Below are 56126 nucleotides of genomic sequence, written 5' to 3'. Positions count from 1 at the left end.
GCGGATGCCGAGGAGCTCGGCCGTGGTCGGCCGCTCCGAGAGCGCCCGCAGCTGCGTGCCGACCCTGGTGCGGCGCAGCACGATCCGCACGGCGACCGCGGTGACGATCGCCATGACGACCGTCGCGACGGTGACCTGGCTGATCACGACGCCGCCGATCGAGAAGGCGGGGCCCGCGATGATCGGCGTGAAGGGCTGCGGTTTGTTGCCGAACAGGATGAACGACATCGAGATGAGCAGCAGCAGCGGTCCGACGGTCATCGCGGAGCGGGTGGTGGTGGACGCCTCGGAGAGCCAGGTCGCGGCGATGAACCCGATCGCCGCGGCGAGGAGTCCGGCGACCAGCACGCCGAGCACGGATCCGAGCCAGATCGGCAGTCCGAGCTCGCGGACGAACCACACGGCGGTGAACGCGCCGAACATCCCGGTCGCGGCCTGCGCGAAGTTCACCACTCTGACGAGTCGGGACATCAGGGTCAGGCAGACTCCGAGAACGGCGTAGAGACCGCCGGCGGCGAGGCCGGCGATGGCGCCTTGCAGCATGAGGCGTCCTTTCGGTTCCGAGGGGGAGGGGCCTGCCGCCGGTAATGCGCCCGGCGGCAGGCGGTCAGGGGGTCATTCGCCGATGCGGAGCCAGTCGTCGGCGACCTTCTCCCAGGCGTTCGTGCCGGATTCGAGGATGATCGGCCAGCCGGCGGTGTTCTGCGTGCCGAACGCGTAGGGCGTTCCCACCATCGGGTTCTCGATCGGCTCCATGCTCTTGAGCGCCTCGGAGACCGACTCGCGGGTGATGTCGCCGTCGATGCCCTCGAGCACCTCGATGAAGTACTTCGCGGCGAGGTAGCCGCCCTGGCTGAACGAGGTGAGCGGGATGTCGTTGGCTTCCATCAGCTCGCGCCAGTCGGCGTTGATCTCATCGTCGTCCGTGAACGGGTAGAACTCGGCTGGCACGTAGATGCCGGCGCCCGCGTCGTCGATCGCATCGGCGAAGTTCTCGCTGTAGACGCTGGTCAGGTACAGCCACGTCACGTCGTCCCACCCCTGGGCGTTGGCCGCCTTGACCTGGCCGATCGCGTCGGGCTCGACGGGGTTGATGGCCAGCGCCTTGCACCCCTGGTCGCGGGCCTTCACGATGTACGGCGTGTAGTCGGAGGCGCCGTACGGGACGGTGTCGTCGACGTACTTCGGCTCCTTGCCCGTGTTCTCGGTCCACTTGTCGATCGCGGCCTGATAGGTCGGACGGGTGGAGCCGGCGATCTCCAGGAGGATGCAGATGTCGTCGAGGCCCAGCACCTCGGAGCCGTACTGCAGCGTGAGGGTCATGTCGTTGAACGGCCCGACGTTCGCCGGCGAGATGTTGTCGCTCGCGAAGCACCCGGTGTCGACCCCGATGCCCGGCAGGGAGAGGATCCCCTCCTGCTCGTAGTACTTGGCGTTGATCTCGCACTCGATGAGGCTCGCGGAGCCGACGAGCGCGACCGCACCGTCGCTGCCCACGAGCTCCCTGGCCGACGCGGTGGCCGTTGCGGGGTCTCCCTTGTCGTCGAGCATCTTGTAGTCGATCGTGCGTCCGTCGAGTCCGCCGTCTTCGTTGAAGGCGTCGAACACCGCGGCGGCGGCCTGCGATGCCTCGGGGAACGTCGCGGGGCCGCTGATGGTGTTGACGGAGCCGACCACGATCGGGGCGCCTTCGCCTCCGCCGGATCCGCCGTCCCCACCGGCGCAGCCGGCCAGGGCGAGGGCTGCCACGGCGAAGAGCGCCGCAGTGCCGGATACTCGCTTGTTCATGTGATTCCTGCCTCTCGTGTTCGGGTCGTTCCTGGGTGGTGCTGTGCGTGCGGTGGTGCTGTCGGGTGCGGTCAGGGCCGCAGGGCGCGGTTGACGAGCTCGGTGTCGGTGAACTGCTCGAATGCGACGACCTCGCCGCCCTCGACCCGCCACACGTGGGCGACGCGGGCGGCGAAGAAGCGTCCGGTCTGCTTGTAGGTGCCCGAGTAGGTGCCGATCCCCACGACCACGTCGCCGCCGTCGATGACCTCGTCGATCGCGACGGTGTAGTCGTCCCATTCCTCCTGGATGCGCCCGAAGACGTTCTCGGCGACGGCGTCTGGCCCGATGTAGGTCCCCGCATACGGGAACCCCGCCGCCTCCGTCCAGCAGATGTCGGCGGCGAACGGCGCGAGCATGCCGTCGAGGTCGTGGCGGTCGTTGGCGGCGTAGTGCTCGCGGATCAGGTCTGCGTTGCTCATGCGGTTCTCCTTCGGAGCCGTGCGGGGCGGAGGTCAGACGGGTTGGGCGTCGGGGTAGGCGACCGATCCCAAGGGGTAGATGTGGCCGCCGCCGCGGGAGTGCTCCGCGTCGCCGTCACCGTTGAGCCCGAGGAAGATCCCCGTGGTCATGAGCTGATAGCCGAGGTCGTGCAGCCAGACGCTCGCGACGGCGATGCGGAACTCGCGGAAGCAGAACAGGTACAGGCCGTCGGCGAACTTCCACACCGTCGACAGGTCCATGTCGCCGTGACCGCGCTGCACGCCCTCCAGGCACTGCCACGCGTAGCGCTGGCTTGAGATGTAGACGTGCTCGTACAGGTGATGCGGGCTGTACCGGTAGACGTTGCGCTTGCCGATGAGGTCGCGGCTCGGTCCAGGGACCTCGCCGGTCGCCGGGCCGGCGTCCGTCGTCGCCGCCCAGAAGTCCTGTCCGACCTGCGGAGTGCCCTCGACGGCCTCCGCCGCGATGCGCGAGCGGACGACCGTGGCACGGTTCGTCCTCGTGGAGAACACCACCGTGACGGCTTCGCGCAGGCGGCTCTGCATCGGGATGTTGACGAACACCACGTCGTCGCGTACCCGCACCGCGTCATACGGATCGGTGCCGGAGGCGCCGAGTCCGTCCCAGGCGACCGTCTCGTCGGAGAAGCGCAGGGTCAGCGATGTGCCGTCGTCCAGCGCGAGCGTGAGCGCGGTACCGGCGAGCGAGGTGTTCGGCAGCCGGAACGTGTCGATGCCGGCGGCGAACTCGTCGTACGTGCGCCACTGGTCGAGTGCGGGGTCGGCGGAGATGTCGGTCATGGGGGTCCTGACGTCGCACGCGGCGGAGCGTCGATGCTCCGGGCACCGCGTCGTCGCGGTGCGCTTGCCTCATGCTCGGTCCGAGCCCGTCATCCGCTCAAGGCCGGGGCGGCCATCGCGCGCCGAGAGTCAACCGGCGTGCCCTCCCGGGCAAGGGTCGATGGCAGCCGGGGGACGACTACGGCGACCTCAGTGCCCTGCGCGGTACTCGCTGGGGGAGACCCCGAAGGTCGACTTGAACGCGCGGCTGAAGTGCGCGGCGTCGACGAACCCCCAGCGGGCCGCGATCGCTGCGACCGGACGGTCGGCGAGCATGGGGTCGAGCAGGTCGCGGCGGCACTGCTCCAGGCGGCGGGTACGGATCCAGGTCGAGACCGTGACGCCCTGCTCCTGGAAGAGCCCGTGCAGGTGTCGGGTCGAGATGTAGTGCGCTGCGGCGATCGTGGCGGGGCCGAGGTCGGTCGACGCGAGGTTGCGGTCGATGTACGAGCGGATGCGCTGCACCAGGGCGCGATGCGGGTCGGCCGACACCTCGTCGAGTCCGAGCTCACGGGTGAAGACGGTCGTGACGAGGTCGAGGGCACTGTGCGCCAGTCGGGCTCCGGTTGTTCCGGCGAGCTGATCGAGGTTGCCCGCGAGCTGCGTCAGGTACGGCACCACCATGCTGCCGAGGCCCTCGTGGCCGGAGATGCGCACGGCGGTCAGCTGTCCGACCATGTCGGCGGGAAGGCTGATGAGGTGCTTCGGGAACATCACGACCATGGTCCGGAAGTCCTGGTCGAACACGAGGGAGTAGGGGCGGTCGGTGTCGTACACGGCGAGGTCGCCCGCCTGCAGCACGGCTTCGCGGTCGTCCTGGATCAACAGGCCGGTGCCGGCGAGCATCAGGCTGACCTTGAAGTACGAGCGGTCGCCGCGCGCGATCAGCTCCGGGGTGCGCTCGACGACGTGCGAGGTCGCGCGCAGATCGTTCACGTGCACCTCGTCGACCGAGGCGCCGCGGATCACGCCGCGGAAGTGATCGGGGCCGGCGGTCGTCACCTGCAACGGGACGAAGGACTCGGAGACGGCAGCGCGGAAGTCGCTGATGTTGCGCGCGACAAGAGTGGACACCGATTCGGCGGCGGGTGCACCGTTCATGACTGATCACCTCGGGATGGTGGAACGACGACGTTGTATACGATCCGTTCCGCGATGGTATCACCGGCATCCGGTCGACGGGACGACTTCTATGATGTGGACCGTGACGGATGAATCGCTCAAGACGCTCGCCGGTCGGGTGCGGCAGGTGCTGAGGCAGGTGCGCGGACCCGCGACCGATGCCGCCGTGTTCGAGGCGACGGCCCTGATCGTGGGCAGCGGCTTCCTCGTCGCGGGTTTCCTGATCGCGCTGCCGGTGTTCTGGGGGCACGAGTTGGCGATCAGCGGCACCGGATCGATCGGCCTCTTCGCGGCGTACGGCGGGGCCGTCACCGCCGTGATCGCGTTCACGTTCGGGCGCCTGGCCGTGCGCCCCGAGAAGGTGGATCCCGGCGCCGCTCGCGACGGTTTCAGTGTCCCCGGCGATCGACTGCGCTGGTACGACCTCGCGGCCATCGCCTTCGCGCACGCGGCCATCGCGTATCTGGGCTGGCTCGGTGTCGCGGAGCTGCTCGAGCGCAGCTTCACGGATGCGCCGGTGTTCCCCTTCCCCGGGGCGGTGCTGGTCGCCGTGGCGTTCGCCTTGGCGGGCTACGTGTCGTTCCTGAGCGCCGTCGCCCTCACTCCGACGGTGCTGTCGCTGGTGCTCGCGGTGTTCCTGGTGGTCGGCGCGTTCGCCAGCATGCTCGCCTCGAGCGACGTGCACTGGTGGCGTGACAACCTCTCCGCCCTCGGCATGAGCAGCAACAGCGCCTCGGTCGCGTTCAACACGACGCTGATCATCGCCGGAGTCATGGTGACCACGATCTCGCGGTACGCGACGGCGGGACTGCCTGCGGACGATCCCCTCGACCGTCGAGGACGGTTCATGGTGCGCGGCGGGCTGATCCTGCTCGGGATCCTCCTCGCGTGCGTCGGGCTCTTCCCCGTCGACGAGTTCTTCCTGGTGCACAACACGGTCGCGACCGGCATGTGCGTCGTGTTCGCGGTGATCGTGATCGGGCTGCCGTGGTTCCTGCGGAGCATCCCGCGCGTGTTCGTCGGCCTCGGCTGGGCGTACGTGCTGGTCATCATCCTGCTCGCGGCCTTCTTCGCCGTCGGGTACTACAACCTCACGGCCGTCGAACTCATCGCTGCGGTGCTGATCTTCAGCTGGATCATCGTGTTTCTGCGCACAGCCGGGTCGATCGGGGCGCACGCGGACGCGTGAGCGGCGCGCCTGCCTCAGTCGCGGAGCGCGTTGGTCGCCTGACGGGTGCGCTGCAGGGCGTCGACCGTCTCGGCGAACCGCCGCTTCGCGACGCCGATGAACAGGCAGTCCACGAGGGCGAGCTGCGCGATGCGGCTGACCATGGCGCCGGCGCGGAACGCCGATTCGCGCACCTCGGTGAACAGGGCGTGGTCGGCGACACGGGCGAGAGGGGAGTCCTTCGCCGAGGTCACCGCGACGGTGGCGGAGCCGTTGGCCCGCGCGGTCTCGAGGAAGCGCACCGTCTCGATCGTCGAGCCCGCATGCGAGAAGCCGATCGCGACGGTCGGCGCCGATTGCAGCACGCTGGCGGCGACCGCTTCGTGCGAGTCGGAGAGCACATGGGCGTTGCGGCCGACGCGCAGGAGCTTGTGCGCCAGGTCTTCGGCGACGAACTGGCTCGCGCCGATGCCGTAGAGGAGGATCCGGTCGGCGCCGTCGATCGCATCGATGGCCGCTTCGAGCACGTCGAAGTCGAGCTGGGCGACGGTCTCCTCGATCGCGAGCAGCTCGAGAGCGGCGAGCTTCGACACCGCCTCCTGGAGCGAGTCCTCATCGGAGATCTCCGACCCGTAGGCGCCGCGGGCGGAGAACTGTGCGGCCTCTTTGCCGAGTTCGGTCGCCAGTGCCATGCGCAGCGGGGCGTAGCCGCTGAACCCGATCGCCCGGCAGAACCGCACGACGGAGGCGACCGAGGTGTGGCACTCCTCTGCGAGCTCGTTGATCGTCTTGTCGATCACGATCGAGGGGTTCTCGCGCACCACGGCGGCGATGCGCGCGAGCGACGGCGGCAGGGTCGAGGCGGCGGCTTCGATCGTCGATTGGATGCTCAATCGGTCCTCCGGGGATAGGGGATTCTCAGTATGTCGTGACGGCGGTCGCGACAAGAATGGTAAATTCTTTTCAGTGAGTCTACTTCGCATGTAGTCTCTTTTCGTTGCATCTTGACCGAGTCCCTGAGGAGAGCCGATGAGCGCGCAGTCGACCGCATCCGTCGATCTCGGCAAGTCGCGGTGCCGTGTCGTCATCCACGACGCTACGCGCATCGAGCGCTCCGGCGTGGGAGCGCCGGGCCTGGCTACGGCAGGCGGTGTCGCCGCTGCGGTCGACGCCATCGTGTCGCTGCTCGACGATGCGAAGGGTCTCGACCTCATCGGGGTCGGCGCCGCCGGCGCCTGGCTCGCACCGGATGCCGCGCAGGAGCTGGCGCGTCGTCTGGCCGCGGCCACCGGGGCGCGCATCGCCGTGGCCTCCGACGTCGTCACCGCGCACGCCGGCGCTCTGCACGGCGGCTCCGGCGTGCTGCTCATCGCCGGGACGGGAGCTGCGGCGCTCGGCATCGACGACGAGGGCGCCCGGCTCGTCGACGGCTGGGGCCCGGAACTCGGCGACTTCGGCAGCGGATCGTGGCTCGGTCGTGAGGCGTTGCGCGCGGTGCTGCGCGCCGATGACGGTCTCGCGCCCCGCACCGCCCTCACGCACGCCCTGGCCGCCCCCGTGGGCACGGCATCCGACGTGCAGGCCTGGCTCGCGCAGAGCGGCCCTCTCCCTCGGCGACTCGCGACGCTCGCCCCGCTCGTTCTCGACACCGCGGAAGCCGGAGACCCGATCGCGGGCGCGATCGTCGCCGACGGTGTCCGTCTGCTTACCGCGACAGCCGTCGCCGCCTCGACCCTGACCGCCGATGTGGTGGTCCACGGAGGGCTCGCAGACCACGTCTGGTTCCGCGATGTCCTCCACGTCTCCCTGAGCGCCGCCGGTCGCCGCGTCGTGCCGGCATCCGGCGATGCCCTCGACGGCGCGCTGCTGCTCGCGCGACGCCTCGATCTCCCTCACGAAAGGTTCGTGCACCGTGCCGAATGACGACTCCCGACTCGCCGCCCTCCTCTCCGTGCTCGAGAACCTCGATACGGAGGCGTCGACGACGGAACGCGGCGACCTGGATCTGCTCGGCACCGACGAGCTCGTGCGACGGATGAACGCCGAGGATCGCCGGGTGCCCGAGGCCGTCGCCGAGCGCATCCCCGAGATCGCCGCTGCCGTCGACGGCATCACGGAGCGGTTCCGCCGCGGCGGGAGGCTCATCTACATCGGCGCCGGCACGGCGGGGCGCATCGGCGTGCTCGACGCGAGCGAATGCCCGCCGACGTTCGGGACCGACCCCTCGATGGTGGTGGGGCTGATCGCCGGTGGCGAGACCGCCATCCGCGCAGCGGTCGAGAACGCCGAGGACGATGCGGAGGCGGCAGGCATCTCGTTGCGCGAGCTCGAGCTGTCGGCGCTCGACACGGTCGTCGGCATCTCCGCGTCCGGGCGCACCCCCTACGTCGTGGGCGGGCTGAACCACGCCAGAGCCGTCGGAGCCCTCACCGTCGCGATCGCGTCGAACGCCTCCTCCGAGATCGGGGCGGCCGCCGAGATCGCGATCGAGGTCGTCACCGGGCCCGAGTTCATCTCCGGGTCGACGCGCCTGAAGTCCGGGACCGCTCAGAAGCTCGTCGTGAACATGCTCACGACGCTGTCGATGATCAAGCTCGGCAAGACCTATCGCGGCGTCATGGTCGACCTGCTCGCCACGAACGAGAAGCTGCACGCGCGGTCGATCCGTACCGTGTCGCAGCTCGCCGGCGTGGGGATCGACGAGGCCTCCGCGGCTCTGAAGGGCGCGGAGGGCTCCGTCAAGCTCGCGCTGCTGATGCTGGCGACGGACGCCTCGCCGCAGACCGCCGCGTCTGCGCTCGACGGCGCCGACGGCATCCTCCGCGACGCGATCTCCGCACTCGCCTGATCCGCACCCGCCTGATCCGCCGCCGGGCCGAGTCGGCTCAGTGTCCGCAGGTGCAGGCGCCTCCGCCGCAGCATCCCTCCGCGGCCGCGCCGTGCGCCTGGGACGACTCCGGCACGTCCATCGCCGGGTTCTGGTCGAGGAACCCGTTCGGCTTGAACCAGAATCCCGCATAGTCGACGGGCATGATGGGCCAGTCCTCCGGCCGCGGGAAGTGCGTGAGTCCGAACGTGTGCCACAGCACGATGTCCTCGCCGTCGATCGACCGGTCGCCCGCCGTGTACTCGGGCAGTCCCGCGCCGCCCTGGTGGGCGTTGGGATAGCGTCCGGCAGGCCAGACCTGCCCCTGTTCATGACGTGTGGCCCACAGGTGCTTCGTGGCGAAGGCGGCGCGCGCGGCGACCGAGGACTGCGGGTCGGCCATCAGCAGCGCGGTCGGCTCGGGGATCAGGTGGTAGGCGGTGGGGCGTCCGACGCGGTTGGTGCGCGACGCGCTCTGCACCTCCCACACGCGCGCGACCGAGGAGTCGGCCTCGCGCTGCGCCTCGCGCTCGGTGCGCAACGGCGTCTCCGACCACGTGAACGCGTTCCCGAACGGATTCTCCGGGCCCATGGGCACGCGCTGGGCATCGATCTCGAGGAGCCGGTTGTCCTCACCGTCGATCGCGACATCGAGTCGGGCGCAGAACAGGTGCTGGTGCACGGGCGCGAAGACCCCGGGGGCGAGCTCGGTCGCGTGCTTCTGCCGCACGCCCGGTTCGCCCGCCGCCGCGAAGACGATGCCGGTGGCCTTCGCGGTGACCTCGATGGAGCCGTCGAGGGAGAAGTTCCAGTAGAACCCGTAGTCGTAGTTGCCGATCGTGGAGAAGTACGACACCACGAAGCGGCGCGAGCGGCGCACGTCGGCGCGTCCGGCGAGGTCGGTGTGCTTCCAGAGGATGCCGTAGTCCTCCTCGTGCATGCAGACCACGTTGGGGATCCGCACCGGATGTCCGTGATCGTCGGCGACGTATCCGTCGAGGTAGCGGATCACGCCGAGGCAGTCGCAGCCGAGCTCGAGGTGGTTCGCGTTCTTCCCCAGCAGGTACTCTCCTGCGTCGAAGTAGCTGATCCAGAAGCGGCCGGGGGCGGTGTCTCCGTAGGGCACGACCATCTCCGGTACGCTGGCCCTGCTGAGCACCGAGCGGCCCTGGAAGCTCACGTCGTGCAGCACGAGGCCTTCGCGCGCGTTGAAGTCGACGCGCATCGACCAGCCCTCCCACTCGACCAGGGAGCCGGAGACCGTGAAGCTCGTGCCCTCCGGCTGCGTGATCTCGATCGGCTTGAGCGACGTGCGGGCGTCGCCCTGTGTCTCGGGGTAGTAGTTGCCGTGACCGGCGGGAACAGGGACGTCGCCGTGGTCCTCGACGCGGATCACGCTGTTCGACGTGAGGTCGATGTGCACGATGAGGCCCTCGACCGGATGCGCCCAGGGGGAGTCCTGCTCGTCGTACTTGAGGAACGTCAGTGAGCGGATGACGCGGCGGCCCACCTCGTCGGCGCGACCGGTGTACCCCGGCGCGAGGGGCCCGCAGAAGGCGAGCGCCATGTGCTCCTCCAAGCCGCGGCGTCGCATGGCCGCCTGCCATTCGGGGGAGGCCTTGGCGATGATCTCGGCGCGCTCGTACTCCTCGAACAGGTACTGCGGCTGACCGTACGGAGGGGCGTCGTTCGGCACGCGCTCGGTGCGCAGGACCTCGCCGCGCGTGATCGACACGACGGCCTCGGTCGCGACACCCGTCGCGACGTCGAGCAGGGTGATGTCGACGCGGCGGTCGATGGGGGACCCCGGCCGCCAGGCCGCGAGCTCCTCCTTGGTGGGTTCGTCGGGGAGCAGCATCGGCACGCGCGTGGTCTCGGTCATGAGGCCTGCTGCCTCGAGCACGGCCCTGGCCGCGGCGATCTCGGCGCCGGTCAACGGGTCGTGCGGGTGCGGGACCGCGATCTTCTCGATCGTCACGGGCTGCGGGGCGTGGTGGGACATCGTCGACCTCACTATTTTCGAGCGACTGCTCAATAAACGGGTTGGCACGATGATACGACGGCGCGCCCGGCGACCACAACCATCGGATCCCGGACGGAGTGCGAGGGTTCGAGTGCGGCTCAGGCGAGCCAGGGGGAGAGGATGCCGTCGAGCACGGCGAGATGGGCCGCGGCAGGCTGTGGCTCGGTGACCTCGACGATCTGCTGGCCGTAGGTGATCGAGCGCAGCAGTGCCATCACGGACTCGGTGGGGGTGTCCTGGCGCAGTTCGCCGTCGTCGACGGCCTCGTCCAGGGCGAGGCGGATGCTGTGCTGCCAGGTCGCGAGCGTCGGCGCCGCGGCGTCCGGGGTCGGGGCGAGTGCTGCCAGGCGCCCCCAGAAGCCGACCACCACGTGCGCCTCGGTGCGGGTGTGATCGTCGACCGGCAGCACCTCGCGCATCAGAGCCCGCAGCCGCGCCAGCCCGCGCAGTCCGGCCGTCGCGTCCGAGATGCGGGCGTCGGTGCGGCGGGTGACCTCGGCGGCCGCGGCGCGCACGACCTCGTCGAAGCCGTCGAAGTAGTGCCACAGCGACCCCGTCGCGACGCCCAGCTCCGCGGCGACCGCGCGCGAGGAGACGCTCTCGTGTCCGTCGCGCGCGGCGACGGCGAGCAGCGCCTCGGCGATCTGCCGGCGGCGCTCATCGTGATCGACGATGCGGGGCACGTGCCCATCTTGTCGCATCGAGACCCGGTCTAGCGTTATTGAGCGAGTGATCAATATACTGCCCGAGTGGAGCACCTCCTTCCCGCAGCACCGTGGCTGATGGCCGCTGCGGCCACCGTCTCGGCGGTCGCCTGCCTCGCCGCGTGGCGCGCGGTGCCCTGGCAGGGGCGGCAGAGCGCGCTCGTGATGGCGGCGGCGATGCTGATCCTCGCCGCGACCGACGGTGAGCCACTGATCGGACTCGTGCTCGGCGTCGTGCTGCTGCTCTCCGCCATGCTCGGCACGATGGGCGTGCGTGGCACGGCGGCCGCAGCCACATGCTGCCACCGCGCGGTGGTCTCGCTCGTGATGGCGATCTGCGCCTTCCAGGGCGCATCGGTTGCGGTCGCGGTGTCGCCGGCGACGGGGTCCGTCGCCGCGGGCCACGGCGGGCACGGCATGTCCGGTGCGCTGTCGGTGCTCGTGCTGGTCGGTGTCGTCGGCGTGGTGCTGTGGACCGTGGTCGGCGAACGGGTCGTCGCTCCCGTGCACCGTGGCCGGACGGCACGGCTGCTCACGACGGAGTCGTGGGCCATGGCCGCGGGCGTCGCCGTCATGTGCCTCGGGTTCTGACCCGCGCGCTGCGCACCCCTTCCGCTAGCGTGGCCGGATGCCCCTCGCCCTGATCACCGGCGCCGCCCGCGCGAACAGCATCGCCGCCGGCATCGTCCCTCGACTCCAGGCCGCCGGATGGACGGTCGTCACCAGCGACCTCCACGACGCCGACCACCCCGCCGACCTCGCGACCTCCGAGGGCCCCGGAGCGCTCGTCGCGGAGGTGAACGCCGTGCACGGACCGATCACCGCGCTCATCCTCAGCCATGCCCACGACGTCGAGTCCGGCATCCTCGACACCACGGCCGAGAGCTTCGACCGGCACGTCGCCGTGAACGCGCGCGCAAGCCTGCTGCTGATCGCGGCGTTCGCCCGCCAGGTGGGCGACGACGGGGGAGTGATCCTCGCCCTCACGAGCGACCACGTCACGGGCAACCTCCCCTACGGGGCGTCGAAGGGTGCGCTCGACCGGCTCGTGATCTCGGCCGCGCGAGAGCTCGGTCCGCGCGGGATCTCGGCGAACGTGCTCAACCCCGGACCGATCGACACCGGATGGATGGACGCCGACACCCGGGAGTCGCTCGCGGCGATGACACCCCTGGGCCGCCTGGGTCGCCCCGCCGACGTGGCCGCGATCGTGGAGTTCCTCGTCTCGGCAGAGGGCCGGTGGATCTCCGGCCAGCTGCTCCAGTCGGACGGGGCGTTCTCGGCGCGCTACTGAGACGCCGCGGCACGTCGCACGAACGCCCATGCGGCGACGGCGGCGACCGCCGAGGCCACCGTCATCGTGACGGCCATCGTCACCGCGTTCGTGCCGCCGATGCCCGCGGCGAGAGGGGCGAGCACAGGGCCGAACAGGAACGTCGCCATGCCGAGCAGCGCCGAGGCGGTGCCGGCGCGACTGCCGTGGTGCGCGAGCGCCAGAGTCTGACCGTTCGGTCCGCCGAGACCCGAGCACAGCATGAAGCCCACGAGTGCGACGATCACCCCCTGCACCCCGGTTCCCGTCAGCGCGAGCACGAGGAACACCGTCGTGGCGAGCAGCGTGGCCGTGATCCCGCCGAGGTATACGCGCAGCGTTCCCCAGCGCCGCACCACGAGCCGGCTGGTCTGGCTGCCGACGATGCTCGCGAGCGCTCCGGCCGCGAACGCGAGGCTGAAGGTCTGCGGGGTGAGACCGAACTGCTCCTGCAGCACGAAAGACGACATCGACAGGTAGGTGAAGAACGCCACGCCGCCGCCCGCCGCGGCGCACAGCACCGCCACGAAGAGACGGTCTCGGGCGACAGCGCCCGCGTGCGACCCGAGTGCGCGGAGTCCTCCGCCGTGTCGTGCCGCCGGGGGGAGGGTCTCCGGCAGGGCGAACACCACGACGAGGAGGAGGACGACCCCGACCGCGCCGAGCACGCCGAAGATGCCGCGCCAGTCCATGATGCGGGCGAGCTGGCCGCCGACGACGGGTGCGATGATCGGCGCCGTGCCCGAGACGAGGAACAACAGCGACAGCATGCGCGACAGCTCGACGCCCTCGAACTGGTCCCTGGCGATGGCGAGGCAGATCACGATGCCCGCGGAGCCTGCGAGTCCCTGCAGGAAGCGCGCGACCAGCAGCAGCTCGATCGTCGGCGCGACCGCGCACACGAGGGAGAGCACAGTGAACGCCACGACACCGACCAGCAGCGGCAGGCGTCGACCGAGTCGGTCGCTGAGCGGCCCCGCGACGAGCTGTCCGAGCCCCAGCCCGATCATGCACGCCGACATCGTGACCTGAGCCAGAGCCTCGGTGGTGCCGAGAGACGCGGCGAGCTGCGGCAGCTGCGGCAGGTAGAGGTCCATGGACAGGGGTCCGAAGGCCTCCAGCATCCCGAGCACCAGCATCGCCCGCAGCGTGCTCATGCGCGGACGGCCCTGTTCCGCCGACCCCGGGAGAGTCATCCGTCCAGGCGCAGGGTACGCCGCAGCCAGCTCTCGCGCGCGGCGACGGCGGCCCGAGACACCTCGGCTTCCGGGGAGAACCCCGCGAACCCGTGGTATCCGCCCGCCCACACGTGCAGTTCGGCCTGTCCACCGGTCGTCCAGATGCGCAGGGCGTAGTCGACCGCCTCGTCGCGGAACGTCTCGGCGGCGCCCACCTCGATGAACGCCGGGGCGAGCCCAGTCAGATCCTGGGCACGGGCGGGGGCCGTGTAGGGCGACACCCGGTCGCTGAACCGGTCGTCGCCGGCGATGGCATCCCACGCGGTGTCGTTGTTGTTGCGGTCCCACGCACCGAATCCGTCGTACTGCCGGCTGGAGGGGGTGTCGTTGCGGTCGTCGAGCATCGGGCATCCGAGCAGCTGGCCGGCCAGGCGCGGCCCGCCCCGGTCGCGCGCCAGAAGTGCGACGGCCGCGGAGAGACCTCCGCCCGCGCTCATCCCCGAGGCGATGATGCGGTCGGGGTCGATGCCGAGTTCGTCGGCGTGGGCGGCCATCCACTCCAGGGCGGCGTAGCAGTCCTCGGCCTGCGCCGGGCCAGGGTGCTCGGGGGCGAGGCGGTATTCGACTGCGACTCCGACCACCCCGTGGCGCTCGGCGAGGTCGATGAGTTCCGCCGTGCCGAAGAACCGCGTTCCCAGGACCATGCCGCCGCCGTGTATCGACAGCACGGCGGGTGCCGGTGCGGAAGCCGGACGGCTCGGCCGCACGATCGTGATCTCGATGTCGGGCGCGCCTGCCGGACCCGGGATCACACGGTCCTCCCACGTGATCGCCCGTCCCTCCGCCTGCACGGCCATGGGCGGGATGATCGTGGCGAAGTGGCCGCGGTTCGCGAGGATCGTGTCTGCGCGCAGCGGGATGATCTCGACCATCCCGACGAACGCGTCGAGGCCGGCGACCAGTTCAGGGTCGTACGGGACGGGCAGCGGCGCGGTCATCGGGCCGCCCGCCAGATCCGACGCAGCCACGAGGCGCGAGCGGCCAGAGCGGCGCGGGAGATCTCGGCGTCGGGCATGTACATGTCGAAGCCGTGCGCGCCTCCGCCCCAGACATGCAGCTCGGCCTGTCCGCCGGTCGCCCAGATGCGCAGGGCGTACTCGGTGTCCTCATCGCGGAAGGCCTCGGCCTCGCCGACCTCGATGTACGCGGGAGGGAGTGCGGAGAGGTCGGCCGCGCGACTCGGTGCCGCATAGGCGGGCGCCTCGTCGCTGAACGCGAGGTCGTCGCCGAGCACGCACGACCAGGCCAGCAGGTTCAGCTCGCGCTGCCACGTGCCGATGCCGTCGTACTGACGACTCGCGACCGTGGTGTTGGTGTTGTCGATCATGGGGCACAACAGCAGCTGTCCGGCCATGGCAGGGCCCTGTCGATCGCGGGCGAGGAGCGCGACCGCGGCGGTGAGGCCCCCTCCGGCGCTGCCGCCCCCGACGACGATGCGCTCGGGGTCGACGCCGAGCTCCGCGGCGTGCGCGTGCACCCAGACGAAGGCCGCGTAGCAGTCCTCCACGCCTGCGGGGTAGGGGTCTTCCGGGGCGAGGCGGTACTCCACGTTCACCGCGACCACCCCGTGCTCGGCCACGATGTCGACGACACGGCCGGTCTCCCACGAGCGGTGACCGACGATCATCCCGCCGCCGTGGATGTTCACGAACGCGGGAAGCGTGTCCCCGCTGGACCCCGCGGGGCGGAACACCGTGATCTCGATGTCGGGTGCTCCGGCGGGACCGGGGATGACACGGTCCTCCCAGTCGATGGCGCGGCCCGCGATGACGGTGTCGTTGTCGGGGAACATGCGGTCCGTTCCCTCCCGCGGCAGGGTCTCGCGGGTCAGCGGCGGCTGCGGGTTCTTCGCGAGCTCGTCGAGCACGGCCTGCACCTCGGGGTCGAAGGGCACGGGGGCGACGGTCGGGTGTCCGGCGGCGATGGCGGTCATGGTTCTCCTTGCAGGCGTGTCGGGGTGTCGGCGGGTCAGGGGCCTTCGGGGTCGACGACCCCGCGGTCGGCCCAGAACGGCTCGACGAGGCGGCGCAGTTCCTCCACCCCGAGGCGGTCGACCAGGGCGAGGGCGTCGAGGTTGGCGCGCAGCTGCTCGATGCTCGAGGCGCCGAACAGCGTCGTGGTGAGCGCGGGGTGCGTGAGCGTGAACGCGATGCCGAGCTGCGCCGGGGACACGCCCAGCGACGACGCGACGTCCGCGAAAGCCGGCACGTCGGCGATGATCCGCTCCCGGATGTCGCCGGGGTCGCGGCCGATCTGCCGGTCGCCGTTCACCTTCCCGGCCAGCACGCCGCCCTCGAGACAGTCGGAGGCCTGCAGGGTCAGCCCCTGGTCCCACAGCCGTGCGAAGGGTTCGCCGTCGGGGATCGAGCGCCGTGAGACGCTGTACTTCAGCTGCGCGATCTGCGGTCCGGCGACGCCCTCGACTGCGGCGATGTCGATCAGGGTCTGGATGCTCGATGCCGACCAGTTGTTCACGCCCCAGGCGCGGATGAGGCCGGCGTCCTGGAGGCGGGCGAGGTCGAGCACGAGCTCGCGCAGGTCGAGGTCGTCGCGGCGCAGGTCGCCCAGGATCACGAGGTCGGCGTGCTCGACGCCGACGCGCATCAGGGCGTTCTCGAGCTGCGGGCGGAACCCGTCGTCGCCGAACGCCTCGAGCCACAGCTTCGACGACAGCAGCCACTCGTCGCGGCGCAGACCTGCCGCGCGCACCATGGCCGAGAAGATCACGTCGGTGAACACGGGCGGGGCGCCTGGCGCGGAGTACACGCCGACGTCGAAGAGGTTCACGCCGCGGTCCGTGGCCTCGCGCAGCATGGCGACCGCGTCGGCGAAGTCCATCCGGTCGTACGTGTGCCAGGAGCCGAGCGAGAACAGCGCGGCGTCGATGCCGCTGCGGCCGATCTCGCGGCGGGGCAGGAGGGGAGTGGTCACGGTCGTCGTCCTCACAGTCTCGGGTCGATGACGGCCTTGACCTCATCGAGATGGTGCATGTCGGCGATCTTCGTCGAGGCGTCGGCGAGGCCGACCGGGGTGCTGAAGAGGTCGTCCCACGGGAAGCGGTCGGCGAAGGCGGTGAAGAAGTCGATCGCACGGGAGTAGTCCGAGATGTCGCCGTTGAGCGAGCCGACCACGGTGAGCTCCTTGCCCATGATGGTGCTGAGGGGGAAACCATCGCCTGCGGGCCCGGTGGAGCCGACGATCGCGATGGTTCCGCGCTGTGCCGCCATCCCGATCGCGTCGGGGCCGACACTCGGGGCGCCGGCGAAATCGAACACGTGGTCGGCGCCGCGACCGCCGGTGAGCGCCATGACCTGGTCGACCACCGGTCCGTCGCGGAAGTCGACGACCGCGTCGGCTCCGAACCGTCCGGCGAGTGCGAGCCGGGACGCGGGTGCCCCGACCGTGATCACTTGGCCGGCGCCGGAGATCTTCGCGACGGCGGTGGCGAAGATCCCGAGGGCGCCTGCGCCCTGCACGACCACGCTCGACCCTGGTCGGAGGCGACCTGCGCGTTCGAACGCGCGCAGCACCGTCTTGGCTGCGCAGCCCGCCATCGACGCCCAGGTGTCCTTCACGGATGCGGGGAGCAGCAGCTTGGCAGCTCCGGGGGTGACGTAGGCGTACTCCGAGAGCCCGGCGGTGGCGAACGGGGGCACATCGGCGCGTTGCAGGAAGCCGTACCCGCGGTGCGCGCACGCGACGGGTTCGCGCAATACCACGCATCCGTGACACTCGCCGCACGTCGACTCGGACCAGCCGATGCGGTCGCCGGGGGCGAGCGGGCGTCCGAGGGCGTCTCTCGCGTCCGGCCCGGTGGCGACGATCTCGCCGACCATCTCGTGGCCGAGCACCATCGGGAGCATGCCGGGGAACGTCATCCGCCCCTCCCAGATCTCGATGTCGGTGCCGCACAGCGTGGTGCAGGCGATGCGCACGAGGGCAGCGCCCGGTTCGATCTCCGAGGGGAGCGGAAGGTCCTGCAGGGTGAGTGGCTCGCCGTGCGCGGTGAGCACCGCGGCGCGGGTCGTGCGCGGCAGGTCGGCGATGGTCGGCAGCTCGGTGGTGGGGACGGACATGGTTCTCCAGACGGCGGTGTCGGTCAGACCAGGAGCTGTCCGCCGTCGACGGCGACGGAGACCCCGGTGATGTGGCTGGCGGCGTCGCTCGCGAGGAAGACGACGAGGGGAGTGACCTGCTCGACGGCGGCGATCGCGCCGAGCGGGATGCGCGACTCCCAGGCCGCTCGCGCGTCGGGGTTCGAGGCGAAGTCGGCGGTCAGCGGGGTGAGCACCGGGCCGGGGGCGACGGCGTTGACCCGCACGCCGGAGGGCGCGAGCTCGATCGCGGCGGTGCGGGTCAGCGCGTCGACCGCGGCCTTGGTCGCCTCGTAGTGGCCGAGCCCTGGGGTGGGCTGCCTGGCGCCGATCGACGAGATGTTCACGATCGTGCCGCGCCCCGCCTCGGCGAACAGGGCGCCGAAGACGCGGAGCATGAGGAAGGTGCCCCGCACGTTGACATGGAGGGCCGTGTCGAACACGTCGACCGGGACCTCCTGCAGCGTGCCGCCGCCCGCGACGACACCCGCGTTGTTGACGAGCACGTCGATGCCGCCGCCGGCCGCGAGCAGCTCCGCCGCGGCGAGGACCGACGACTCGTCGGCGATGTCGAGGGGGAGTGCCGTCGCGCCGATCTCGGACGCGACGACGGCGGCGGCATCCGCGTTCACATCGCCGATGAAGACGTCGTCGCCGCTCTCGCGGAAGGCGGCGGCGATGCCGCGGCCGAGTCCGGATGCGCCTCCGGTGACGAGGATGCGGCGGGGGGATGCGGTCATGTTCGTCCTCACTGACGGCTGATCTGACGGGGGTGTCTCCGTTATATTCTACAAACATAGAAAAACACAACCCCGTGCGAAGAGATGGCGAAGGAGCCTTCATGCCCGAATCGACATATCCCCGGAAGTCCCTCCGCGTCGGCGGGAGTCCGGTGCCCCCTCTCGCCCTCGGGTCGTGGAACACCTGGGACCGGATGGGGCCGGACGAGGCTGTCGCCCTGATCCGTCGAGCGGTCGACCTCGACGCCGGGTTCTTCGACGTGGCGTACTACAACATGGGGCCGCATGCCGAGAACTCGAAGACCGACATCCTCTTCGGCCAGGCGCTGCGGGCGAGCGGTGTCGACCGCGCCGACATCGTGCTGTGCGGCAAGCTCTGGCTGTGGGACTGGCCGAACCAGGGGTTCCGCGCGCAACTCGTCGAGTCGCTGCAGCGCGCGGGGCTCGACCGCTTCGACACGCTCGTCGTGGGGGACTATCTCGACGCCCCCGACATGCCGCGACTCGTCACGGAGGTGAACGAACTGATCGCCGAGGGGTTCGTCGACTCCTGGGGCATCAACAACTGGCGGATCGAGCACACGCGGGAGGCGCTCGCCGAGGCTGCGGAACAGGGTGCGGCCGGGCCGGTCTTCGCGCAGCTGAAGTACGGCATCGCCCGTCGATCGATGGCCGAGGGCGACGCCTACGGTCCGTTGTTCGCCGACGGGACGCTCACGCTCCAGGCGTCGGACGTGTTCGAGGGCGGCATCCTCGCCACCGGGCGCGCGCCCGAGCGCAAGATCGGCGCCGACGTGGGCGGCATCCGGGAGCAGATCGCCGCCGTGTTCCCCGAGGTGGCGCGCATCGCGGGGGAGTTCGGCGTCACGCCGGCCGCGCTCGGCATCGCCTTCTGCCTCACCAATCCCGCCACCGCGAACGTGCTGTTCGGCGCCTCGCGGCTCTCGCAGCTGGAGCAGAACCACGCGGCTCTCGCCCTCGCCCGCGATCACGGAGCCGAGGTGCGCGATGCGCTCGCCGCATGCTGGGTCGATCGGGATGTGCGTGCCGACGGCGTCTGGTGAGGAGCGCGGGCTGCGACCGGATCCTGCGCATCGGTTCGACGTGCGCGGCTAGTGCGCGCCGCCGAACTCGATCATCGCCACGCCGGCCGCGATGAGCGCGACGCCGATCGCCATCATGAGGGAGAAATGGTCCTTGAAGATCACGCGGCCCAGGACCGCGGTCAGCGCGACCCCGGCGGCCGCCCAGACGCCGTAGGCGACACCCACCGGCATCCCCAGCGCGAGGATCGTGCCGAGCAGCGTGAAGGCCGCGAGGTATCCGATCGCGATCACGGGGAGCCAGCGCTTGCGCCGGAGTCCTTCGGATGCGCGCAGGCTCAGGGTCGCGGTGACCTCGCTGGCGATCGCGAGGGCGAGCAAGAGCCAGATCATGGGGTGGCCTCCGTCGACTCGCGTGCATGCGAGCCGAGCTCGACCAGCAGCACACCGACCACGATCACGCCGACGCCGATCAGCTGCACGGGGCCGAGGACCTCGCCGAACAGCACGGTGCCGAACACCGCGGTGAGCACGACGCCGACCGCCGACCAGATGCCGTAGGCGACGCCGACGGCCATGCCGCGGTCGAGCACGACCGAAAGCAGCCACAGCGAACCCGTGTAGCCGACCGCGACGACGATCAGCCACAGCGGATGCGTGAAGCCCTCGGCCGCGCGCAACGAGAGCGTCGCCGTGACCTCCAGCGCGATGGCGGTCAGGAGGGGCGGCCAGGCGGAGGGGCGCGGGCGGTCGATCATCACGGGCCTTTCGTGGAGGGGTCCGAGGAGGGGAACGTGCAGTGGTGGCGGGGGATTCCCTCTTCGGCGAGTGGGCGTGTGGGCGAGGAACGCGAGGAGGTGAGTGGGCGTGTGGGCGTGTGGGCGTGTGGGCGAGGAAGGCGGGCATGTGTGAGGCGGGTGTTCGATCGTCTCGGTTGCCGGTGAACGGGCCGTGTCGTCGAGGTTGGACAGTCCGTTTCGGCTCGAGGTTCGAGGCATGGCGGCATGCCGGAATGACTCGAACAAATCTTCGAATGTGTGCGGGATTCCCGATAGAATCGAGTCATGTCGAAGTTGGCCGCGTTGCACGAGGCGATGTCCCGCCTCGATGAGGCGTGGGCAGACGCCGATGCGTCCGGCGAGTTGTCCCGGCAGCAGCTGATCGCCGTGAGTGCATCCCTCGGGGTGTTGCAGAGGCGGCTGGATGCGGTGCACATCGAGGTGGCCGCGTGTATCTCTCGCGAGTCTCGTCCCGAGCTGGGCGCCGAGAGCCTCGCGAAGCAACAGGGGTTCCGCAATCCGGCGACGATGATCGCAGCGACCGTCGGGGTCTCGCGCGGTGATGCCACGCGGCTGGTGAAGGTGGGCGAGGCCGTCGCGCCGCGGGCCGATCTCCTCGGCGCGCCGCTCCCGGCGAAGTACCCGGCCGTGCGGGAGGCGCTCGGCGCCGGCATGCTGAGCGCGCAGGTGGCGGCCTTGATCGTCGCTCTTCTGGACCGGTGTCGGGTGGCGGCCGGGGCGGTGCGTGTCGCCGAGGCGGAGCGGCTGCTGGTCGAGAAGGCAATCGGACTCGCGCTCGACGACGTGCGGAAGCTGATCGTGCGGGCGGAGGCATGGTTGGACCCGGACGGGGTGGAGCCGCGCCTGGAAGAGCAGCGCTCTCGTCGATCATTGACCATCCACGAGCGCGACGGGATGGTGCATCTGAATGCCATCCTCGATGCGGAGACGGCGGCTCCCGTCGTGACCGCCGTCCGGGGGTACGTGACCGCGGCGTTCGCCGCGCGGAAAGATGCTGCCGCCCCCGATGCGTGCGATGCCGACCGTCGTACGGTTCCGATGATCCAGGCCGACGCGCTCGCCGTGTTCGCCGCGCACGTGCTCGGATGTGAAGCCAAGGTGCCGCTGGCGGGTGCGACCGTCGTGGTGCGGATGAGCCTCGATGCCCTGGAGGCCGGCACCGGCTCCGCCGAGATCGATGGGATCGAACAGCCGGTCAGTATCGGCGCTGCACGGCGGATGGCCGCGGGTGGGGGAGTCATCCCGTGCGTGCTCGGCGCTGCGAGCGAAGTGCTCGACTGGGGGCGTGAGAAGCGCTTGTTCACGCGGTCGCAGCGGTTGGCGTTGGTGGAGCGGGATGGCGGATGCGCGATGTGCGGGTTGCCGCCGGAGATGACGAAGGCGCATCACATCCGGTGGTGGAAGCGCGACCGCGGACCGACGGACCTGTCGAACGGCGTGCTCTTGTGCGAGACGTGTCACCACCGCATCCACGACAACGGATGGGAGATCCGCGTCGACGGCGGTGGCGGGTGCGGGAGGGTGTGGTTCGTGCCGCCCGCCGCGGTCGACTCCGCGCGCGTCCCGCTGCTGGGCGGCAGAGCGCGCTTCGATATCGCCGCGTGAGTGCGCTGCGTGGGTGCGCGCCGCGTGTGTCGCGTGGGTGCGCGCCGCTTGTGTCGCGTGAGTGCGCCGCGTGAGTGCGCCGCGTGAGTGCGTCGCTTGAGTGCGTCGCCTGAGCGCTGGTGTCCGCTGCGCCGCCATGCCTGCGCGCTCGGACAAGCCCGGTGCGCAGACAGGCATGAACCCGGACGTCACGGACGAGAAACGCCCTTGCGCTCTTTTTCCACGCATGTAGACTAACCACCACGACACATCGAGGTGACGTCGATCCGGTCTCCGGTCAGCGGCACGTCGAGCCTTCTTCACCACCCCCTGCACCCGAGAGAAGGAACCATGAAACGAATGCCCCTCGCGCTCGCCGCGGCCGTCGCCGCGACGCTCGCGCTCACCAGCTGCAGCGGGGGCGCCACGCCCTCGCCGTCCGACGGCAGCGGTGTCGAGAGCCCCGACGCCCTCAACATCGGCAACTTCCTCGACGTCACGTCGTGGGACCCGTCGCTGGCCGACATCGGCTTCGACGGGCCGTACCTGTCGGCCGTATACGACGCGTTGATCGCCCTCGACGAAGACGGCGACCCGATCCCGTCGCTCGCCACCGAGTGGACCGTCGCCGACGACGACCTCAGCATCGACCTCGACATCCGCACCGACGCCGTGTTCAGCGACGGCACCCCGGTCGATGTCGACGCGGTGATCGCGAGCCTCGAATACCTCAAGGCCGGCGCTCGCTCCGGCGAGGCCTACGTCAACGTCTCCTCCTTCGACAAGGTCGATGACGACACGCTCCGCATCGTCCTCACGCAGCGCGACGACACGATCCTCTACTTCATGGGCCTCGGCCGCAGCTACGTCGCCTCTCCCGCCGCGATCGAGGCGGGCACGCTCGGCAGCGAGCCGATCGGCTCCGGGCCCTACGTCCTCGACAGCACCACCAGCGTCGCCGGCGCCGAGTACCACTTCACCAAGGCAGCCGACCACTGGGACGCCGAGGCCTACCCGTTCTCCGAACTGGCGATCTTCCCGATCACCGACGCCACCGCACGGCACAACGCCATGCTCAGCGGTCAGATCAACGTGCAGTACGGCGATGTCGCCAACCTCGAACAGGCGAAGCAGCAGGGCTGGAACACGGCCGAGCGCGTGTCGGGCTGGGCGGGGCTGGTCATCACCGACCACACCGGCGTCAAGAGCGAGCCGCTCGGCAAGCTCGAGGTGCGCCAGGCGCTCAACTACGCGTTCGACGGAGCGGCCATCCTCGCCGCCGTCGGCAGCGGAGCAGGCGTCGCGACCAACCAGGTGTTCCCCGACGGCGGGTCGATCAACGACCCGGCGCTCAACGAGACCTACGCCTACAACATGGACAAGGCCAAGGAACTGCTGGCCGACGCCGGATACCCCGACGGGTTCGCCATCTCGATGCCCATGTCGCCCGTCTTCGAGATGTGGAAGCCCTCGGCCGAGCAGGCGCTCACCGAGCTCGGCGTGAAGGTCACGTGGGACAACATGCAGATGCCGGACTACCAGCTGAACGCCCCGAACTACCCCATGTTCATCTCGTTCCTCGCGATGGACGGCAACGACGTCGCCACGGTCGCCCGGCAGGTCACCAGCGTGCAGTGGTTCAACCCGGAGCCGGACTACGCGAAGAACGAGGTCATCGCCCCGCTCGTCGAGAAGGTCCAGACCGAGCGCGGCGACGCGCAGACCGCGGCCGTCAAGGAGCTCAACGAAGCCCTCGTCGACCAGGCGTGGTGGTCGGTGTGGTACCAGGCGAACAACATCTACTACACGGCACCTGGCATCCAGCTGCAGCCCGTGGTGGGGATGATGTTCCCGACGCTCCGCTACATCACCCAGGGCTGACACCCCGCCGGGGCGGCCGCGACGTCGGCCGCCCCGGCACTTTCCTCCCCCTCCGACCCTCCACCTCCCGAGAGGTTCCCATGCTCCTGTTCACGGCGAAGCGGGTGCTGTCCGGCATCCTCCTGCTCGTCGCGGTCTCGATCGGCACGTTCTTCCTGGCCCACCTGGCGATCAGCGATCCGACGGCCTCGCTCCTCGGCACCACCGCGAGCCCTGCGCAGCAGGCCGCGCTCGCCGAGAAGATCGGCATCGACCGCCCGCTCCTCGTGCAGTTCTGGGACTGGCTCTCGCACGCCGCGCTGCTCGACTTCGGCGTCTCCTGGCGCAACTTCCAGCCCGTCAGCGCACAGCTCGCGATCAAGGTCCCCGTGACCCTTTCAGTCGTGACGTTCGCCACGCTCATCACCGCGGTCATCGGCGTCGCATTCGGGATGATCACGGGTCTCCGCCCCGGCACCTGGTTCGACCGCGTCATCAAGGGCATCTCGGTCGTGCTCTTCGCCCTTCCGGGGTTCTGGGTCAGCCTCGTGCTCGTGATGTGGCTCGCCGTGCAGCTGAAGTGGTTCCCCGCGGTCGGCTACGTGCCGCCCACCCAGTCGGTCGAGGGCTGGCTGCGCTCGATCACCCTGCCCGCGATCTCGCTCGCCCTCGGCGGCATCGTCGCGGTCTCCGAGCAGCTGCGCAACGCCGTCATCGCGCAGAGCCGCCAGGACTGGGTGCGCACGCTCCGCAGCCGTGGACTCTCCGCGACCAGGGTGAACCTGCACATCCTCCGCAACGCCTCACCCGCAGCCCTCACCGTGACCGCCCTCATGTTCGTGGGGCTGCTCTCGGGCGCCATCGTGGTCGAGCAGATCTTCAGCCTCCCCGGCCTCGGACAGCTCACCAATCAGTCGTCGCAGAACGGCGACATCCCGATGCTCCTCGGCATCACCGTCATCTCCATCGTGTTCGTCGTCCTGATCAACCTCCTGCTCGACCTCGTGCTCGGCTGGATCAACCCGAAGGTGCGCGTCGCATGACCACGACAGACATCCGCGTCGCCTTCGACAAGGCCGCCCAGAAGCGCCGCTCCGGCCTGTTCCGACGCTTCCTGCGCCACCCCGGCGGCTACATCCCGCTGGCGATCTTCGTCCTCATCGTCCTAGTCGGCGTCTTCGCCCCGCTCCTCGCGCCGATGGACCCGAACTTCGTCGACCTCGCCGCGGCCAAGGCCCCGCCAGGGCCCGAGCACCTCCTCGGCGGCGACTCCACCGGTCGCGACATCCTCAGCCGACTCATCTACGGCACGCGCACGACCCTGTGGGGCGCGCTCATCACGATCGTCACCGCACTCGTGATCGGTGTTCCGGCGGGCGTCGCCGCGGGCTATTTCGGCGGGGTCTTCGACCGCGTCGCCACCTGGATCAGCGACGCGCTGCAGTCCATCCCCGGCATGATCATCCTGCTCGTCGTCGCGGCAGGCAGCCGCAACAACTTCGAGCTGTTGATGGCGACCGTGGGCGTGTTCATGGTGCCGGGGTACTTCCGCATCGCACGGTCGCAGACCCTCGCCGTCCGCAGCGAACCGTACATCGACGCGGCCCGCGTCTCGGGTCTCTTCGACGGGCGCATCATCTTCCGCCACGTGATCAAGGCGGTCTACCCGCCGGTCATCATCCAGACCGCGCTCACCGCCGGCATGGCGATGGGCATGCAGGCCGGACTCCAGTTCCTCGGCATCGGCGACTCCAACGTCCCCAGCTGGGGCGCCATGATGCTCGAGGGCTTCCGCCTCATGCTCACCTATCCGCTCATGCTGCTGTGGCCGTCCGCCGCGCTGGGGCTCACGATCGCGGTGCTCGCCATCATGGGGTCCACGCTCGCCGAGCTCGTGCAGGTGCGGACGCCTCGGGCGTCCCGGCGGAAGGGCGCCCAGGTCGCCGCGGCGGTGACCAGCGCACCGACCGGCACCGCGCAGCACGCGGCAGAGGCCTCCGCCCTCCGAGTGGAGAATCTCCGCGTCGTGCACGCCACCCCGAACGGCGAGACCGAGGTGGTGCACGGCGTCACCCTCGATGTGGCCCCCGGGGAAGTCGTCGGCATCGTGGGGGAGTCGGGCTCGGGGAAGTCGCAGACGGTCTTCTCGGTGCTCGATCTGCTGCCCTCCACGGGCCGCGCGATCGCCGACGCCATCTGGGTGGGCGGCACCGACGTCACGAAGGCGACGCCGAAGCAGCGCCATGCCCTGCTCGGACGCGCCATCGGCTACGTGCCGCAGGAGCCGATGAGCAACCTCGACCCCTCGTACACGATCGGCCACCAGCTGATCGAGCCGCTGCGGCACACGCAGGGGCTCAGTGCTGCGGCGGCGAAGGAGCGGGCGCGCGCGATGCTCGTCCGCGTCGGCCTCACCGATCCCGACCGGGTGATGCGCAGTTACCCGCACCAGGTGTCCGGCGGCATGGCGCAGCGCGTGCTGATCGCGGGTGCGATCGCCGGGAAGCCCTCACTGCTCGTGGCCGACGAGCCGACCACGGCGCTCGACGTCACGGTGCAGGCCGAGGTGCTCGAACTCCTCCGCGAGCTGCAGGCCGAGTACGGCATGGCGCTGCTGATCGTGACCCACAACTTCGGCGTCGTCGCCGACATCTGCGACCGCGTGATCGTGATGCGCGGCGGCGACGTCGTGGAGTCGGGACCGGTCGACGACCTGTTCGCCGCCCCCGCCGAGGACTACACGCGCGAACTGATCGCCGCGTCCCTCGATGATGTCGAAGGCCGCGCCGAACTGGACCGCACGCGAATCGAGGTGACCGCATGAGCGCCCTGCTCTCCGTCGAAGACCTGGTCGTGGAGTACGGCCGCGGCCGCCACGCCTTCCGCGCCCTCCACGGCGTCTCCCTCGACATCGCCCCCGGCGAATGCCTCGGCCTGGTGGGCGAGTCCGGCTCCGGCAAGTCGACGCTCGGCAAGGCGATCCTCGGCCTCGCGCCGGTGACTGCGGGAAGCATCCGCTTCGACGGACAGGAGATCAGCCGACTCGGCGGTCGCGCCCGCAGAGCGCTCGCCGACGACGTGCAGGTCGTGTTCCAGGATCCCTATGGCTCGCTGAACCCCGCCATGACCATCGGCGACATCCTCGCGGAGCCGTTGCTGACCACGGGCATCGGCGCGAAGGCCGCGGAGGCGAAGGTGCGCGAGATGCTCGACCGCGTCCGCCTTCCGAGTACCGCCATGGACCGCTATCCGAGTGAGTTCTCGGGCGGTCAGCGCCAACGCGTCGCGATCGCGCGCGCACTCGTCCGCGGACCGCGGCTGATCGTGTGCGACGAGCCGGTCAGCGCCCTCGACCTCACGACGCAGGCGACGATCCTCGACCTGTTCATCGAGCTCCAGCGCGACACCGGCGTGGCGTACCTCTTCGTCTCGCACGACCTCGGCGTCGTCCGGCGCGTCTGCCACAGGGTGGCCGTGATGTACCGCGGCGAGCTCGTGGAGGTCGGCGAGGGGGAGCAGGTCACCCGTGCCCCGCGGCATCCCTACTCCGAGCGGCTGCGTCTGGCCTCGCCCGTCGCCGACCCGATCGCGCAACGAGAGCGACGTGCGCAGTGGCTCGCTCTGCGGGAGGTGCGCGATGCGGCGGTACGGTAGCTCCAGGCCGGATCACTCCCCGCATCGGAATCGGCCGGAAGGACCCCATGCCGAAGATCATCGATCACGACCAGCGTCGACGGGACATCGTCGAGGTGGCCAAGAGCATCATCCTCAAGGGCGGCTTCGAGGCCGCGACCATGCGGAGCATCGCGGCGGAGGCCGGCTTCGCGAACGGCGCCCTGAAGCACTACTTCCCGGGCAAGGAGAGCATCGTCGCGGCGACGTTCGAGACCGTGCTGCACGAACACGACACCTGGTTGCAGGAATCGATGTCGGAGGGCGCCACCCCCGAGCGGATGCTGCGGCAGGTGCTCGAGGGGACGCTGCCCAGCGGTGTGGAGGAGATCGCCAGCGGACGGGTGCTGCTCGCGCTGTGGGAGTACGCGATGTCGAACGACTCGCTCACGGAGCTGTACCGCACGCACCTCGGACGGTGGCGGGACATGCTCGTCGAGCGGATGGAAGCGGCGCGCGATGCCGGCGTCATCCGGGATCAGGACTATGCGTCTCTCGCGAACGAGTTCATCTCCGTCGCGGTCGGTGCGACCGTGATCAACCTCATGTACCCCGACGGCGAGCGGATCGCCGACTACGAGAACTACATCGACCAGTTCCTGGCACGCCTGCGCTGAGCACGGTGCGCCGGATCCGAGAGGACGGCGCATCATGACCACACCCCTTTTCGTCGAGCGGCACCCCGGCACAGGGCGGCCTGTCGCGTTCCTGCACGGCCTCGCCTCGCGCGGTTCGCAGGACTGGCCCGAGAGCGAGTGGGACGGCGTCTTCGGCGACCGCCCCCGCGTCGTGGTCGATCTTCCCGCGCACGGTACGAGTCCGTCGCTCGGCACCGCGCCCACATCGACGGTGCTCGACGCACTCGCGACGGCGGTGGGTCCCGACGAGATCGACCTCGTCGGGTACTCCCTCGGAGCGAGACTCGCCTGGGACCTGGCGCGGCACCCGCGGGTCTCGGTGCGGCGTCTCGTGCTCGGCGGCCTCAGCGCGAGGGAGCCGTTCGCGCTCGTCGACCTCGCCGCCGCGCGCGCGAGCGTGTCGAGCGGCGACGCACCGGCCGATCCGCTCACCGGCATGATCGTGCACCTGGCATCGCAGGAGGGCACCCGGCCGGGGGAGCTCATCGACCTGATCGAAGGGCTGGCCTCCGAGCCGTTCGTCGCAGGGTCGGACGGGCCGGCGCAGCCGACGCTGCTGCTCGGCGGCGTGGACGACGCGATGGCGGCGGGGATCGACGATCTCGCGCGGCTGCTTCCCGACGCACGCACGCAGCGTGTCTCCGGCGACCACGTCGCTGCGGTGCACACGGCCGAGTTCCGTGCCGCAGTCCGCGCCTTCCTGTCGGACTGAGGGCGTCTCGCGCATCCGGCCCCTCCCTGCCCTTTAGTTCCCACGGTTGTAGATAAATAACGAAAGGCCATCACCATGACCGACACCCCCACCGCCGACGCCGCGCGGATCCTCGACATCGCCACGGGCTACATGGCGTCGAAGCAGCTCTTCCATGCCAGCCGCATCGGCCTGTTCGCCGCTGTCGCCGACGGTTCGGACACGATCTCGGCGATCGCCGTCGCGTGCGAGGTGAGCGAGCGCATCGCCCGTCTGCTCGCCGACGCCATGGCGGCCAAGGGGCTCCTGCTCCGCGCCGACGGCCGTTACTCCATAGCCCCGGACGCCGCCGCCTACCTCACGGGTGACGACGCGGCGATCGACCTCGCGCCGTTCCTCACCTTCCTCGACGAGATCAGCTACCCGCACTGGCTCCAGTTCGGACACACCGTCGACACGACGCAGCCGGGCGACCTCCAGATGGACGATGCCCGGTGGGCGACGTTCATGGCCGGTGTCATGACCTACAACCGCCTGCACGCTCAGGAGTTCGGGCGTCACCTCGACCTCGCGGGTGCCACCAGGGCGCTCGACTTCGGCGGGCTCTCGGCAGACTTCGCGCTGTCGGTCATGGCGCGGAACCCGGGGTTGCACACGACCTTCGTCTACGCGCCCGGCTTCGAGGACGGCATCGCCGAGGCCGTCGCGGCGGCGGGGCTCGCCGACCGCGCGGTCGTCGAGGTCGCGGATACGGCGACCGCGACGCCGCAGGGGGAGTACGACGCCGTGTTCGCGAACCATGTGATCCACCGGTTCTCGGCGGAGGAGAACGCGCAGATCTTCCGCAATCTGCGCGCGGCCGCGGCTCTGGATGCGACCCTGACCGTGCTCGACTTCTTCCTCGACGACGACGCAGAGCAGCGCGGGATCGACGCGCTGCACGCGGGGGAGTACCTCGTGATCGACGGGACGGTCGTGTACCCCGAATCCGAGGTGCGGGGCTGGCTGACCGATGCCGGCTGGGCGGTGCGCGACAAGGTCGCCCTGCCCGGCAGCCCGCGGGTGCTGGTCGCGACGGCGGTGTGAGACCTGCCCCGGCGTCGGGAAGCCCGGCGTCGGGGCCGCAGACTGGTCCGAGGGGGATCAGAGGCGGGCGGCATGCGTGAACATGCCGCCCGCCGTTTTCGTGCGTACGCCCGGCTCAGTCGCGGGAGAAGACCGTGCGGCCGTCGACGACGGTCATGGCGACCCCGAGTGACGAGAACGTGCGTCCCGGCGTCAGAGGATCCTCCTCGAGGACGGTGAGATCTGCGACCTTGCCGACGGCGAGCGATCCCTTCCAGGTCGACGCGCCGTCCTGCCGGGCGGCATCCACGGTCATCGTGCGCAGCAGTCGTCCCCGCGTCTCGGCGTCGTCCACGACCCCGGCGTCGGTGAGCAGGGCGAGCGCGGCGTCGAGGCCGCGTCGCCAGTCGGGGCTCGCGATCGGGGCGTCGCTCGTCACGGTCGTCAGCGTCCCCGACGTGAGCATCTCCGCCAGGGGCCACGCGGCGGCGAGGCGGGCTTCGCCGAGCTGCACGGCGGCCCACGAGTGGGTGTGCGCCGCGATGAGCGGCTGCACCGCGAAACCGGCGTCCACCTCGCGCATGCGTGCGATCTGCTCTGGCGTGGCCAGGTCGCCGTGCACCACGTAGTGCGGCCCGGCGGGGGAGGGCGCGTCGCGGAGGCGCTCCAGGACGGCGAGGAACTCCGCGATCGACCGGTCTCCCGTCGCATGGACGGCGATCTGCATGCCACGGGTGGCGGCGAGCTCCACCATCCGCTGGAACGCCGAGAGGGGGTCGGTGCCGCCGCGCGTGAGCAGGGCGCCCGTGGTGCCGTCGGCGTAGGGTTCCTCGACCCACGCGGTCGCCAGGGGTGGGATGCCGTCGGCGAAGATCTTCACGCCGGGGATCGCGAGCCACCTCCGGTCGGTCGCCGGGGGAGGTGTGAGGATGCCCCGCTCGAAGTCGTCGAGCGTGCTCTCGCCGTCGATGGTCCCGAACAGCCGCAGCAGGGTGACGCGAGAGGTCTGCGCGCCCTCGCGGTGCAGCTCGCAATAGGTGTCGAGCATGTCGGTGCCGAAACATCCGGTCTCGCCCGCGTCCTCGCCGGGGCCGACGCCGGGTTCGGTGTAGCTCGTGATGCCGAGTTCGGCGAGCAGACGCCAAGCCCGGCGCAGGGCGGATCTCCGTTCGCCCGCGGTCGTCACGAGGGTGCCCGACGGCTGGTCCTCGGGCGCGGTGTCGGAGAAGAAGAGGTGCGGCCAGCGGGCTCCGAGCCACGCACCGTGCAGATGGGCGTCGTTGATGCCGGGGATCGCGGTGCGTCCGTCGAGTTCGACCACCTCGCGGGCGCCGAGTGCTTCGGCGGCGGCGTCGTGCGCCATGATCACTCCGTCGCGCACGGCGAGAGCGGTGACGGTGCCGACCGCGGGATCGAGGGTGTGGATGCGACCGCCGCGGATGATCAGGTCGGCGTCGTCGCCGGGAAGTGTCTCGCTCATTATTCCACCAGTGTAGACGTAAAACTCGTGGCGAAGCGAGCGGGGCACGCCCCGATTCGGCGCGCGGTTGCGCGGCTTGTACGCTGGACGCATCCCCCGATTCACCCGGCAACTCGCGCGCCGGCGATCTCGGCGCGCGCTCACACATGCAAGGACGCAGATGAACGATTCCGCGGCACACCGCGAAGGATGGACAGAGCGCGAAGAGCTGGCAGAGCGGATGATCCCGCTCATCGGAGCGCTCCGCCGCGAGCACGACGTGGTCACCTCGCTTCACGGGCACCGCCTGCTCGGGCTCTCGGCGACGGGCATCGTCGAGGTGCACGATCGGGTCGCCCAGCTCGGCCACGAGCGACTGCCGATCGAAGACACCCTGGCGGTGCTCGAGGCGATCAACGTGCTGGCCCCCGGTGCCTCCTCCCTCGACGTCGCGCGGCTGGTCGCCGAGCACGCCGAGAGCGACCAGTCCCTGGAGGCGTACCTCGCCGAGGTGCTCGCGCCGGCGATGGGCGCCGTTGCCGCCGAACCCACCGATGTCGTGCTCTACGGCTTCGGGCGTATCGGCCGTCTGCTCGCGCGCATCCTGATCGCGCACACCGGCGGCGGCAGCGGGCTGCGGCTGCGCGCGATCGTCGTCCGCCGCGGCGCGGAGAACGACCTCGTCAAGCGGGCGTCCCTGCTGCTGCGAGACTCGGTGCACGGCCGGTTCGCCGGCTCCGTCACGGTCGATGAAGACGCCGAGCAGATCATCGCGAACGGCACGCGCATCCAGGTCATCTACTCCGACGACCCCGCGACCATCGACTACACGGCCCACGGCATCCACGACGCGATCGTCGTGGACAACACCGGGCGCTGGCGCGACGAGGCCGGCCTCTCGCAGCACCTGCGCTCGCAGGGCGTCGCCCGCGTGCTGCTCACCGCGCCGGGCAAGGGCCCCCTCAAGAACATCGTGCACGGCATCAACGACGACACGATCACCGACACCGACCGCATCCTCTCGGCGGCATCGTGCACCACGAACGCCATCACGCCCGTGCTCGCGGCGATCGACGAGGCCTACGGCGTCGTCAAGGGGCACGTCGAGACGGTGCACTCGTTCACGAACGACCAGAACCTGATCGACAACTTCCACAAGGGCGACCGGCGCGGGCGCTCTGCCGTGCTCAACATGGTCATCACCGAGACCGGCGCCGCGAAGGCCGTGGCGAAAGCCCTCCCGCAGCTCGAGGGCAAGCTCACGGGCAGCTCGATCCGTGTGCCCACGCCCGACGTGTCGCTCGCGGTGCTGCACCTGACGATCGAGCGCCCCGCGACCACGGAGCAGGTCAACGACTACCTGCGCCGCGTCTCGCTGCACTCGAAGCTGCGCCAGCAGATCGACTACGTCGAGAGCCCCGACGTCGTCTCCACCGACTTCGTCGGCTCGCACCGCGCCGGCATCGTCGACGGACTCGCGACGATCGCCGACGAGGACACCCTCATCCTGTACGTCTGGTACGACAACGAGTTCGGCTACTCGTGCCAGGTCATCCGGGTGCTCGAGGTCATGGCCGGTTCGCACCCGATCGTGCTCCCGGAGCGCCGCGAGGTGACCCTGCAGGCCTGACCGCACTGCGCCGCGTCGGAGGCGCCGGGCATGATGGGGTCATGAAGACCGCGACCCTTCGCGCCGAGCGCCTCCGATCGCACCGTCTGACCGCGCCGACGAGCACCGTGACGGATGCCGCGCACCACATGCTCGCCGTGCAGAGCCAGGACTTCACGGCCGGACGGTGGGCGCTCGCCGTGCGCACCCGCGGCGGTGTGCGACTGCGCGACGTGGATCGGGCGTTCGACCGCGGCGACCTCGTGCGGGCATGGACCATGCGCGGCACGCTGCACACCGTCCCGGCTCGTGACCTCGGCTGGATGCTGCAGGTCACGGCGGGGCGGCAGCGGCAGCAGGCGGCCTCGCGGCAGCGCGACCTCGGCATCGACGACGACATGATCGCCGCGGCCGTGCGTGCATTGACCCCGCAGCTGCGAGACGGCGGGCGCACGCGAGCGGAGGTGTTCGAGATCCTGCAGAGCGTCGGCATCGACCCGACGGGGCAGCGGGGCATCCATCTGCTCTTCACCCTGACGATCGACGGCCTCGTCTGCCAGGGGCCCGTGGCCGCGCGGGACGGCATCACCAGGGAGCAGCGGTTCGTGCTGGTCGACGAGCACATCCGGGAGCACGCGCGTCCGGACGACCCTCTCGCCGAGCTCTTCGTGCGCTACGTCGACGGTCACGGACCCGCCGGCGTCGCCGATTTCGCATGGTGGTCGGGGCTCACGCTCGGGCAGTCCCGCGAGGCCGTGGTTCGCGCCGCCGCGCGCGTGACCGAGGTCGAAGACGGACTCTTCGTCGCGAGCGCACATCCGCGCCGTGCGGCCGGTGCGCCGAGCGTGCTCGCCCTCGGCGCGTTCGACGAGTACTACATCTCGTACGCCGATCGCACGGCGGTCGCCGCGCCCGAGCATCTGTCCGCGATCGGCCCCGGCAAGAACGGCATGGTGCGCGCCACGCTCGTCGAGGACGGTCGCGTGATCGGCTGCTGGACGCACGCGACCGCCGCCAGAGACACCCCGCCAGAGCTGTTCGACCACCCGGCGGACCCGGCGGCTGTCGAGGCCGCCCTCACCAGGTTCGCGGTGTTCCTCGGGGAGTGACGCCGTCCGAGGAACACCGCGGTCTCAGCTGCTGGCGAATGCGGGTGCGGAGGCGACCTCCGACGACGGGGCGGCGAGGGCGGCGATCTCCGGCGCGAGCGCGATCAGGATGTCGTTGGCCTCGGTCTCGGCGACCGTGGCGCGGAGCCCCTCTCCGGCGAAGGGGCGCACGAGCAGGCCGTGACGCTCCAGCAGTTCGGCGACGGTCGTCGTCGCATCGCCGAGCGGCAGCCAGACGAAGTTGCCCTTGCTCTCCGGAAGCGGGAAGCCGGCTGCGACGAAGGCGGCGAGCACGCGCTCGCGCTCCACGACGAGTGCTGCCACACGTGCGCCGAGCTCGTCTTCGGCCGCAAGCGAGGCCACCGCGGCGGTCTGAGCGAGGTTCGTGACGCCGAACGGGATGGCGACCTTGCGGAGGGCGATGCCCAGCGGTGCCGGAGCGATCGCGTAGCCCACGCGCATGCCGGCCAGTCCGTACGCCTTCGAGAACGTGTGCGCGACGGCGACGTTCGAGTGGCGGCGGAAATGCTCGATGCCGACGGGGGAGTCCACGCGATCGTTGAACTGCACGTACGCCTCGTCGATCACGACGACGATGTCGGAGGGCACGCGGGCGAGGAACCTGTCGAGCTCGGCTTCGCCGATGGTCGTTCCCGTCGGGTTGTTCGGGTTGCACACGAGGATGAGGCGGGTCCGCTCGGTGATGGCCGCGAGCATGCCGTCGAGGTCGTGCCGGTGATCGGCGGTGAGGGGCACGGGAACCGGCACGGCGCCGGCCGTCCTGACGAGCATCGGGTACGCCTCGAAGGAGCGCCATGCGAAGAGCACCTCGTCGCCGACGCCGGCGGTCGCGCGGATGAGCTGCGAGACGACCTCGACCGAGCCGCTGCCGAGCACGATGTTGACGGGATCGACCCCGAACCGCTCGCACAGTACGGAGGTGAGGGCGGTCGCCGCGGTCTCGGGGTAGCGGTTGACGTGGGCGAGCTGGTCGGCGATCGCCGCCGTCACGGAGGGGAGCGGAGGGTAGGGGTTCTCGTTCGAGGAGATCTTGTGCACCGCGTCCGCCGTCTCGCGCTGCGGCGCAGCCTTCCCCGGCGTGTAGCCCGGGATCGCGTCCAGGTCTCCGCGCAGTCTCAGCTCCGACATCCGATCGCCCTTCTCTCGTTCGCCCTGAGGGCCGTGTCCGTTTGACAGGTCCCTGGCGGAGTTCATACTATCGCAATTGAATATAACGAATGTTGTCAATTGATCTCACGGTCGGGACGACGGAAGGAGCGGAGCGACGGTGCCCCACACAGCGGTCGATTCCCCGGAGCAGCGCCTCACCCTGCGCGTGCGCGCCATGCGCCTGGAAGCGCGTGACGTGCTGTCCCTCGAGCTCGATGCCCCCGACGGCGCCGAGCTGCCGGCGTGGGAGCCGGGGGCGCACATCGATCTCCGCTTCGCGAACGGCGTCGAACGCCAGTACTCCCTGTGCTCCGACCCCGACGACCGCTCGATGTGGCGGGTCGCGGTCCTCGCCGAAAGCCCCAGCCGCGGCGGTTCGCGCCACGTGCACCAGAGCCTGCGCGTCGGCGATCTCGTCACCGTGTCGGCCCCCATCAACCACTTCGCGCTCGCACCAGCCGCGGAGTACGTCTTCATCGCCGGCGGCATCGGCATCACACCGATCCTGCCGATGCTGGCCGACGCCACCAGGCGTGGCGTCCCCTGGCGTCTCGCCTACCTCGGCTCGGCGGGGGAGCGCATGGCGTTCCTCTCGGCGCCGCAGCTCGCAGGCGGAGAGACTCTGCTCGTACGCGGCGACGCCGACGACCGCCTTGACCTGGCCGCGTGGATCGGCGCCCCTGCGGCCGACACCGGTGTGTATGCCTGCGGCCCCGAGCGGATGCTCGACGCGCTCGAACAACTCAGTGCCGACTGGCCGCGTGGTGTGCTGCACGTCGAGAGGTTCCAGGCCAAGACCTTCGGCGAATCGCAGGGGGCCGACTCCTTCGAGGTCGTCGCCAGCCGCTCCGACCTCGTCGTGACGGTCGACCGGGGCTGCAGCATCCTCGAGATGCTCGAGAACGCCGGCATCGGTGTGCCGAGCTCGTGCCTCGAGGGCGTGTGCGGCACCTGCGAGACCGCCGTCATCGATGGAGCCCCCGAGCACCGGGACTCGATCCTCACCCCGGACGAGCGGGAGAGCAACGAGACGATGATGATCTGCGTCTCCCGCTCTCTCGGCGACCGGCTCGTCCTCGACATCTGACCCACGAACGGAGCGACCAATGGACACCGGAACCGCATACGGGCTGCGCCTCGGACAGCCACTCAACGAACTCGCGCAGGTCGGCCCCGGCACGCCGTACGGCGAGGTGCTGCGCCGCTACTGGCACCCGGTCGCCAAGGTCGAGGACGCGACGACGCGCCCGATCTCGCTGCGGGTGCTGGGAGAGGAACTCGTCCTGTTCCGCACCAGGAAGGGCAAGGCGGGTCTCCTGCACCCGCGTTGCATCCACCGCGGCGCCTCGCTGTTCTACGGCGGCGTCGAGGACGAGGGCATCCGCTGCTGCTACCACGGCTGGGTGTTCGACACCGAGGGGCACTGCCTGGAGCAGCCGTGCGAACCCGAACTCGGCCTGCACCGCGACCGCGTGCGGCAGCCGTGGTACCCCGTCGAAGAGCAGTACGGCCTGATCTGGGCCTACATGGGACCGCCGGAGAAGAAGCCCGTCCTCCCGCGCTACGACACGCTCGAGGAGCTGAGCGACGACGAGCAGCTCATCGTGAACGACCAGGGAGTGGGCGGCGGCGGCCCTGCCGAGCTCGACTTCAACTGGCTGCAGCACTGGGAGAACGTGATGGATCCGTTCCACGTGCCGATCCTGCACGCGCGCTTCAGCGGCAACCAGTTCACACCCGAGATGGCGCTGATCCCGGAGGTCGAGTACGAGTACACGCCGCTGGGCGTGCGGAGCATCCAGATGCGCGAACTCGGCGACGGACGCCAGCTGCGCCGCGTCACCGAGGTCATCTTCCCGAACCTGCGCGTGGTCGCCAGCCCGAAGCTCTCCTCGGGACAGACGAACATGATCGGCTGGGTCGTGCCGATGGACGACACGCACTTCCGCATCTTCACGGTCGCGCGCGACAGCGACCCCGACTTCCTCGCGAAGCTCCGCTCCACGCACGAGGGCAAGCCGTGGAAGGAGCTCACCGACCTGGAGCACCAGCGTCTTCCCGGCGACTACGAGGCCCAGAAGTCGCAGGGAGCCATCTCGCTGCATTCCGAGGACCACCTCACGACGACCGACCAGGGCATCGCGATGATCCGCCGCATGATGGCCAAGCAGCATCGTGCCGTCGCAGCGGGCGGCGATCCGGTCGGCGTGTTCTTCGACGAGTCGGAGCGCCTGGTGCGCATCGAGGGCGGCAACTACTTCGAGGGAGCCCCGGACGCGCCGCTGCTCGCCGACGCGGTGGACGACTGACATGGCCAAGTACACGGCGCGACCGCCACGGGGCGACCGGCCGGTGCTCGTCCTCGGCATCAGCGACGTCGTGGTGATCGAGGGTGAGCCGACGGTGCCCGTCACGATGCACCACCTGTCGGCGTGGGGGCGCTGGGTGCGCGACGTCGCGATCCCGGACGCCGCGGCGCAGCGCCTGCACGACCTCGCCGCGCATTTCGACATCGTGTGGGCGTCGGAGTGGGGGCACAACGCCCACACGGCGTTCCGCGAGCCGCTCGAGCTGCCGGAGGAGCCATGGCCGTTCCTTCCGGTGCAGTTCGACAAGCTCGCCCACATCCGCCGGTACGCCGACGGTCTGCCGTGGGTCTGGGTCGACGACCCGCTCGTCGACCTGAGCGGCGAGCCCCCGGAGTGCGAGGACGGCATCGTGGTGCGGGTCGACCCCGCCGCGGGCATCCTCAGCCCGGATGTCGATGATCTGCTGACGAGGACGCGGGAGCTCGTCGAGCGCCGCACGAAGGAGGAGGACGCATGACGGACGCCGTCGCGATCGTGGGCGGACGGGTCGTCACCGGCCTCGGCGAGGAGTTCGATGGCGGCGCGGTGCTGCTGGTGGACGGCCGAATCGAGGCCGTCGGCGCCGACGTCGTCGTGCCGGCGGGTGCGCGCGTGATCGATGCGGCGGGATGCTGGGTGCTGCCGGGGCTCATCGACCCGCACAGCCACATCGGCGCCCACGAGGAGGCGAACGGGCCCGCCGGCTTCGACGGCAGCGAGGTCTCGTCGCCCGTCACCGCCGGAGTGCGTGCCGTCGATGCGATCAACATCGAGGACATCGCCTTCCGCGATGCGCTCGCCGGCGGCATCACGGCGGTCGTGGTGAAACCCGGATCGGGCAACCCGATCGGCGGACAGAGCGTGGCCATCAAGACCGCCGGCGGCCGCTCGGTCGACGAGCAGGTGATCCGCGCGGCCCTCGGCATGAAGTCCGCGCTCGGCGAGAACCCCAAGCAGGCGTACGGGGAGCGCAAGCAGCTGCCGTCGACCCGTCTCGGGATCGCGCTCGTCATCCGGCAGGCGCTCATGGACGCGCGGGACTACGGGGCGCGGCGGGACAAGGCCAGGGCCGAAGGGGCGCCGTTCGCGGTGAACCTCGGCATGCAGGCGCTCACCGAGGCGCTCGACGGCACCCTGACCTGGGAGCAGCACGCGCACCGCCACGACGACATCGCCACCGCACTGCGCATCGCGGAGGAGTTCGGTCTGCGCCTCGTGCTCAACCACGGCACCGAGGCGCACAAGCTCGCCGACGTCCTCGCCGCCCGCGACGTCCCGGTCATCTTCGGGCCGATCCTCTCGAGCCGGTCGAAGGTCGAGGTGCGCGAGGCCGACCCCGCGAACCTCGCCGCTCTCGCGGCTGCCGGCGTGCGCGTCGCGCTCACGACCGACCATCCCGTCGTGCCGATCGGCCTGCTGGCGATGCAGGCCGCCGTCGCCGTGCGGGCGGGACTCCCGCGGCAGACAGCGCTCGCCGCGATGACCTCGACCGCAGCGTCCATCGCCGGCATCGACGACAGGGTCGGCGCGCTGGAGCCGGGGAGGGACGGCGATGTGGTTCTGTGGAGCGGAGACCCCCTCGACGTCGCCTCGACCGTGCGGGAGGTCCTCATCGACGGCCGCACCGTGTACGTGTCGGGCGGGGCATCGCAGAAGGAGAATGCATGACGCTGCGTGATGACGCCGCCCGGTTGCTGCCGGAGCTGGTGACACTGCGGCGGGAGCTGCACCGCATCCCCGAGCCGGGCTTCGACCTGCCGCAGACGCAGCGCGCCGTGCTCGACGCACTGGACGGACTCGGGCTGGAGATCACCTGCGGCACCGACCTGAGCTCGGTCACCGCCGTTCTTCGCGGGGCCGTCGACGGTCCCTCCGTGCTGCTGCGCGGCGACATGGATGCGCTCGCGATCATCGAGGAGACCGGTCTCGACTATGCCGCGACCAACGGGGCGATGCACGCGTGCGGACACGACCTGCACGTCGCAGGGCTCGTGGGCGCCGCGCGGCTGCTCGCCGCGCGCCGCGACCGCATCGCGGGGTCCGTGGTGTTCATGTTCCAGCCCGGCGAGGAGGCAGGGGGCGGGGCGCCGCTCATGATCCGCGACGGTGTGCTCGAGGCCTCGGGACGCAGGGTCGAGGCCGCGTACGGCATCCATGTCGGCCCGGGGGAGCGCGGACGGTTCCAGCTCAAGCCCGGCACGATCATGGCCGGTGCGAACGTGCTGAAGGTTCGCGTGCACGGGCGGGGCGGGCACGGCTCTCGTCCGCAGCAGGCCGTGGATCCGGTGCCCGTGGTGGCAGAGCTCGTACTCGCCCTGCAGGCGTGGGTGACGCGCCGCGTCGATGTGTTCGACCCCGTGGTGCTGTCCGTCACGACGCTCTTCGCGGGCGAGATCACGAACGTGATCCCCGAGGAGGCCGGGTTCGCGGCGACCCTGCGAACCCTGTCCGAGGCCTCGATCGCCCAGGCGCAGGCGGAGCTGCCTGCGCTCATCGAGAGGATCGCCGCGGCGCACGGCTGCACGGCCGACGTCGAGGTCATCGTCGGCTACCCCGTCACGGTCAACACGGCGCCGGAGACCGCCGCGGCGACGGAGGTGCTGCGGGACACGTTCGGCGACGACCGCGTGGAAGAGCTCGACGTCCCCTGGATGGCATCCGAGGACTTCTCGTTCGTGCTCAGGGAGGTGCCGGGCACATTCCTGTTCCTGTGCGCGACCCCGCCGGACGTCGACCCCGACGACATCCCGATGAACCACTCGCCGCACGCGCAGTTCGACGACGCCGTGCTGGGCGACCAGGCGGCCGCGCTCGCCGCGCTGGCCTGGCGGCACGTGGGGGTCGGGGACGCGTAGCCCCGCTGCAGCGTCCGTCGGACAGTGCCGCGGCGTCGGTGTCAGCGGCCGAGGGTGCGGTGGTCGAGCACGGCCTTGCGGCCCACCTCAGGGTCGCCGGAGCGGATCGCGGCGATGAGGGCCTCGTGGATGCGCAGACGCTCGTCCGTGTCCTGGCGGAACCCGGGCACGGCCAGGGCGTCCTCGCTCGCGGCGCCGGTGGTCTCGCCCTCGATGTAGTCCACGAGGTTGAGGTAGAACGTGCGCAGCACGGCGTTGGGCGAGATCTCGGCGATCCGTCGGTGGAGTCGCCAGTTGCCGTGCAGGCCCTCGATCGGGTCGTGCCAGTGCTCCGTGAGCTCCGCCATCACGGCGTCGAGGTCGGCGATGTCGGCATCCGTGCGGTTCTGCACCGCGTCCTGCATGACCGCCTCGTCGAGCGCATCCAGCACCTTGATGACGTCGTTCACGGGCGCACCCGTCTGCCGCAGACGCAGCACGCTGTGCGCCAGGCGGATCAGCGGCGACTGGTCGGCGACGAAGATGCCGCCGCCGGGTCCAGGGCGCAGGTCGACGGAGCCGCGGGCGCGCAGCACGCGCAGCGCTTCGCCCAGCGTCGCCGGTGCCACGCCGAACTGCTCGCACAGCTCCTGCCGCGTGCCGATCCGGTGTCCCGGCTCGAGCCCTTCGGACTTGATCATCGCCTCGACCTCGGTGACCACGCGGTCGGCGACGGACTGCGCGGGGGCGACGCGCTGGAACGTGCGCGCTTCATCCTGAGTGGTTGCCACGGGGGTCCTTCGGTCGGAGGGGGCGGATCTCTCACATCCTAAGGAGCGAGCGACGAGTGGGGGCGGTATCCCCGGGCGATTCTCCCATTTGCCATAATTGAATGTATCTAATACAGTCAATCACGCAATGCTGCTCACGAGAGGAAACAGATGACCGACCACACCGGTGGCGATCTGCTCGCAGACTCCCTCATCAACCAGGGAGTCTCACGGATCTTCGGTATTCCGGGCGTTCAGCTCGATGCCGCCGCAGACGCCCTCCACGCCCGCGCCGACAAGGTCGACTTCCTCTGCGCCCGCAACGAGCAGGCCACGACCTACATGGCGGACGGCTACGCACGGAGCACCGGAGACGTCGGCGTCGCGATGGTCGTGCCGGGACCGGGTGTCTTGAACGCCCTCTCGGGCGTCGCCACCGGATACTCCGCGAACTCGCCCATGCTCCTCATCGCCGGACAGATCGACTCGCAGGCCATCGGACGTGGTCTCGGCGCCCTGCACGAGATCCCCGACCAAACCGGCATCCTGCAGCGGCTCACGAAGTGGACGGGCACGGCCCGCTCCGCCGATGAGATCCCCGGCCTCGTCCACGAGGCCTTCACCCAGCTGCGCACCGGGCGACCGCGCCCCGTCGCGATCGAGGTGCCGCCGGACGTGCTGGCGGCCACGTCGCGCGCCGCGGCCGCCGAGCGCGTCGCCGCCGCACCTCTGGCGCCCGACGAAACGCAGATCCGCGCGGCCGCCGCGCGCCTCGTCGCCGCGAAGCGCCCGATGATCGTCGTCGGCGGCGGAGTGCTCGCGGCGAACGCGTCGGTCGCGCTCCAGGCACTGGCCGAGGCGCTGGAGGCGCCGGTGCTGATGACGGAGAACGGCCGCGGTGCGATCGACGCCAGGCACCGCCTCGCGTTCGACGCACTCGCGCTCCGGGCCTTCCGCGAAGACGCCGACCTCGTGCTCGCGGTCGGAACGCGCTTCGTCTCCACGTTCGGCACGCAGGTCGACACGAACGGCGCCCCCGTCATCCTCGTCAACGCGGAGGCGGCCGACCTCGAAGCGCCCAGGGCCGCAGTGCAGACCCTGCACGCGGACGCCCGCCTCGCCCTGGCGGCGCTCGCGGCGGAGGTCGGGTCGCCGGCGCGCGAATCGCGCGAGAGCGAGTTCGCCCGGGTGCGCACGTGGATCGCGGAGCAGTTCGCCGACATCGCCCCCCAGCGCGAGTACCTCGGCGCCATCCGCGGAGCGCTCCCCGAAGACGGCGTCTTCGTCAGCGAGTTCACCCAGGTCGGCTACGCGGCCAGTGCGTCGTACCCCGCATACCAGCCGCGCACCTACATCGGGCCCGGCTACCAGGGCACCCTCGGCTACGGCTTCGCCACCGCGCTCGGCGTCAAGGCGGCCGACCCCTCGCGGGCCGTGGTCTCGGTGAACGGCGACGGCGGGTTCTCGTGGACGCTGCAGGAGCTGTCCACCGCCAAGCGGTACGGCCTCGGACTCGTGACGATCGTCTTCCACGACGGCTTCTACGGCAACGTGCGCCGCATCCAGAAGAACCGCTACGGCGCGCGGTACTTCGCGAGCGATCTCACCAACCCCGACTACGGCAAGCTCGCCGACGCGTTCGGGATCCGCTCGGCGCGGGCGTACACCCCGCAGGAGCTGGCCGGGGTGCTCGCGGATGCCGTGCCGGCCAACGAGCCGATCCTGATCGACGTCCCGGTGGGGGAGTTCCCCTCGCCGTGGCACCTCATCCACGAGGGTGTGCCGCGTCCGGCGCCTCTCGCACCCGACGCGCACCTCGTGCAGAGGGCCGGGGTCTGACATGGTCATCGGGCACGACATCGCCGGCATCAGGGAGGACGCCGCAGGGCAGGCCTCCATCGATGTCGTCAGCCCGGCCGACGGCACCGTGATCGGTGCCGTCGTCGCAGGAGGTCCCGCCGACGTCGATCGGGCGGTGGCCGCGGCCGCGGACGCGTTCGGCAGCTGGTCGACGACGCCGATGTCACAGCGGATCGCTCATGTCGAGGCGCTCGCCGAGGGGTTGGCGCGCCACCGGGAGCTGCTCGCTGAGACGTTGAGCGCCGAGATGGGCTCGCCGATCGCGTTCGCGCGTTCCGCCCAGGTGGGGGTCGCGATCGCCGACCTCGCGCGTCTGGTCGAGGCCGCGCGCTCTCACGTCGAGCGCGAAGCGATCTCGAACTCGCTCGTCGTGTCGGAGCCGGTGGGTGTGGTCGCGGCCATCACCCCGTGGAACTTCCCGCTGCACCAGATCATGCTCAAGGTCGGCGCTGCGGTACTGGCCGGGTGCACCGTGGTGCTCAAGCCGAGCGAGGTCGCTCCGCTCAACGCGGCGATCGTCGGCGACATCCTCCGCGAGATCGGACTCCCTGCCGGCGTGGTCAACATCGTGCACGGCGACGGCGCCGGGGTCGGTGCACCGCTCGTGGCGCACCCCGGCGTCGACATGGTCACCTTCACCGGTTCGCGACAGGTCGGCGAGCACGTGGCGCGCGCGGCCGCCGCGACCATCAAGAAGGTCGCCCTCGAACTCGGCGGCAAGTCCGCGGCGATCGTCCTCGACGATGCGCCCGTCGAGGAGTCGGTGCGGGGTGTGCTGGCCTCGTGCTTCGCGAACGCCGGGCAGACCTGCGCCGCGCAGACCAGGGTGCTGGTGCCTGCGGGTATGCAGGAGGCGTGGCAGCGCGCCGCCGTCGAAGTCGCGGCAGGCTGGGCGCCGGGGGATCCGCGCGTCGAGGTCACTGCGACGGGCCCCCTCGCCTCCGAGCTGCAGCGCGAGCGCGTTCGGGCGCACATCGCCACCGCGATCGACGAGGGCGCGCGCGTGCTCACCGGCGGCCTCGATATCGTCGAACCGACGGCCGGTGGCGCCTACGTGCAGCCCACGATCTTCACCGATGTGACGCCCGACATGCGGATCTTCCACGAGGAGGTCTTCGGTCCGGTGCTCACGATCACTCCCTACGCCACGGTCGATGAGGCTGTCGACCTGGCGAACGACAGCGTGTACGGGCTGTCGGGCGGCGTGTGGTCGAGCGATCCTCGACGCGCGCTCGACATCGCGCTGCGCATGCGCACGGGGACCGTCGGCATCAACGGCGCCGGGCTCGACGTGGGTGCTCCCTTCGGGGGCTACAAGCAGTCGGGCGTCGGCCGGGAGTGCGGGGTGCACGGGTTCGAGGAGTTCCTCGAGCTCAAGTCGGTGATGGGCGCCGCCGCCCTCGTCGACGACCATTCGTGACCGGTAACAATCTCGAAACACCGCCGACACGAGGCAATAAAGAGCAATTCATAACATTCAATTAGGTGGAACCCGCCCGAGGGTTCTGTGAAGAGAGGACACCCATGAGACGCAGCATCGTAGCCGCGGTCGTCGGCGTGACGGCACTCGCCCTGACCGGCTGCGCCGGCGGGGGAGACGGCGGAGGGGCAGGCACGGTCGAGAAGGCCACGATCGCCATCGCCGCGGATCCCGGTTCGCTCAACCCGATCACGAACGCCACCCAGGCAGGGCAGGAGGTCTCGGCGTACCTGTACGAGACGCTCATGTCGTTCGCCCACGGCAAGGACGCCGAGGGCCTGCTCGCCGAGAGCTGGACCGAGTCCACGACCGAGGTCTCGTTCGTGCTGAAGGACGGCATCGTCTGCACGGACGGTTCCGATCTCACGGCATCAGACGTCAAGGCCTCGTTCGACTACGCCGCGGATCCGGAGACGGCCTCGCCGTACGCCGGCGTCTACTTCCCCGGCGAGGGCCTGACGGTCGAGGCCGACGACGCCTCGCGCACCGTGACGTTCACCAGCGCGCAGCCGCAGAGCTTCCTGCTCAGCAACATCGGCCAGATGCCCGTCGTGTGCGCGGCCGGTGTCGACGACCCCGCGTCGCTCGACGCCACCCCCGTCGGTACGGGCATCTACACGCTCGAGGACTCCTCGCCCGGCCAGACCTACACCCTCGCCCTGCGCGACGACTACACCTGGGGTCCCGGTGATGTGACCAGCGAGACGGAGGGCCTGCCGAAGACCGTCGAGCTCGAGGTCGTCGACACCGAGCCGACCCGCGCCAACATGCTCCTGTCGTCCGAGATCAACGTCGCCGAGGTCGGCGGCACCGATCGCGACCGGCTGGAGAGCGGCGACCTGTTCACGATCGACGTGCCGGCGCGACCGGGTCTGATGTTCTTCAACCAGGCCGAGGGGCGTCCCACCAACGACCTGCTCGTGCGGGAGGGCATCGCCGGGGGCATCGACCGCGACGAGGTCGCGTCGGTCTCCACGGGCGGCCGCGGCGAGCTGATGACCTCGCTCGTCTCCTCGTTCACCGCGGTGTGCGTCGGGGCCGATGCCACGACCTCGCTGATCGGCTTCGACGCCGATGCCGCGGCCGCATCGCTCGACGAGGCCGGCTGGACGGTCGGCGCCGACGGCGTGCGCGAGAAGGACGGCGCGAAGCTCGCCCTGAGCTTCGTCTATCCGTCCACCGAGGCGCAGTCGGTCGTCGCCGGCATCGAGCTCATCCAGCAGCAGCTGGCCGAGATCGGCGTAGAGGTCACTCCGAGCCCGTCGTCGTCGTACACCGACGTCATCTTCCAGGGCGGCGACTGGGACCTCATCTGGGCCCCGATCTCCACGACGCTGCCCTCGACCTGGGCCGGCATCCTCGCGGGAGACTTCCCGCCGAACGGCGGCAACTGGACATACAACACGAACCAGGAGTTCTTCGACCTCACCGCCGAGGCGCAGCAGCTGGCCGGCGAAGAGAGCTGCGACGCCTGGACGGCGGCACAGGCCTCGGCGATCGGTAACCTCGAGGTGATGCCGTTCGCGGAGTCCACCAGCACGCTGTACGGCGCCGGCGTGGAGTTCGAGGTCACCACCAACGGACTGCTCATCCCGACGAGCCTCCGAGGCTAGGAGCCGCATGCTGGACCACGCGTCCGCCAGAACGGATACCGTGGCGGTGTTTCTCCGGAAGCGCCGCCACGGCAACCCCTGGCTGAGATTCCTCCTGCGCCGCACCCTGCGGATGCTGGTGGCGATGTTCGTGATCATCGCGGTCGCGTTCTTCGTCCTCCGGGCATCCGGCGGCGACCCCGTCCGCGCCGCACTCGGCGCGACGGCCGACGAGGCCGTGGTCCAGGCGCGGCGCGATCAGCTGGGTCTCAACGACCCTCTGATCGTGCAGTTCTGGAACTATCTCACCGGCATCCTCCACGGGGATCTGGGTTCCTCCCTGATCACCGGCCGGTCGGTGTCCGAGCTCGTGCAGAACCGGCTGCCGGCGACGCTGGAGCTCGCCGGCATCTCGTTCGTGATCGTGCTGCTCGTGGCGATCCCGGTCGGCCTCGGGGTCGCGATCCTCACGCAGGGCAGCCGACGCCGGGGCGTCGAGGTGTCGTTCACCGGGATCACCGGCCTCATCGCGGCGATCCCCGAGTACCTCCTCGGCGTCGCGCTGGTCGTGGTCTTCGCGGTGGGACTGCACTGGTTCCCCGTCGCCGGACGTTCCGGCCCCGCCTCGTACGTGCTGCCGGTGCTGGCGATGACCGTCGCCTCGTGGGCGTCGCTGTCGCGCATCGCCCGCGTCGAGGCGCTGAACACGCTCTCCGACGACTACGTGCGCACGGCCCGCTCCAAGCGCATCCCCGCATCGTGGGTCTACTTCCGTCACGCGCTGCCGAACATGCTCACCGCGACCCTCACGATCGGCGGCACCCTGCTGTCGACCATGGTGGCGTCGAGCGTGCTCGTGGAGAAGGTGTTCAACTGGCCCGGCCTCGGCTCGGCCTTCGTCGACGCCATCGCCACGAAGGACTACGGCATCGTGCAGGGCCTGGCGCTCGTGTACGCCGCGATCATCCTCGTCATCACGCTCGCGGTCGACATCGTGCTGTCGCTCCTCGACCGGCGCACCACCCTCCTGGAGACGACCTGATGCGTTCGATCCTCACCTTCCTGCGCAACCCGCTCGGTGCGATCAGCGCCGTGATGGTGCTCGTGCTCGTGTTCCTGGCGCTGTTCGCCCCGGAGATCTGGGGTGCGCAGGCGAACCAGACCGACACCTCGGCGCTCCTGCAGGGACCGAGCGATGCGCACCCGCTCGGCACCGACGGACTGGGCAGGGACCTGCTGCTGCGCACCCTCGTCGCGACACGACTGTCGCTCGGCATGGCACTGATCGCCACGGTGATCGGACTCGTGTTCGGTCTGCTGCTCGGCGCCCTGCCCTCCGTGCTCGGACCCCGCGTGCAGCGGCTGTTCAGCTCGATCATCAGCACCTGGCTGGCCTTTCCCGTGCTGCTGGTCGCGATGCTGACCGTGATCCTCCTCGGGCCGAGCTCGACGTCGGCGGTGATCGCTCTGGGCCTCACGATGGTGCCGTCGTTCGCCCGCCTCGCCCAGACGCTGTCGTCGCGCGTCGGCGGTTCCGAGTACCTCGCGGCTGCCCGGATGTTGGGCGTCTCGCGCGGGCGGCAGTTCACCCGCTACGTGCTCCCGAACATCGCGGAGCCCATCATCGTCAATGTCACGCTCTCGATCGGCGGAGGCCTGCTCGCGCTGTCGAGCCTGAGCTTCCTCGGTGTCGGCGTGCAGCCGCCGGACTACGACTGGGGGCGCATGCTGAGCGAGGCGTTCGATCAGGTGTACACGAACCCGACGGCGGTCGTCGGTCCCGGTGTCGCCGTGGTCTTCGCAGGCGTCGCCTTCGGGACGCTCGGCGAGTCGCTCGCCGCCCACCTGCGCAGCCACGGCAGGGGCAGCGTGCTGTCTCGTCGCAAGCTCGGTCCGGCGCCGCGCGTGCCGCAGCGCGAGAGCGTGCCGGACGAGGGTGCGCTGCTCGTCGTCGACGGACTCTCGGTGTCGTTCCCCTCGCCGTCCGGATGGGTGCGTCCGGTGCAGGACGTCACCTTCTCGGTGGCGCCGGGGGAGATCGTCGGCGTGGTCGGCGAATCCGGCAGCGGCAAGTCCGTCGCGCTGATGGCGATCGCCCAGCTCTCCGCCGCGGGTGCCGCCGTGACCGCGCAGCGACTGCGCTTCGACGGCGACGATCTGCTCGAACTGCCGCCCGCCGTGATGAAGAAGCGGCTCGGCACCAAGATCGGCGTCGTCTTCCAGGACTCGCTCACGGCCCTCAACCCTGCTCTGCGCGTTGGTACGCAACTCGCAGAGATCCCGCGCTTCCACGCCAAGAGCGGGCGGGCGGCCGCACAGGCCTCGGCGGTCGCCGCGTTGACGGATGTCGCGATCGACGAGCCGCAGCGCCGGGCGCGACAGTTCCCGCACGAATACTCGGGCGGGATGCGGCAGCGTGCGCTCATCGCGATGTCGCAGATCGGCAAGCCGCGGCTCATCATCGCCGACGAGCCGACCACGGCGCTCGACGTCACGGTGCAGCAGCGGGTGCTCGCGCTGCTGCGCCGGGAGTGCGAGGAGACGGGTGCGGCCGCGATCGTGGTGTCGCACGACATCGCGGTCCTCGCTGAACTCTGCCAGCGGATCCTGGTGATGTACGCGGGGCGCATCGTGGAGGATGTGGACGTGCGCCTGCTCGCCACGCCGGAGAAGCTCGCGCACCCCTACACGCGGGCGCTCGCCGAATCGCTGCCCGACCTCGACACTGATCGCGTCCAGCCGCTCGCGACGATTCCGGGTGAGCCGCCAGACCTGTCGCTGCCGCTCGTCGGCTGCGGTTTCGCCCCGCGATGCCCATTCGCGACCGAGCAGTGCCGGGCGGTGACGCCGGAACCGCTGGCGCACGGCCACGGCGGACGCGTCGCCTGCTGGCACCCCCAGGACGGGGTGCCGATCGAGGGCATCCTCGGAGAGCCGGTCGTGCTGACGGGCACCCAGAACACGCAGGAGGTGCGCTGATGGCCGAACTCGTCGTCGAGGATCTGGTCGTGACCTTCGGGCACGGCGACTCCTCGTTCAACGCCGTGGACGGCGTCTCGCTCACGGTGCCGCACGGCAGCATCGTCGGTCTCGTGGGGGAGTCGGGATCGGGGAAGTCGACGATCGCGCGCGTGATCGCCGGTCTCCAGCCTGCGACCGCCGGTCGGCTGCTGCTCGACGGCGAAGAGCTGCGTCCGGCGACCGGTCGACAGCGCCTCGCGCGCGCCCGCGACGTGCAGATGATCTTCCAGGATCCGTACTCCTCGCTCAACCCGCGCATGACCATCGGCGCCACGCTCGACGAGGCCCTGGCCCTTCACAGCACCGGAAACGCGCGGGAGCGCGCGGCCGGCGTGAAGGAGCTGCTGCGCCTGGTGCGGCTCAAGTCGGGCACGGTCGACCAATATCCTTCGCAGTTGTCCGGCGGCATGCGGCAGCGCGTCGCGATCGCGCGGTGCCTCGCCGTGAAGCCGCGGCTCATCATCGCCGACGAGATCACCTCCGCCCTCGACGCCTCCGTCCAGGGCGCGGTGCTCAACCTGGTGCGCGAGCTGCAGCGTGAGCTCGAGCTGTCGGTGCTCTTCATCACGCACAACCTCGCCGCGGTGCGCTACATCGCCGACACGACGGCCGTGATGCGCAAGGGCAGGATCGTCGAGCTCGGCGACGCCGACGAGATCGTGTCGAACCCCCAGCACAGTTACACGCAGTCCCTCGTGGCCGCCATCCCGCGCATCCAGAACGCGGGGACCGACCACCTCCTGCACGCGATCGGATCCTGAATGACCCTGCTCGACGACGCCCGCGACCTGCTCCCCGGACTCGTCGCCCTCCGCCGCGCGATCCACGCCGACCCCGAGCTCGGGCTCGAACTGCCCCGCACGCAGGGCCGGGTGCTCGACGCCCTGGAGCCGCTCGGTGTGGAGGTCACGCTCGGGAACGGCCTGAGCTCGATCGCCGCCGTGATCCGCGGGGCCCATCCCGGCCCCACCGTGCTGCTGCGCGCCGACATGGACGCGCTTCCGCTCACCGAAGACACCGGGCTCGACTACACCGCGTCCGGCGAACGCATGCACGCGTGCGGGCACGACCTGCACGTGGCCGGTCTCGTCGGAGCGGCGCAGCTGCTCGCCGCCCGGCGCCAGGAGCTGCACGGTGACGTGCTGCTGATGTTCCAACCGGGAGAGGAGCTCGGCGACGGGGCATCGCGGATGCTCGCCGAGGGCCTGCTCGACGTCACCGGCTCCCGTCCGGTGGCCGCCTTCGGCATCCACGTGGTCCCGGGCGAGTTCGGGGTGTTCTCCACGAGGGCTGGCGCTCTGATGGCGGGGGCGATCGAGGTGGAGGTCACGATCACCGGATCGGGCGGGCACGCGTCGGCACCGCACCTCACGCGCGACCCCGTGCCGGTGGCGGCCGAGCTCGTGACGGCGCTGCAGTCGTTCGTCACGCGGCGCTTCGACGTGTTCGACCCGGTGGTGCTCAGCGTCACGCAGCTGCATGCCGGCGGGCCTGCGCGCAACATCATCTCCGACACCGCGTCGCTCGTCGCCTCGGTGCGCGTGCTGTCGCACGAGAACAGCGCCCGCGTCCAGGCGGAGGTCCCCGCCCTGGTGCAGGAGCTGGCCGCGGCGCACGGCTGCACGGCGACGGTCGACGTCACACTGCTGTGCGCCCCCACCGTGAACGATGTGCAGGCGGTCGAGCACGTGCGCACCACCCTGCAGGGACTGTTCGGCGAGGAGCGGGTGTGGGAGACCGCGCACCCGGTCATGGGGTCGGAGGACTTCTCGTTCGTGTTGGAACAGGTCCCCGGTGCGTTCCTGTTCCTGCGCGCGACCCCGGAGGACGTCGACCTGGAGACGGCCGCACCGAACCACTCGCCGACCGTCGTGTTCGACGACGCGGTGCTCGCCGATCAGGCGGCCGCGCTCGCCGCGTTCGCCCTCGGTCGCCTCACGGCCTGACCGGGGTGGGCATGCGCCGAGCCCCGGTCGCCGCGATGGTCACCGCGTCAGGAAGGCGCGGAGATCGGCGTTCAGCTGCGCCGCGACCTCGGGGTCGCTGTACATCATGTGACCCGCCCGATACCAGTGCGATTCGGTGCGCTCGCGCGGCAGACCGAAGTGCCGCAGCAGGTGGTCGGCGGCCCCCACGGTGGTCAGCGCGTCGTAGACCCCGGTGCCGATGAAGAGTCGCGCATGCGGGTTCTGCTTCATCCACCGTGAGAGCCGCGCCGGGTAGGGGTAGGTGTGGAACGGCGACGGTCGGCCGTAGGTGGGGAACGCCGCGCCGCCCTGCTCCTGCCAGTCCCAGTGACGGCCGGCCTCCGTGTCGACGACCCGGTACGGCCGTGCGGAGTCGTCGCCGAACACATCGTGCCGCAGGCGCGACAGCCCGGTGACGTACCGAGGGGAGAGCGCGGTGTCGGCGGGGTCGTGGTCGAGCTCCCCGAGGCGGCGGTCGGCAGCGGGGGCGCGGTATCGGCTGTCCGTCACACCCAGCACCTGGCCCGCGAGCAGCCGTTCGCGGAAGTCGGTCTTGCTGATCCACAGTCGGTCGCGCACGAGTTCCTCGGCCGGGATGCCGATCATCGCGGACAGCCGCTCGGCGACGGCGGCCCGGTCGGCCGCGGGCAGCTCATCGCCCTGCAGCATGGCCGTGGCCAGATCGCCGCGCGCGAAGTCGAGGGCTTCCGCGGTGGCGTCCTCGACCGTAGCGTGCCCGCGCGATCCGGTGCCGTGATACCAGGCGGTGGCGGCCTTGTAGGGCAGGTTGGCGAGGGCGCCGACGATGCTGCCCGGCCGGTCCTGCGTCTCCTGTATGTTCACGGCTTGACCGAGCAGCGCGATCCCGGCCAGCGGTGCCGTGTCCATGCCGTGCGGGTTCGTCGCCAGGAACGCCGCGCGCAGCGTGCCATAGCTCTCGCCGAGGAAGTACGTCGGCGCGTCCCAGCGGCCGTGCCGGTCGCGCCAGTCGCCGATCGCGGCCGCGATCGCGTCGGCGTCGCCCTCCACGGTGCGGAAGAGCGAGTGGTCGGCGTCGTCTGCGAAGGTGCCGAAGCCCGTGCCCGGCGCGTCGAGGAACACCAGGTCGGCGACGTCGAGGATGCTCGACGGGCTCTCCTCGATGCCGTACGGCGGCTGGTCGGCGTCGTCCGGGTGCACAGGGATGCGCGACCGCCACGGCCCGATGCCGCTCAGGTGCAGGTAGATCGACGAGACACCGGGCCCGCCGTTGGTGAGGAACACGACCGGTCGGCCGGGGGCGTCGACCGTGTAGCTGAACGCCGACACCGTGCCCTGGGGTGTGCCGTCGGAGCGCCGCAGCGGCAGCTCCTCCACCCGTGCGACGTACTCCAGCTCGCCGAGCCGGCCCGCCGTCTCGTGCGCGCTCATCAGCGCGCGGTGGCGTCGCGGTAGAAGTCGTCGAGGTCGCGCTTCATCTTCTCCACTGCGTCCTCGTCCACGAACGTCATGTGTCCGGATTCGTAGAACGTGAAGCGGATGTTCTCGCGCAGCGACGGCGCGAGGTACAGGTGCGCGACGTCGATCTCCGGTCCGAAGAACGGCGTCGCGAGGTCGTAGTACCCGCCCATCACGAACACCCGCAGGTTCGGATTGCGCCGAACGGCCGCGGAGAGGTCGAGCGACACGTCGGGCACGAGCTGGGGCGCGTCGACCCCCGGTGCCTTGTGCTTCCAGTCCCAGGCGCGGGAGATGGGCATGTTGTGCAGGTGCCGGTAGTGCAGGTCGCTCGTGAAGCCGATGTCCTCGACGAGATGCGCCCGGTAGGTCGACAGGTGCGCGCTGTTGACCCCGGCGGTCGCCGCATCGTCCGTCGCGGGGTCGTGCGAGCCGCCGCCGACCACGTACTGGTGTTCGGCCGTGAACCGGGTGTCGAAGCGGCCGATCACTCGTCCTTCGTCGGCCAGCAGCGCATAGCGGTACTGCTCCATGCCGATGCGGAAGTGGTTCTTCTTCAGGAGCGCGGCGTCGAGGCCGATCAGGGCGCTCATCCGTTCGGCGACCTCGTTCTCGACCTCGGGCGAGATCAGGTCGCCCTGCAGCAATGCCGCCGCGAACGGTCCCTGGGCGAAGGCCCTCGCCTCCTCCAGGAACGGTTCGAGCTCCTCGTGTGCCGTGCGCGCCCTGCCGTGGTACCAGGCCGTGGCGGCGAACGAGGGGAGCAGGTTGATGTACTCGCGCGGGCCGCCGAGGTTACTCTCGCCCCAGTTGAGCACGGTCGACAGCAGTACGACGCCGTTGAAGTCGAGGCCCTGGTTCTGCAGACGGTGCACGAGCGACGCGGCGCGCGTGGTGCCGTAGGACTCGCCGAACAGGAACCGCGGGGCGTTCCAGCGGTCGGTGATCGTCAGCCAGCGGGTGATCGCCCGGGCGAACGCGTCGACGTCCTGGTCGACGCCCCACACCTCGGACGCTGTCGCGTCGCCGCTCAGACGCGAGTATCCGGTGCCGGGTGCGTCGATGAACACCAGGTCGGACTCGGTGAGCAGCGTGTGCGGGTTGTCACCCGTGACGTAGGGTGCCGGCGGCGTCGCCCGCGGTGTGTTGGTGGGTGTGCGCCGCGGACCGAAGCCGCCGATGTTGAGCCAGAGACTCGCCGAACCGGGGCCGCCGTTGAAGAGGAAGGTGACGGGGCGTGCGGGCGCCCCCTCTTCGCGATCCGCGACGTACGAGGTGTAGAACACGTTGGCGAGCGGCCGGTGCTCGTCATCGCGCACGATCACCGTGCCGGCGCCCGCGGTGTAGTCGATCGAGCGTCCTCCTGCCGTGATGCGGTGGCGGCGCGAGGTGAACGTCTCGGTGTCGGCGTCTGCGGCGGCGGGGGTCTGCTCGGTCACGGGGCTCCCTCGGGATCAATGAGTGAATTGAATATATCTTAATCACTCGCTGGCGTGACGTCCGAGGAAGTTGTAGACCTCGTTGTCGTCCACGCCGGGGAACGCGCCGCGCGGCAGCGGCGAGAACATGTGGGTGTGCACGCGTGCGCTCGGCCAGGCCTTCCCGTTCCAGCGTTCCGTGAGTTCGGTGGACGGGCGACGGCAGCAGGATTCGTCAGGACAGGTCGACACCGCGCGATCGTTCGTCTCGCGTCCGCGCCACCAGCGCGCGTCGTCGAACGGCACGCCGACGGTGACCGAGAACTCGCCGTCGGTCGAGGAGCCGGTCTGCGTCGAGCACCAGAACGTGCCGGAGGGCGTGTCGGTGTACTGATGGTGCTCGACCGTGCGGTTCTGCTGCGTGAAGGCAGCGCGGGCTTGGAACTTGCGGCACACGCGCTGCCCCTCGACGGCGCCCGTGACGTCCATCGGCAGCGGCAGGTCATCGTTCTCGTACACGCGGGTGATCGCGCCGGTGGAGTCGACGCGCAGGAAGTGCAGCGACATGCCGAGGTGCTGCGTGAGCAGGTTCGTCATGCGCATGCCGGCGGCCTCGTGCGTGACGCCGAACCCGTCGCGGAAGTCCTCGACGGCGAGGTTGCGGTCCTTCTTCGCCTGCTGCAGAAAGGCGACGGCCGCGGTCTCGGGCATGAGGCAGCACGCGGCGAAGTAGTTGATCTCCAGGCGCTGCTGCAGGAAGTCGGCGTAGTCGGTGGGCGGGGTGTGTCCGAGCAGCCGGTGCGCCATGGCCTGCAGGGCCATCGAGCGGAGGCCGTGCCCGCCGGGGATCGACGCGGGCGGCAGGTAGATGCGTCCGTTCTCGAGGTCGGTGACCGAGCGGGTGGAGTGGGGGAGGTCGTTGACGTAGATCAGCTCGAAGCCGAGCTTCTCGGCCATGATGCTCACGGTGCGGTGTGTGAGCGCGCCCTGTGTGTGGCCCGCCGCCTTGAGCTGCTTCTCGGCCAGCCGCTCGATGTCGGGGAGGTAGTTGTTCTGGGCGCGCATGCGCAGTCGCAGCTCGGTGTTGGCGCGTCGCGCCTCCTCGGGCGTCGCGATGGCTTCGCGTTCGCGGCGCTCCAGCTCGTGGTGCAGGCCGAGGATCGATTCGATCGTCTCGTCGCTCATGCCCTTCGTGACGCGCACGGGCGCGATGCCGAGCTGCCGGAACAGGGGACTCTCCTGCGCCCGCTCGAGCGCGATCTCGAGGGCTGCACGTCGGTTCGGGGGCTCGCCCGAGATCAGGTCGGTCACCTCGGTCTTCGTCGCCTGTGCGATCGCCTGCAGGAGCGACAGCTTGGGCTCGCGCTTGCCGTTCTCGATGAGGCTCAACTGCGAGCCGGCGACGCCGACCAGCGCGCCGAGCTCATCGAGCGTGTACCCGTTGTCCAGCCGGTGATGCCGGATGCGATGGCCGAGAGTCGTGAGGTGGATGCCGGAGGACGCCATTGTTTGAGTCTAGCGAAAGAATCAAGATTCTTATCGTTCGAATTGGCGAAAACTTCCCCAGGAGTGCGAAGAAGATGGATGCAACGCCCCACACATCTAAGGAGCAGTCATGGCCATGGCCGAAGTCTTCACGCCCCGCACGTCTCCCGTCTCCGCGACGCGCACGTTCGGCACGGCGCCGACGTATGACACTCCCGCGATGGCGGAGCTGGCCGCGTGGGTCGAGGAGATCCGCGAGCTCACCCAGCCCGACGCCGTGCATTGGGTCGACGGCTCGCGGGCCGAGAACGACTGGCTGCTGCGCGGGCTCGTCGACGAGGGCAAGCTCATCAAGCTGAACCCCGAATGGCGTCCCGGCTCCTTCCTGGCCCGCTCGCACCCCAGCGACGTCGCCCGCACCGAGGGTCGCACCTTCATCGCCTCGGAGCGCGAGGAAGACGCCGGCCCCACGAACAACTGGGCTGATCCCGCCGAGATGCACGCCAAGATGGACGAGATCTTCGCGGGGTCGATGCGCGGCCGCACCATGTACGTCGTCCCGTTCTCGATGGGCCGCGTCGGCGGGCCGCTCTCGCACATCGGCGTGCAGATCACCGACAGCGCATACGCGGTGGCCTCGATCGGCATCATGACACGCGTGGGCGACGAGGTCACCCGTCAGATCGCCGAGGGTGCGCCGTGGGTCAAGACCGTGCACTCGGTCGGTGCCCCGCTCGCCGCGGGTGAGCCCGACGTCGAGTGGCCGTGCAACGACGACAAGTACATCGTGCACTTCCCCGAGACGCTCGAGGTCTACTCGTACGGGTCGGGCTACGG

At 70.3% G+C, this 56126-nt stretch carries 51 protein-coding genes (2 of these 51 cut by a window edge); 29 read left to right on the top strand and 22 right to left on the bottom strand.

Going from position 1 to position 56126, the window contains the following annotated elements:
* From AB0E56_RS15025 to AB0E56_RS15005, 5 genes are all read right to left on the bottom strand, one after another.
* Positions 1 to 543, bottom strand: partial view of a branched-chain amino acid ABC transporter permease gene (locus AB0E56_RS15025; RefSeq protein ID WP_359800272.1) — the 5' portion only. Its footprint begins 318 nt before the window's first position; only the first 543 of its 861 coding nucleotides appear in the window; it begins with the start codon at positions 541 to 543; the stop codon falls past the left edge of the window.
* A gap of 72 nt (positions 544 to 615) precedes the next feature.
* Positions 616 to 1788 (bottom strand): ABC transporter substrate-binding protein, encoded by a 1173-nt coding sequence (locus AB0E56_RS15020; protein WP_359800270.1) that lies wholly within the window; start codon positions 1786 to 1788, stop codon positions 616 to 618.
* Between the two features lie 71 nt (positions 1789 to 1859).
* On the bottom strand, positions 1860 to 2249 hold the full coding sequence (locus AB0E56_RS15015; protein WP_359800268.1) for a nuclear transport factor 2 family protein: 390 nt from the start codon (positions 2247 to 2249) through the stop codon (positions 1860 to 1862).
* Positions 2250 to 2282: 33 nt separating this feature from the next.
* Positions 2283 to 3071 carry a MoaF C-terminal domain-containing protein gene (locus tag AB0E56_RS15010; protein WP_359800265.1) on the bottom strand — a complete coding sequence of 263 codons (789 nt, stop codon included), beginning with the start codon at positions 3069 to 3071 and terminating at the stop codon, positions 2283 to 2285.
* 189 nt (positions 3072 to 3260) lie between these two features.
* Entirely contained in the window at positions 3261 to 4211 is a 951-nt protein-coding gene (locus AB0E56_RS15005) for a helix-turn-helix domain-containing protein (RefSeq protein WP_359800264.1), read from the bottom strand.
* A gap of 103 nt (positions 4212 to 4314) precedes the next feature.
* Here AB0E56_RS15005 and AB0E56_RS15000 point away from each other — a divergent pair, with 103 nt between their 5' ends.
* Complete coding sequence (locus AB0E56_RS15000) at positions 4315 to 5421, top strand: DUF998 domain-containing protein (protein ID WP_359800262.1); 1107 nt, start codon at positions 4315 to 4317, stop codon at positions 5419 to 5421.
* 14 nt (positions 5422 to 5435) lie between these two features.
* On the opposite strand, the gene AB0E56_RS14995 is transcribed toward AB0E56_RS15000, so the two are convergent.
* Entirely contained in the window at positions 5436 to 6293 is an 858-nt protein-coding gene (locus AB0E56_RS14995; protein ID WP_359800260.1) for a MurR/RpiR family transcriptional regulator, read from the bottom strand.
* Between the two features lie 136 nt (positions 6294 to 6429).
* Between AB0E56_RS14995 and AB0E56_RS14990 the strand changes: the two genes are divergently transcribed.
* Positions 6430 to 7323 carry a BadF/BadG/BcrA/BcrD ATPase family protein gene (locus AB0E56_RS14990; RefSeq protein ID WP_359800257.1) on the top strand — a complete coding sequence of 298 codons (894 nt, stop codon included), beginning with the start codon at positions 6430 to 6432 and terminating at the stop codon, positions 7321 to 7323.
* Complete coding sequence (murQ, locus tag AB0E56_RS14985; RefSeq protein WP_359800255.1) at positions 7313 to 8248, top strand: N-acetylmuramic acid 6-phosphate etherase; 936 nt, start codon at positions 7313 to 7315, stop codon at positions 8246 to 8248. The genes AB0E56_RS14990 and murQ overlap by 11 nt, the downstream gene beginning before the upstream one ends.
* A gap of 37 nt (positions 8249 to 8285) precedes the next feature.
* Here murQ and AB0E56_RS14980 read toward each other — a convergent pair whose 3' ends face one another.
* Together AB0E56_RS14980 and AB0E56_RS14975 are read right to left on the bottom strand one after the other, a co-directional pair.
* On the bottom strand, positions 8286 to 10268 hold the full coding sequence (locus tag AB0E56_RS14980; protein WP_359800252.1) for a primary-amine oxidase: 1983 nt from the start codon (positions 10266 to 10268) through the stop codon (positions 8286 to 8288).
* 119 nt (positions 10269 to 10387) lie between these two features.
* Positions 10388 to 10972: a TetR/AcrR family transcriptional regulator gene (locus AB0E56_RS14975; protein WP_359800251.1), complete on the bottom strand. Its 585-nt coding sequence runs from the start codon at positions 10970 to 10972 to the stop codon at positions 10388 to 10390.
* Positions 10973 to 11038: 66 nt separating this feature from the next.
* Here AB0E56_RS14975 and AB0E56_RS14970 point away from each other — a divergent pair, with 66 nt between their 5' ends.
* Together AB0E56_RS14970 and AB0E56_RS14965 are read left to right on the top strand one after the other, a co-directional pair.
* A complete protein-coding gene (locus tag AB0E56_RS14970; RefSeq protein ID WP_359800250.1) occupies positions 11039 to 11584 on the top strand; it encodes a hypothetical protein in 546 nt (181 codons plus the stop codon).
* A gap of 37 nt (positions 11585 to 11621) precedes the next feature.
* The gene (locus AB0E56_RS14965) at positions 11622 to 12287 is read left to right on the top strand and encodes an SDR family oxidoreductase (protein ID WP_359800248.1); all 666 of its coding nucleotides are present in this window, start codon (positions 11622 to 11624) and stop codon (positions 12285 to 12287) included.
* Here the strand turns inward: AB0E56_RS14965 and AB0E56_RS14960 are convergent.
* The 6 genes from AB0E56_RS14960 to AB0E56_RS14935 are packed head-to-tail and all read right to left on the bottom strand — an operon-like array spanning position 12281 to position 18377.
* The gene (locus tag AB0E56_RS14960) at positions 12281 to 13462 is read right to left on the bottom strand and encodes a multidrug effflux MFS transporter (protein ID WP_359800246.1); all 1182 of its coding nucleotides are present in this window, start codon (positions 13460 to 13462) and stop codon (positions 12281 to 12283) included. The genes AB0E56_RS14965 and AB0E56_RS14960 overlap by 7 nt on opposite strands.
* Before the next feature lie 35 nt (positions 13463 to 13497).
* Positions 13498 to 14481 carry an alpha/beta hydrolase gene (locus AB0E56_RS14955; RefSeq protein ID WP_359800244.1) on the bottom strand — a complete coding sequence of 328 codons (984 nt, stop codon included), beginning with the start codon at positions 14479 to 14481 and terminating at the stop codon, positions 13498 to 13500.
* Positions 14478 to 15476: an alpha/beta hydrolase gene (locus AB0E56_RS14950; protein ID WP_359800241.1), complete on the bottom strand. Its 999-nt coding sequence runs from the start codon at positions 15474 to 15476 to the stop codon at positions 14478 to 14480. The genes AB0E56_RS14955 and AB0E56_RS14950 overlap by 4 nt, the downstream gene beginning before the upstream one ends.
* Positions 15477 to 15511: 35 nt before the next feature.
* Positions 15512 to 16474 carry an aldo/keto reductase gene (locus AB0E56_RS14945; RefSeq protein WP_359800238.1) on the bottom strand — a complete coding sequence of 321 codons (963 nt, stop codon included), beginning with the start codon at positions 16472 to 16474 and terminating at the stop codon, positions 15512 to 15514.
* Positions 16475 to 16485: 11 nt separating this feature from the next.
* A complete protein-coding gene (locus AB0E56_RS14940) occupies positions 16486 to 17619 on the bottom strand; it encodes a zinc-binding dehydrogenase (protein WP_359800237.1) in 1134 nt (377 codons plus the stop codon).
* 23 nt (positions 17620 to 17642) lie between these two features.
* Positions 17643 to 18377 (bottom strand): SDR family NAD(P)-dependent oxidoreductase, encoded by a 735-nt coding sequence (locus AB0E56_RS14935; RefSeq protein WP_359800235.1) that lies wholly within the window; start codon positions 18375 to 18377, stop codon positions 17643 to 17645.
* 101 nt (positions 18378 to 18478) lie between these two features.
* Here AB0E56_RS14935 and AB0E56_RS14930 point away from each other — a divergent pair, with 101 nt between their 5' ends.
* On the top strand, positions 18479 to 19441 hold the full coding sequence (locus AB0E56_RS14930) for an aldo/keto reductase (protein WP_359800233.1): 963 nt from the start codon (positions 18479 to 18481) through the stop codon (positions 19439 to 19441).
* A 48-nt stretch (positions 19442 to 19489) separates the two neighbouring features.
* Here the strand turns inward: AB0E56_RS14930 and AB0E56_RS14925 are convergent, their stop codons facing one another.
* Together AB0E56_RS14925 and AB0E56_RS14920 are read right to left on the bottom strand one after the other, a co-directional pair.
* Entirely contained in the window at positions 19490 to 19813 is a 324-nt protein-coding gene (locus tag AB0E56_RS14925; protein WP_359800232.1) for an SMR family transporter, read from the bottom strand.
* Positions 19810 to 20178: a multidrug efflux SMR transporter gene (locus tag AB0E56_RS14920; protein WP_359800230.1), complete on the bottom strand. Its 369-nt coding sequence runs from the start codon at positions 20176 to 20178 to the stop codon at positions 19810 to 19812. Before AB0E56_RS14920 ends, AB0E56_RS14925 begins: the two co-directional genes overlap by 4 nt.
* Positions 20179 to 20484: 306 nt before the next feature.
* Here AB0E56_RS14920 and AB0E56_RS14915 point away from each other — a divergent pair, with 306 nt between their 5' ends.
* From AB0E56_RS14915 to AB0E56_RS14880, 8 genes are all read left to right on the top strand, one after another.
* Positions 20485 to 21825: a DUF222 domain-containing protein gene (locus tag AB0E56_RS14915; protein ID WP_359800227.1), complete on the top strand. Its 1341-nt coding sequence runs from the start codon at positions 20485 to 20487 to the stop codon at positions 21823 to 21825.
* A gap of 330 nt (positions 21826 to 22155) precedes the next feature.
* Positions 22156 to 23685, top strand: a complete 1530-nt coding sequence (locus AB0E56_RS14910; RefSeq protein WP_359800225.1) for an ABC transporter substrate-binding protein — start codon at positions 22156 to 22158, stop codon at positions 23683 to 23685.
* A gap of 80 nt (positions 23686 to 23765) precedes the next feature.
* Positions 23766 to 24707, top strand: a complete 942-nt coding sequence (locus tag AB0E56_RS14905; RefSeq protein ID WP_359800222.1) for an ABC transporter permease — start codon at positions 23766 to 23768, stop codon at positions 24705 to 24707.
* Positions 24704 to 26488, top strand: coding sequence for a dipeptide/oligopeptide/nickel ABC transporter permease/ATP-binding protein (locus AB0E56_RS14900; protein WP_359800219.1), 1785 nt, complete (start codon positions 24704 to 24706; stop codon positions 26486 to 26488). The genes AB0E56_RS14905 and AB0E56_RS14900 overlap by 4 nt, the downstream gene beginning before the upstream one ends.
* Positions 26485 to 27318, top strand: coding sequence for an ATP-binding cassette domain-containing protein (locus AB0E56_RS14895; RefSeq protein ID WP_359800218.1), 834 nt, complete (start codon positions 26485 to 26487; stop codon positions 27316 to 27318). The genes AB0E56_RS14900 and AB0E56_RS14895 overlap by 4 nt, the downstream gene beginning before the upstream one ends.
* A gap of 47 nt (positions 27319 to 27365) precedes the next feature.
* Positions 27366 to 27953, top strand: coding sequence for a TetR/AcrR family transcriptional regulator (locus AB0E56_RS14890; RefSeq protein ID WP_183152220.1), 588 nt, complete (start codon positions 27366 to 27368; stop codon positions 27951 to 27953).
* 34 nt (positions 27954 to 27987) lie between these two features.
* A complete protein-coding gene (locus AB0E56_RS14885; protein ID WP_359800216.1) occupies positions 27988 to 28686 on the top strand; it encodes an alpha/beta hydrolase in 699 nt (232 codons plus the stop codon).
* Positions 28687 to 28761: 75 nt separating this feature from the next.
* Entirely contained in the window at positions 28762 to 29751 is a 990-nt protein-coding gene (locus AB0E56_RS14880) for a methyltransferase dimerization domain-containing protein (RefSeq protein WP_359800214.1), read from the top strand.
* 115 nt (positions 29752 to 29866) lie between these two features.
* Here AB0E56_RS14880 and AB0E56_RS14875 read toward each other — a convergent pair whose 3' ends face one another.
* The gene (locus AB0E56_RS14875; protein ID WP_359800213.1) at positions 29867 to 31210 is read right to left on the bottom strand and encodes an amidohydrolase family protein; all 1344 of its coding nucleotides are present in this window, start codon (positions 31208 to 31210) and stop codon (positions 29867 to 29869) included.
* 160 nt (positions 31211 to 31370) lie between these two features.
* Between AB0E56_RS14875 and AB0E56_RS14870 the strand changes: the two genes are divergently transcribed.
* Positions 31371 to 32819 (top strand): glyceraldehyde-3-phosphate dehydrogenase, encoded by a 1449-nt coding sequence (locus AB0E56_RS14870; RefSeq protein ID WP_359800211.1) that lies wholly within the window; start codon positions 31371 to 31373, stop codon positions 32817 to 32819.
* A 41-nt stretch (positions 32820 to 32860) separates the two neighbouring features.
* On the top strand, positions 32861 to 33907 hold the full coding sequence (locus AB0E56_RS14865) for a winged helix DNA-binding domain-containing protein (RefSeq protein ID WP_359800209.1): 1047 nt from the start codon (positions 32861 to 32863) through the stop codon (positions 33905 to 33907).
* Positions 33908 to 33931: 24 nt separating this feature from the next.
* Here AB0E56_RS14865 and AB0E56_RS14860 read toward each other — a convergent pair whose 3' ends face one another.
* Positions 33932 to 35056 (bottom strand): histidinol-phosphate transaminase, encoded by a 1125-nt coding sequence (locus tag AB0E56_RS14860; protein ID WP_359800207.1) that lies wholly within the window; start codon positions 35054 to 35056, stop codon positions 33932 to 33934.
* Positions 35057 to 35195: 139 nt separating this feature from the next.
* Here AB0E56_RS14860 and AB0E56_RS14855 point away from each other — a divergent pair, with 139 nt between their 5' ends.
* From AB0E56_RS14855 to AB0E56_RS14835, 5 genes are read left to right on the top strand one after another with little or no spacing between them, the layout of a single operon-like run.
* A complete protein-coding gene (locus AB0E56_RS14855) occupies positions 35196 to 36164 on the top strand; it encodes a PDR/VanB family oxidoreductase (RefSeq protein ID WP_359800205.1) in 969 nt (322 codons plus the stop codon).
* Positions 36165 to 36183: 19 nt separating this feature from the next.
* Positions 36184 to 37386, top strand: coding sequence for an aromatic ring-hydroxylating dioxygenase subunit alpha (locus AB0E56_RS14850; protein ID WP_359800202.1), 1203 nt, complete (start codon positions 36184 to 36186; stop codon positions 37384 to 37386).
* 1 nt (position 37387) lies between these two features.
* Positions 37388 to 37903, top strand: a complete 516-nt coding sequence (locus tag AB0E56_RS14845; protein WP_359800199.1) for a hypothetical protein — start codon at positions 37388 to 37390, stop codon at positions 37901 to 37903.
* Positions 37900 to 39093, top strand: a complete 1194-nt coding sequence (locus AB0E56_RS14840) for an amidohydrolase (protein WP_359800197.1) — start codon at positions 37900 to 37902, stop codon at positions 39091 to 39093. Before AB0E56_RS14845 ends, AB0E56_RS14840 begins: the two co-directional genes overlap by 4 nt.
* Positions 39090 to 40280 carry a M20 family metallopeptidase gene (locus AB0E56_RS14835; protein WP_359800196.1) on the top strand — a complete coding sequence of 397 codons (1191 nt, stop codon included), beginning with the start codon at positions 39090 to 39092 and terminating at the stop codon, positions 40278 to 40280. The genes AB0E56_RS14840 and AB0E56_RS14835 overlap by 4 nt, the downstream gene beginning before the upstream one ends.
* 41 nt (positions 40281 to 40321) lie before the next feature.
* Here the strand turns inward: AB0E56_RS14835 and AB0E56_RS14830 are convergent, their stop codons facing one another.
* Complete coding sequence (locus tag AB0E56_RS14830; protein WP_359800194.1) at positions 40322 to 41050, bottom strand: FCD domain-containing protein; 729 nt, start codon at positions 41048 to 41050, stop codon at positions 40322 to 40324.
* Positions 41051 to 41200: 150 nt separating this feature from the next.
* Between AB0E56_RS14830 and AB0E56_RS14825 the strand changes: the two genes are divergently transcribed.
* From AB0E56_RS14825 to AB0E56_RS14795, 7 genes are all read left to right on the top strand, one after another.
* Positions 41201 to 42868 (top strand): thiamine pyrophosphate-dependent enzyme, encoded by a 1668-nt coding sequence (locus tag AB0E56_RS14825; protein ID WP_359800192.1) that lies wholly within the window; start codon positions 41201 to 41203, stop codon positions 42866 to 42868.
* A gap of 1 nt (position 42869) precedes the next feature.
* A complete protein-coding gene (locus AB0E56_RS14820; RefSeq protein ID WP_359800190.1) occupies positions 42870 to 44309 on the top strand; it encodes an aldehyde dehydrogenase family protein in 1440 nt (479 codons plus the stop codon).
* 104 nt (positions 44310 to 44413) lie between these two features.
* Positions 44414 to 45982 carry an ABC transporter substrate-binding protein gene (locus AB0E56_RS14815; protein ID WP_359800187.1) on the top strand — a complete coding sequence of 523 codons (1569 nt, stop codon included), beginning with the start codon at positions 44414 to 44416 and terminating at the stop codon, positions 45980 to 45982.
* Between the two features lie 7 nt (positions 45983 to 45989).
* A complete protein-coding gene (locus tag AB0E56_RS14810) occupies positions 45990 to 47003 on the top strand; it encodes an ABC transporter permease (RefSeq protein WP_359800185.1) in 1014 nt (337 codons plus the stop codon).
* On the top strand, positions 47003 to 48940 hold the full coding sequence (locus AB0E56_RS14805) for a dipeptide/oligopeptide/nickel ABC transporter permease/ATP-binding protein (RefSeq protein WP_359800184.1): 1938 nt from the start codon (positions 47003 to 47005) through the stop codon (positions 48938 to 48940). The genes AB0E56_RS14810 and AB0E56_RS14805 overlap by 1 nt, the downstream gene beginning before the upstream one ends.
* Complete coding sequence (locus AB0E56_RS14800; RefSeq protein WP_359800182.1) at positions 48940 to 49743, top strand: ATP-binding cassette domain-containing protein; 804 nt, start codon at positions 48940 to 48942, stop codon at positions 49741 to 49743. The genes AB0E56_RS14805 and AB0E56_RS14800 overlap by 1 nt, the downstream gene beginning before the upstream one ends.
* A complete protein-coding gene (locus tag AB0E56_RS14795; RefSeq protein ID WP_359800181.1) occupies positions 49744 to 50928 on the top strand; it encodes a M20 family metallopeptidase in 1185 nt (394 codons plus the stop codon). It abuts the gene before it with no gap.
* Between the two features lie 39 nt (positions 50929 to 50967).
* On the opposite strand, the gene AB0E56_RS14790 is transcribed toward AB0E56_RS14795, so the two are convergent.
* Genes AB0E56_RS14790 through AB0E56_RS14780 form a run of 3 tightly spaced genes read right to left on the bottom strand, consistent with a single transcriptional unit; the run spans position 50968 to position 55310 of the window.
* The gene (locus tag AB0E56_RS14790; RefSeq protein ID WP_359800178.1) at positions 50968 to 52359 is read right to left on the bottom strand and encodes a hypothetical protein; all 1392 of its coding nucleotides are present in this window, start codon (positions 52357 to 52359) and stop codon (positions 50968 to 50970) included.
* On the bottom strand, positions 52359 to 53825 hold the full coding sequence (locus AB0E56_RS14785) for a hypothetical protein (RefSeq protein WP_359800175.1): 1467 nt from the start codon (positions 53823 to 53825) through the stop codon (positions 52359 to 52361). The genes AB0E56_RS14790 and AB0E56_RS14785 overlap by 1 nt, the downstream gene beginning before the upstream one ends.
* Positions 53826 to 53867: 42 nt before the next feature.
* Positions 53868 to 55310 (bottom strand): helix-turn-helix transcriptional regulator, encoded by a 1443-nt coding sequence (locus tag AB0E56_RS14780; RefSeq protein WP_220174066.1) that lies wholly within the window; start codon positions 55308 to 55310, stop codon positions 53868 to 53870.
* 109 nt (positions 55311 to 55419) lie between these two features.
* Here AB0E56_RS14780 and AB0E56_RS14775 point away from each other — a divergent pair, with 109 nt between their 5' ends.
* A protein-coding gene (locus AB0E56_RS14775; RefSeq protein ID WP_359800173.1) for a phosphoenolpyruvate carboxykinase (GTP) crosses the window boundary here: on the top strand, positions 55420 to 56126 show its 5' end (the start). The gene runs 1156 nt beyond the window's last position; 707 of the gene's 1863 nt are visible here — the first part of the coding sequence; the start codon lies at positions 55420 to 55422; its stop codon lies beyond the right edge, outside the window.

The sequence above is a fragment of the Microbacterium sp. NPDC028030 genome (assembly GCF_040637855.1).
GTDB lineage: Bacteria > Actinomycetota > Actinomycetes > Actinomycetales > Microbacteriaceae > Microbacterium.
This window is presented reverse-complemented; position numbering and strand designations above follow the sequence as displayed.

What these genes read in the sequence shown, in the direction of transcription:
- AB0E56_RS15020 (WP_359800270.1), bottom strand. Translation starts at nt 1,788, where the DNA reads ATGAACAAGCGAGTATCCGGCACTGCGGCGCTCTTCGCCGTGGCAGCC.
- AB0E56_RS15015 (WP_359800268.1), bottom strand. Translation starts at nt 2,249, where the DNA reads ATGAGCAACGCAGACCTGATCCGCGAGCACTACGCCGCCAACGACCGC.
- AB0E56_RS15010 (WP_359800265.1), bottom strand. Translation starts at nt 3,071, where the DNA reads ATGACCGACATCTCCGCCGACCCCGCACTCGACCAGTGGCGCACGTAC.
- AB0E56_RS15005 (WP_359800264.1), bottom strand. Translation starts at nt 4,211, where the DNA reads ATGAACGGTGCACCCGCCGCCGAATCGGTGTCCACTCTTGTCGCGCGC.
- AB0E56_RS14990 (WP_359800257.1), top strand. Translation starts at nt 6,430, where the DNA reads ATGAGCGCGCAGTCGACCGCATCCGTCGATCTCGGCAAGTCGCGGTGC.
- AB0E56_RS14980 (WP_359800252.1), bottom strand. Translation starts at nt 10,268, where the DNA reads ATGTCCCACCACGCCCCGCAGCCCGTGACGATCGAGAAGATCGCGGTC.
- AB0E56_RS14965 (WP_359800248.1), top strand. Translation starts at nt 11,622, where the DNA reads ATGCCCCTCGCCCTGATCACCGGCGCCGCCCGCGCGAACAGCATCGCC.
- AB0E56_RS14960 (WP_359800246.1), bottom strand. Translation starts at nt 13,462, where the DNA reads ATGAGCACGCTGCGGGCGATGCTGGTGCTCGGGATGCTGGAGGCCTTC.
- AB0E56_RS14955 (WP_359800244.1), bottom strand. Translation starts at nt 14,481, where the DNA reads ATGACCGCGCCGCTGCCCGTCCCGTACGACCCTGAACTGGTCGCCGGC.
- AB0E56_RS14950 (WP_359800241.1), bottom strand. Translation starts at nt 15,476, where the DNA reads ATGACCGCCATCGCCGCCGGACACCCGACCGTCGCCCCCGTGCCCTTC.
- AB0E56_RS14940 (WP_359800237.1), bottom strand. Translation starts at nt 17,619, where the DNA reads ATGTCCGTCCCCACCACCGAGCTGCCGACCATCGCCGACCTGCCGCGC.
- AB0E56_RS14935 (WP_359800235.1), bottom strand. Translation starts at nt 18,377, where the DNA reads ATGACCGCATCCCCCCGCCGCATCCTCGTCACCGGAGGCGCATCCGGA.
- AB0E56_RS14930 (WP_359800233.1), top strand. Translation starts at nt 18,479, where the DNA reads ATGCCCGAATCGACATATCCCCGGAAGTCCCTCCGCGTCGGCGGGAGT.
- AB0E56_RS14925 (WP_359800232.1), bottom strand. Translation starts at nt 19,813, where the DNA reads ATGATCTGGCTCTTGCTCGCCCTCGCGATCGCCAGCGAGGTCACCGCG.
- AB0E56_RS14920 (WP_359800230.1), bottom strand. Translation starts at nt 20,178, where the DNA reads ATGATCGACCGCCCGCGCCCCTCCGCCTGGCCGCCCCTCCTGACCGCC.
- AB0E56_RS14915 (WP_359800227.1), top strand. Translation starts at nt 20,485, where the DNA reads ATGTCGAAGTTGGCCGCGTTGCACGAGGCGATGTCCCGCCTCGATGAG.
- AB0E56_RS14910 (WP_359800225.1), top strand. Translation starts at nt 22,156, where the DNA reads ATGAAACGAATGCCCCTCGCGCTCGCCGCGGCCGTCGCCGCGACGCTC.
- AB0E56_RS14905 (WP_359800222.1), top strand. Translation starts at nt 23,766, where the DNA reads ATGCTCCTGTTCACGGCGAAGCGGGTGCTGTCCGGCATCCTCCTGCTC.
- AB0E56_RS14900 (WP_359800219.1), top strand. Translation starts at nt 24,704, where the DNA reads ATGACCACGACAGACATCCGCGTCGCCTTCGACAAGGCCGCCCAGAAG.
- AB0E56_RS14895 (WP_359800218.1), top strand. Translation starts at nt 26,485, where the DNA reads ATGAGCGCCCTGCTCTCCGTCGAAGACCTGGTCGTGGAGTACGGCCGC.
- AB0E56_RS14890 (WP_183152220.1), top strand. Translation starts at nt 27,366, where the DNA reads ATGCCGAAGATCATCGATCACGACCAGCGTCGACGGGACATCGTCGAG.
- AB0E56_RS14885 (WP_359800216.1), top strand. Translation starts at nt 27,988, where the DNA reads ATGACCACACCCCTTTTCGTCGAGCGGCACCCCGGCACAGGGCGGCCT.
- AB0E56_RS14880 (WP_359800214.1), top strand. Translation starts at nt 28,762, where the DNA reads ATGACCGACACCCCCACCGCCGACGCCGCGCGGATCCTCGACATCGCC.
- AB0E56_RS14875 (WP_359800213.1), bottom strand. Translation starts at nt 31,210, where the DNA reads ATGAGCGAGACACTTCCCGGCGACGACGCCGACCTGATCATCCGCGGC.
- AB0E56_RS14870 (WP_359800211.1), top strand. Translation starts at nt 31,371, where the DNA reads ATGAACGATTCCGCGGCACACCGCGAAGGATGGACAGAGCGCGAAGAG.
- AB0E56_RS14865 (WP_359800209.1), top strand. Translation starts at nt 32,861, where the DNA reads ATGAAGACCGCGACCCTTCGCGCCGAGCGCCTCCGATCGCACCGTCTG.
- AB0E56_RS14860 (WP_359800207.1), bottom strand. Translation starts at nt 35,056, where the DNA reads ATGTCGGAGCTGAGACTGCGCGGAGACCTGGACGCGATCCCGGGCTAC.
- AB0E56_RS14850 (WP_359800202.1), top strand. Translation starts at nt 36,184, where the DNA reads ATGGACACCGGAACCGCATACGGGCTGCGCCTCGGACAGCCACTCAAC.
- AB0E56_RS14845 (WP_359800199.1), top strand. Translation starts at nt 37,388, where the DNA reads ATGGCCAAGTACACGGCGCGACCGCCACGGGGCGACCGGCCGGTGCTC.
- AB0E56_RS14840 (WP_359800197.1), top strand. Translation starts at nt 37,900, where the DNA reads ATGACGGACGCCGTCGCGATCGTGGGCGGACGGGTCGTCACCGGCCTC.
- AB0E56_RS14835 (WP_359800196.1), top strand. Translation starts at nt 39,090, where the DNA reads ATGACGCTGCGTGATGACGCCGCCCGGTTGCTGCCGGAGCTGGTGACA.
- AB0E56_RS14825 (WP_359800192.1), top strand. Translation starts at nt 41,201, where the DNA reads ATGACCGACCACACCGGTGGCGATCTGCTCGCAGACTCCCTCATCAAC.
- AB0E56_RS14820 (WP_359800190.1), top strand. Translation starts at nt 42,870, where the DNA reads ATGGTCATCGGGCACGACATCGCCGGCATCAGGGAGGACGCCGCAGGG.
- AB0E56_RS14815 (WP_359800187.1), top strand. Translation starts at nt 44,414, where the DNA reads ATGAGACGCAGCATCGTAGCCGCGGTCGTCGGCGTGACGGCACTCGCC.
- AB0E56_RS14810 (WP_359800185.1), top strand. Translation starts at nt 45,990, where the DNA reads ATGCTGGACCACGCGTCCGCCAGAACGGATACCGTGGCGGTGTTTCTC.
- AB0E56_RS14805 (WP_359800184.1), top strand. Translation starts at nt 47,003, where the DNA reads ATGCGTTCGATCCTCACCTTCCTGCGCAACCCGCTCGGTGCGATCAGC.
- AB0E56_RS14800 (WP_359800182.1), top strand. Translation starts at nt 48,940, where the DNA reads ATGGCCGAACTCGTCGTCGAGGATCTGGTCGTGACCTTCGGGCACGGC.
- AB0E56_RS14795 (WP_359800181.1), top strand. Translation starts at nt 49,744, where the DNA reads ATGACCCTGCTCGACGACGCCCGCGACCTGCTCCCCGGACTCGTCGCC.
- AB0E56_RS14790 (WP_359800178.1), bottom strand. Translation starts at nt 52,359, where the DNA reads ATGAGCGCGCACGAGACGGCGGGCCGGCTCGGCGAGCTGGAGTACGTC.
- AB0E56_RS14780 (WP_220174066.1), bottom strand. Translation starts at nt 55,310, where the DNA reads ATGGCGTCCTCCGGCATCCACCTCACGACTCTCGGCCATCGCATCCGG.